Here is a 57,671-nt window from a genome sequence, read left to right on the forward strand (position 1 = left end):
GATTTATTACCCCTGCTGATGGCGGTGCTGACCTCTTCGTCCATTTCAAGGCAATTGAATCCGATGGATTCAAATCGCTCAAAGAAGGACAGTCAGTTTCATTCGTGGCCGAGAAGGGACAGAAAGGCTTGCAAGCAGCTCAAGTCCGCGTTGAATGAACCATAACCAAAAAAAATCGGCGACCCTGAGGTCGCCGTTTTGCGTTGCGCTAACACTTACGCCGCACTGAACAACTTGTGCGGATCAATCACAAACTTCTTCGGCACGCCGGCGTCGAACTCGCCGTAACCTTCCGGCGCCTGATCGAGGCTGATCACTTGCACGCCGACCACTTCAGCGATGTTGATGCGATCCCACATGATCGCCTGCATCAACTGGCGGTTGTACTTCATGACTGGAGTCTGGCCGGTGTGGAAGCTGTGGGATTTGGCCCAGCCCAGGCCGAAGCGGATGCTCAGGCTGCCCATTTTTGCGGCGGCGTCGACGGCGCCCGGATCTTCGGTGACGTACAGGCCCGGGATACCGATCTTGCCGGCAACGCGCACTACACCCATCAGTGAGTTGAGCACCGTGGCCGGGGCTTCGGCCTTGACGCCGTCGTGGCCGTGGCCGCGTGCTTCAAAGCCAACGCAGTCCACCGCGCAGTCCACTTCCGGCTCGCCCAGCAGTGCAGCGATCTGTTCGTGCAGCGGGGTGTCCTTGGACAGGTCGACGACCTCAAAACCCTGGGCCTTGGCGTGGGCCAGGCGGATGGTATTGACGTCGCCGACAATCACCACCGCAGCACCAAGCAAACGTGCGGAAGCGGCAGCGGCCAGACCGACCGGACCGGCGCCGGCGATGTACACGGAGCTGCCCGGGCCAACGCCGGCAGTGACGGCGCCGTGGTAACCGGTCGGGAGGATGTCGGAGAGGCAGGTCAGGTCGCGGATTTTCTCCATGGCCTTGTCGCGATCCGGCAGTTTCAGCAGGTTGAAGTCGGCGTACGGCACCAGCACGTATTCAGCCTGGCCACCGGTCCAGTCGCCCATGTCGACGTAACCGTATGCGCCGCCGGCACGGGCCGGGTTGACGGTCAGGCAGACGCCGGTGTGTTGCTCCTTGCAGGAACGGCAGCGCCCGCAAGCTACGTTGAACGGAACGGAGACCAGATCGCCGATCTTCAGGTTTTCGACGTCGGAGCCCTTTTCGATCACCTCGCCGGTGATCTCGTGGCCCAGTACCAGACCGGTCTGCGCCGTGGTCCGGCCGCGCACCATGTGCTGGTCGGAGCCGCAGATGTTGGTGGAAACCACTTTGAGAATGACCCCGTGCTCGATCTTGCGACCGCGCGGGTCTTGCATTTTCGGATAGTCGATTTTCTGTACTTCGACCTTGCCAGCGCCGAGATACACCACACCACGATTGCCAGACATGCTTTCACCTCGCTGTTGTTTTTATGGAACCGCGTTGCCCGGGTTGGGCAGCGCGTTGAGTGCTCGGTAAATCAAAAGATCGCAGCCTTCGGCAGCTCCTACATGGATCGCATCCCCCTGTAGGAGCTGCCGAAGGCTGCGATCTTTTGGCGATCTAGAGAACGACGGTTCTGTTGGCGTTCAAAAAAACTCGTCTTTCGATGTGATACCCAACCGCCCGCGCCAGCGTCAGGCCTTCGATATCGCGCCCCTTGGCAATCAGGTCCTCGGGGTAATGACTGTGATCCACCGCCTCGACGCCCTGGGCGATGATCGGCCCTTCATCGAGATCGTTGTTGATGTAATGCGCCGTCGCGCCCACCAGTTTCACGCCTTTGTTGTAGGCCTGGTGATAAGGCTTGGCGCCCTTGAAGCCCGGCAACAGCGAGTGATGAATGTTGATCGCCTTGCCGTCGAGCTTGCGGCACAGCTCCGGCGACAGCACCTGCATGTAGCGGGCGAGGATCACCAATTCGGCACCGGCCTCTTCAATCACCTGCCAGACCTGACGCTCCTGCGCCGGTTTGTCATTGGGGTCGAGAGGGAAATGGTAGTAGGGAATCTGGTGCCAGTCGGCCAACGGCTTGAGATCCGGATGGTTGGACACCACCGCCGCCACGTCCATCGACAACTGGCCGATGCGCTGGCGATAGAGCAAGTCGTTGAGGCAGTGATCGGCCTTGGACACCATGATCACCACTTTCGGCCGGTAGTTCGGCGCGGTCAGCTCGAAGAGCATGCCGAACGCCGCTCCGCGCTCGGCCAAACCTGCGCGGAAAGATTGTTCGTCGAAACCATCAGGCTGACGGAATTCCACGCGGATGAAGAAGCGCCCCGAGAGGCGGTCATCGAACGAGTGGTGCTCGGTGACATAACAGCCCTGCTCGAACAGAAAACGCGTGACCGCGTCCACCGTGCCGAGGACGCTGGGGCAGTCGGCGGTCAGAATCCATGTGTCTGGGGCGCGGCTCATGGTGCGGTGACTCCTGTTCGTTGTGCGGGGTGTCAGGTTTTTCCCTCACCCTAGCCCTCTCCCAGAGGGAGAGGGGACTGACCGAGGTGTTCTTTCGAGCTACGCCGACCTGAAATATCGCGGCGAACTCAGGCTCGAAAAACACACAAATCTGCTCCCTTTCCCCCCTCTCCCCCCTGGGGGAGAGGGCTGGGGTGAGGGGGTGGCTCTTGATCTTTTTCAGGCCTGAACGCTCAACCCGTACTCGGCCGAAGCATCCTGCAACCACAACCACCAGTAATCCGAGAAGCTGCGACGGATCAGCAGCTCCCAAGTGTCTTCGGCGGTATGGCGAATCATCAGCTGCGACTTGGCGAACACCGTGCCCACCGCTTTACCGACCGGAAAGTTGTTCGGGTGCACGTCATAGCTGGTGGACTTCATCAGCACCTGACGCACGTTCGGCCCGCTCAGTTCGAGAATCTGCTGGCCGCCGCTGACGTTGACGATGGCGATGGCGATGTGCAGATCGCCCAGCGCTTCACGCAGTTTCTGCTCGGCGGCGAATTCTTCGCCGCTTGGCACGATCAGCAGCCACTCGTCCGGGCCCATCCATTGCAGGCTGGTTTCGCCTTTGACGATCACGCTCAGCGCGCCGGGCAATTCAATGCCCAACGCTTTGTGCACACCGGCCGCGAAGGCTGCATCGTGGCCATCGCCACGAATGGTCAGGTGGCCGAGGAGTTTCTTTTCCCGCACGATCACGCCGGCGTTCTTGCGGCCCTTGCCGACCAGGCTGGCGAGGTCGGCATGGTGCAGCGACGACTCGGCACGGGCGCCGGTGGTCGGGCGTTGCTGGTAAACATTGGCTGTGGTCATAAAGCACCTTCTGAATTCTGTTGGTTCCTGTGGTTGCTGTGCCGCCGCCTTCGCGAGCAGGCTCGCTCCCACAGGGGAACGCGATCGAATGTGGGAGCGAGCCTGCTCGCGAATAGCCGCCCGCCCACCGCTCCCGAGGTTGTCAGATGTTCTGGCGATCACCCTTCGGATCGAAGAACACCGAAGACACGATCTCCGCTTCGATCACGCTGCCATCGGCCAGCGGTGCGAACACCCGCTCGCCCATGCGCTTGAGACCGCCCTTGACCACACCCATGGCAAACGAATAACCGAGGGAGTTGTGCGCGTAGCTGGAGGTCACGTGGCCGACCATGGTCATCGGGATCGCCTGCTTGGTGTTGAACACCAGCTGCGCACCTTCCGGCAGCCACTTGGTCGGATCGATCGGCTTGAGGCCCACCAGTTGTTTGCGCTGGTCTTTCACGCAATCTTCGCGGTTCATGCCGCGCTGGCCGATCCACGAGAACGGTTTGGTGCGACCCACACACCAGCCCATGTTCAGGTCATCCGGGGTCATCGAGCCGTCGGTGTCCTGGCCGACGATGATGAAGCCCTTCTCGGCCCGCAGCACGTGCATGGTTTCGGTGCCGTACGGCGTCAGGTTGTACTGCTTGCCGGCCTCGACGATTTTCTCCAGCACGCCCATCGCATAATCGGCCTGCACGTTGACTTCGTACGACAGCTCACCGGTGAACGAGATACGGAACACCCGCGCCGGCACATCGCCGACCAGACCTTCTTTCCAGGTCATGAACGGGAACGCTTCGTTGCTCAGATCGATGTCGGTCACGGCGCTGAGCAGCTTGCGGCTGTTCGGCCCGGACAGGGTCATGGTCGCCCAGTGGTCGGTGACCGACGTGAAGTACACCTTCAGCTCCGGCCATTCGGTCTGGTGGTACAGCTCCAGCCACTGCAGTACGCGCGCGGCGCCGCCGGTGGTGGTGGTCATGACGAAATGGTTGTCGGCCAGACACGCGGTCACCCCGTCGTCGAAGACCATGCCGTCTTCCTTGCACATCAGACCGTAGCGCGCCTTGCCCACATCGAGCTTGGTCCAGGCGTTGGTGTACACGCGGTTGAGGAACTCGCGGGCATCCGGGCCTTGGATGTCGATCTTGCCGAGGGTCGAAGCATCGAGCAGGCCGACGCTGTCGCGCACGGCTTTGCATTCGCGCTTGACCGCCGCGTGCAGGTCTTCACCGTTTTTCGGGAAGTACCAGGGACGCTTCCACTGACCGACATCTTCAAACTCGGCGCCGTTCTTCACGTGCCAGGCGTGCAGTGCGGTGTAGCGCACCGGTTCGAAGATGTGCCCGCAATGCCGGCCGGCCACGGCGCCGAAGGTCACCGGCGTGTAGTTCGGACGGAACATGGTGGTGCCCATCTGCGGGATGGTCACGTTCAGCGAACGGGCGGCAATGGCCAGACCGTTGACGTTGCCGAGCTTGCCCTGATCGGTGCCGAAGCCCAGCGCGGTGTAGCGTTTGACGTGCTCGACCGACTCGAAACCTTCGCGGGTCGCCAGTTCGATGCCACCGGCGGTGACGTCGTTCTGGAAGTCGACGAATTGCTTCGGTGCTCGCGCCGAGTTCTTCTCGTGCGGCACCTGGAACAGCGCCAGAGTCGGCTCTTCGAGACGGCTCAAGGCTTTCGGCAACACGCCTTCAACGGTCTGGAAACCGGCTTCAGCAGCAGCGCGCACGCCACCTTCGAAACCGTCGGCCAGCGAATCGCCGAGCGCGTAGACGCCATTGATGCCACCGACGCACACACGTTTCTGCGGCGCTTCGCCCGGTACGAAACCGAGAATGTCTTCACGCCAGACCGGTTTGCCGCCCAAGTGCGACGCCAAGTGAACCACTGGGCTGTAGCCGCCGGAACTGGCAACCAGGTCGCAGTCGAGCCACTCGCCTGGGCTAGTCACAGCGTGTGCTTTGACGTCAATCGCAGCGACGCGGGCAGCGCTGACACGCTTGCTGCCACGCACTTCAATGACCGCGCTGCCGGTGAGGATGCGAATGCCTTTGGCGCGCGCTTCTTCGACCAATGCACCGCGCGGATTGCTGCGGGCGTCAGCGATGGCGACGACTTGCAGACTGGCATCGAGCCAATCCAGAGCGACACGATAGGCGTGATCGTTGTTGGTCGACAGCACCAGTTTTTTGCCCGGCGCTACGCCATAACGACGCACGTAAGTCGACACCGCGCCAGCGAGCATGTTGCCCGGCACATCGTTGTTGCCGTAGACCAGCGGACGCTCGTGGGCGCCGGTCGCCAGCACCACGCGCTTGGCGCGGACCCGGTGGATGCGCTGCCGCACCTGACCGATCGGCGCGCGGTCACCGAGGTGATCGGTGAGGCGTTCGTGAATGGTCAGGAAGTTGTGGTCGTGGTAACCATTGACCGTGGCGCGCGGCAACAACAGCACGTCCGGGGTGTTCTTCAATTCAGCGATGACACTGGCGACCCATTCCATCGCCGGTTTGCCGTCGAGGCTTTCGCGCGAGTCGAGCAGGCTGCCGCCGAACTCTTCCTGCTCATCGGCCAGAATCACGCGGGCACCGCTGCGCGCAGCGGCCAGGGCAGCGGCGAGACCGGCCGGGCCGGCACCGACGATCAGCACGTCGCAGTGCTGGTTCATGTAGTCGTAGGTGTCCGGATCGTTCTCGGTCGGCGAGCGGCCAAGGCCGGCAGCCTTGCGGATGTACTTCTCGTAAGTCATCCAGAACGATTGCGGGTACATGAAGGTTTTGTAGTAGAAACCCGGCGGCATCAGCTTGCCGCCGACCTTGCCGAGAATCCCCATCATGTCGTTGTTGACGCTCGGCCAGCCGTTGGTACTGGTGGCGACCAGGCCCTGATACAACGCCTGTTGCGTGGCGCGCACGTTGGGAATCTGCGTAGCTTCGGTAGCACCGATCTGCAGCACCGCGTTCGGCTCTTCGGAACCGGCGGCGAAGATGCCGCGAGGACGCGAATACTTGAAGCTGCGGCCGATGATGTCGACGCCGTTGGCAATCAGGGCGGCGGCCAGCGAGTCGCCTTCGTAGCCTTTGTAGGTCTGGCCGTTGAAGGTGAAGCTCAGCACTTTGTTGCGGTCGATCCGTCCACCGTTGGACAGGCGATTGGTCTGGCTCATACCTTCTCTCCCAGCGCCGTCGTGGCTGTTTTCGCAGTGCCAGCCTTGTCGGTGAATTGCGGCTTCTCGCCGATCTTGTAGCTCTCGAGAATCTCGTAGGTCACGGTATCGCGAGTGACGTTGAAGTACTGGCGGCAACCGGCAACGTGGTCCCACAGCTCGTGATGCAGACCGCGCGGGTTATCGCGGAAGAACATGTAGTCGCCCCACTCTTCATCGGTGCAGGCGTTCGGATCCAGCGGACGCGGGATGTGCGCCTGACCGGATGCGTGGAATTCCTCTTCAGAGCGCAGTTCGCCGCAGTGAGGACAGAAGATATGCAACATGGGGATTTCTCCTGTTAGTGGGCAACCGCAGCAGCGCCGTGTTCATCGATCAACGCACCGTTGTGGAAACGGTCGATGGAGAAAGGTGCAGCCAATGGGTGCATTTCACCCTTGGCCAGACTCGCGGCAAACACGTTGCCCGAGCCGGGTGTAGCCTTGAAGCCACCGGTGCCCCAACCGCAGTTGAAGAACATGTTCGGTACCGGCGTTTTCGAGATGATCGGGCAAGCGTCCGGGGTGGTGTCGACGATGCCGCCCCACTGGCGGTTCATGCGTACCCGCGAGAGCACCGGGAACATCTCGACGATGGCCTGGATGGTGTGTTCGATCACCGGGTACGAACCACGCTGGCCGTAGCCGTTGTAGCCGTCGATACCGGCGCCGATCACCAGGTCGCCCTTGTCGGACTGGCTGATGTAACCGTGTACGGCGTTGGACATGATCACGCTGTCGATAATCGGCTTGATCGGCTCGGACACCAGCGCTTGCAGCGGGTGGGATTCGATCGGCAGGCGGAAACCGGCAAGCTTGGCCATGTGCCCGGAGTTACCGGCCGTGACCACGCCGACGCGCTTGGCGCCGATGAAACCCTTGTTGGTTTCGACGCCGATGCACACGCCGTTTTCCTTGCGGAAACCGATCACTTCGGTCTGCTGGATCAGGTCCACGCCCAAGGCATCGGCGGCACGGGCAAAGCCCCAGGCCACGGCATCGTGTCGGGCGACGCCGCCGCGACGCTGCACGGTTGCGCCCATGATCGGGTAACGGGTGTTCTTCGAGCAGTCCAGGTACGGAATCTCGTCCGCAACCTGCTTGGCGTCGAGCAGTTCGCCGTCGACGCCGTTGAGGCGGTTGGCGCTGACCCGACGCTCGGAATCACGGATGTCCTGCAGGGTGTGGCACAGGTTGTAGACGCCACGCTGGGAGAACATCACGTTGTAGTTGAGATCCTGCGACAGGCCTTCCCACAATTTCATCGCGTGTTCGTAGAGGTGCGCCGACTCGTCCCACAGGTAGTTGGAACGCACGATGGTGGTGTTGCGCGCGGTGTTACCGCCGCCCAGCCAGCCTTTCTCGACCACGGCGACGTTGGTGATGCCGTGTTCTTTCGCCAGGTAATAGGCGGTCGCCAGGCCGTGCCCGCCGCCGCCGACGATGACCACGTCGTAGACTTTTTTCGGGGTGGGCGTGCGCCACATGCGCTGCCAGTTTTCGTGGTGGCTGAGCGAGTGTTTGAACAGGCCGAAGCCGGAATAGCGTTGCATAGTCATTACTCCAAAACCGACTCAGCGATAAACCGGGAAGTCTGCGCACAGGGCCGAGACCTGCTGGGCGACATTGGCCTCGACATCGGCGTCGCCGAGGTTGTCGAGGATGTCGCAGATCCAGCCGGCGAGGGTTTCGCACTGGCTGACCTTGAAGCCGCGCGTGGTCACCGCCGGGGTGCCGATGCGCAGGCCCGAGGTCACGAACGGCGACTGCGGATCGTTCGGCACGGCATTCTTGTTCACCGTGATGTGGGCACGGCCCAGCGCGGCATCGGCGTCCTTGCCGGTCAGGCCCTGACGGATCAGGCTGACCAGGAACAGATGGTTGTCGGTGCCGCCGGAGACCACATCGTAACCACGCTTGATGAACACGCTGGCCATCGCCTGAGCATTGTCGATCACTTGTTGCTGATAAGCCTTGAAGCCAGGCTCCAGCGCTTCCTTGAAGCACACCGCTTTACCGGCGATGACGTGCATCAGCGGGCCGCCCTGAGCACCGGGGAAAACGGCGGCGTTGAGCTTCTTCTCGATTTCTTCGTTGGACTTGGCCAGGATCAGCCCGCCACGCGGACCGCGCAGGGTTTTGTGCGTAGTGGTGGTGACCACATCGGCGTACGGCAGCGGGTTCGGATACAGGCCAGCAGCGACCAGACCGGCGACGTGAGCCATGTCGACGAACAGCAGCGCACCGACCTTGTCGGCGATCTGACGGAAGCGCGGGAAGTCCAGAGTTTTCGAGTAAGCAGAGAAACCGGCAACGATCATTTTCGGTTTGCACTCGACCGCCAGACGCTCGACTTCGTCGTAGTCGATCAGCCCGGTGTCGGTGTTGATGCCGTACTGCACGGCGTTGTAGAGCTTGCCCGAGGACGACACTTTCGCGCCGTGGGTCAGGTGACCGCCGTGGGCCAGACTCATGCCGAGGATGGTGTCACCCGGCTGGATCAACGCCAGGTACACGGCGCTGTTGGCCGAGGAGCCGGAGTGCGGCTGGACGTTGGCGTAGTCGGCGCCGAACAGTTGCTTGGCGCGTTCGATGGCCAGTGCTTCGACTTTGTCCACATGCTCGCAGCCACCGTAGTAGCGCTTGCCCGGATAGCCTTCGGCGTATTTGTTGGTCAGGCCGCTGCCCTGCGCCTGCATGACGCGCTTGCTGGTGTAGTTCTCCGACGCGATCAGCTCGATGTGATCTTCCTGACGTTGCTCCTCGGCATTCATCGCCGCCAGCAGTGCATCGTCGTAACCCTGGATCTGGTCTTGCTTGCTGAACATCGCGTCTCTCCCAGCGGCATCTGTGCGCCATTCGTCTCGGTAAGGCACTGGCAACGATGGCAGTGCCCTTTGATGCGATGGTATGGCCGGTGCAGACAGCTCAAATGCCTGCGGACGCCACGCAAAGGTGCGTTTACGACATGGCTGGAAATGACCTCTTCGAAACGCCGCAGATCCCCTGTGGGAGCGAGCCTGCTCGCGAAGATGCCGGCACATCCGACATAGAAGTTGGCTGGCAGACCGCTTTCGTCGGAACGCCGCCCGGAGCCGGCTCGCTCCCACAGGGGTCAGGCGATGATTTGGCGGATGGCAAGCAGCAGGAGGAAATGCGCGGGATACAGCGCATACGCCCAGCGCCGCATCGGTGGTGGCTGCAGATGTCGCCCATGTCGCAACAAGAACATTCCGAGCATCGGCGCAAACACACACGTCGCCAGACCAAGCATCGCCACGCTGTTGCCGAAGCGCGCCGATTCAAGCAGCACCTGCCATTGGTTCGCCGCCAGACACACCAGCCCCGGCAACAGGCTGAAATACCAGGGTCGGCGGAACACCACCAGCATCGCCAATGGCAACAATACGCCGAAGAAACCGAACATCAGTCGTTCTGAAAAAGCCGCCGCAACCACCAGCGCGGCCAGCGCGAGCAACCGTGGCACCGACGCTGAGTCCTGCCAGCCGCGCGCCACCAGCAAGCCCAGCGCCAGCGTCGGCATCACGTTGAACGTGTCAGGGTCGGGGATATAAAAGCGATAAGGAATTTCGCTGATTGCACTGAACAGCAACAGCCAGCCCAGATAGCGCCATTCCATCTTGCGCGAACCGTCTCGTGCCAGATTCGCCGCCATCGCCAGGCAAAACCATGGAAACGCCAGGCGCCCCGGCACATACAGCCAGTCGGCGGAGAAGCCGACATATCGCAGGTGATCGAGCAACATGCTCAGCAGCGCCAGCCACTTGAGCAGATCCAGGGCACCGTCGCGTTGGCTCAGGTGCATAATCGGCCCATAAACTGGTAATTTTCCCCACCCGACATCGCATGTGCTCCCCGGAAGATCTTCGGTAAAGTGCGCATCCTCATTGACCACGAGCCTTCACAAGAGTCTCGATTACGGAAGCCGGCCATGACCGACAAGAGCCAACAATTCGCCAGCGACAACTATTCCGGGATCTGCCCGGAAGCCTGGGCTGCCATGGAACAGGCCAACCACGGCCACCAGCGCGCTTACGGCGACGATGAATGGACCGCCCGCGCGGCCGATCATTTCCGCAAACTGTTCGAAACCGACTGCGAAGTGTTCTTCGCCTTCAACGGCACCGCCGCCAACTCGCTGGCGCTGTCGTCGCTGTGCCAGAGTTACCACAGCGTGATCTGCTCGGAAACCGCCCACGTCGAAACCGACGAATGCGGCGCTCCGGAATTCTTCTCCAACGGCTCGAAGCTGCTGATCGCCGGCACTGAAAACGGCAAGATCACCCCGCAATCGATCCGCGAAGTCGCGCTCAAGCGTCAGGACATCCACTACCCGAAACCGCGCGTGGTGACCCTGACTCAAGCTACTGAAGTCGGCAGCGTCTACACCCCGGAAGAAGTCCGCGCCATCAGCGCAACCTGCAAGGAACTGGGCCTGCACCTGCACATGGACGGCGCGCGGTTCTCCAACGCCTGCGCATTCCTCGGCTGCTCGCCCGCTGACCTCACCTGGAAGGCCGGCGTTGATGTGCTGTGCTTCGGCGGCACGAAGAACGGCATGGCGGTGGGTGAAGCGATCCTGTTCTTCAACCACAAACTGGCCGAAGACTTCGACTACCGCTGCAAGCAGGCCGGGCAACTGGCATCGAAGATGCGCTTTTTGTCGGCACCGTGGGTCGGCATTCTGGAAAACGACGCCTGGCTCAAATACGCCCGCCACGCCAACCACTGCGCGCAACTGCTGGCAGAACTGGTCAGCGACATTCCCGGCGTCGAACTGATGTTCCCGGTGCAGGCCAACGGCGTGTTCCTGCAACTGTCCGAGCCGGCCATCGCTGCGTTGACTGCAAAGAACTGGCGTTTCTACACCTTCATCGGCAAGGGCGGCGCACGTTTCATGTGCTCCTGGGACACCGAAGAAGAGCGCGTGCGCGAACTGGCGCGCGATATTCGCGAAGTGATGTCGGCCTGATTCCGCTCCCTAGTTGCATTCCCATGCTCAGCACGGGAATGCAACCCAGAGGCTGCGCGTCGCAGACCTGCATTTTCAGAATCGGACTACACCAAGGCCTACAGAAAGCACGAAAATCCCGCCATAGACTGCCCGCTCCCGATTCAAGGAGCGCACGCGATGGCAATTCCCGGCTACATGACGATCACGGGCAAGACCCAAGGGCTGATTTCGGCAGGCTGCTCAACGCCTGATTCGGTCGGCAACAGATATCAGGCGGCACACACCGATGAAATCATGGTGCTGTCGTACAGCCACAACCTCGCCAACCTCGACAACTCTCACCGAGCCACCCACGCGCCGGTCATTGTCACCAAAGTCGTCGACAAATCTTCACCGCTGCTCGCCCAGGCACTGGCCAACCGTGAAGAGATCGACTGCAAGATCAACTTCTACCGAACCTCCCCTCAGGGTCAGCAGGAAAAATACTTTTCTGTCTCGATCGACGGCGCGGTGCTCACCGAACTGAACCTGGATATGCCCCACGTCATTCTGCACAACGACGCGGAACCTCAGGAGCAGGTCGCCATTCGTTATCGTGGCATCAGCTGGGTGCATCACCTCGCCGGGACCAGCGGCCATGCCTCGTGGGGCGAAGAAGGTTGAGCGATCGGCGCCATGGTCTCAGCTACGTTCGACACGTTGCCGGCAAGCTGCTCGCACAGGCACATACAGTCGGCTCACGTCATCTGGCATTCGGCAGTGCGCGCGTGCAGTTCAATCAGGAGGTCGCGCGCTTCGCCAAGGGCATTGTCGATGATGTCGCCAGCGGCCGCCTTTCAGCGGACATGGGCCTTGACGCCTTTGCACAGGAACAGCGTCATCTTCTGAACCAATCCAGAGTTCTGGTACGCGGCACCAAAGGTGCCGTTCCTGAAGGGGTGAAAAAACGCTCGTTATCGATGCTCAGGCAGCCTGCCTCGCGCTCCGATCCAGACAGGTTGCTGCGCGCGATTCATCAGCAGAACCTCAGGGTGGCGCGCGTTAATAACAGCAGCACCGCGCGCAGCCCTCAGCCCGTCAACGACTTGAAGTTCTTCCCCAGCGAGCACTGGCCGCAAGATCGTCCGGCCCCATCGGAGCCGGGTTTTTACATCGTGCCGAAAAGCATTGTCGTCGAGAAGCTTGAGGCACAACTGCTCCCCTCCGCAAACCCGAATGTCATCGCCAGATTCAGAAGTTTGAATCCGACCCCGGACATGATTAAAGCCGGTTCGATGATCGTGCTGAGCGACCCTGACAATCAGCAATGCACATACGAGGAAGCATTGCTGATGCAGACCGCGCGTTTCGTCAGTGCGACGCTGGAACCGCTGACCGTGGAAGAAGCGGATTTCATGGCGCAGCACTACGGCGTGATCCAGACCGCACTCGCCTATGAATCAAAAGTTCACGGCCATGGCAGCCAATCATCTGGATGGCATAAAAAATGTTCTCGCAGATATTTAGGAGTTGCATGTTCAAACGCTGGACGTAAAAGGCAGCCTGAACTCGAAGCAGTTCAAAAAACAACGTGCGCAGTTGCTGAAAAAACTGGACGTCAATCTCAACCAGTTCACGCGGCAAAGCATTGGTCTCCCGGATCACCCGAGCCTCAAGACCGCTCTCGGCATCGATCATCCTCACCTAGTGCATCGTTGGAGAAAGGCTGGCGGCGTCGGCCAAAACCCGGGGTATGCCACGCATATTCGGGCTATCAGCCAAGCGTCACAGTACGTCAAATATGGTGGCTGGATCGGCACAGCAGTAGGCGGTGGCGCCTCGGCCTTGAAGGTGCAGGATGTGTGCCTGCATGGGAATACCTAGGCGTGTGAAAAGGTGAAATTCACGGAAACCGGAAGCTTTATGGGTGGCATGGTTGGAGGAGCAATCAGCAGTCGCATCTTGACCGCGCCAGTAGCAGCGAAAATCTGTCTGGGAATAGGCGTTCCGACAGGAGGAGTTGGCACCCTGGTCTGCGGTGCAGTAGCGGTGGGCGTCGGAACTCTTGCAGCGGTAATAATAGGCGAAACAATGGGCGAAGATGCTGCTGAGATAATTTACCAAGATACTCGATAAGTCGCCTGACCAAACATTTCCCAAGATAAAACCAGCGAACACTCCAAGCAGAACCAAATAGCGTCTTTCTTTATGAAACCACGAACAAAAATATGCAAAACATGCAGCGCCAAAAATAAAAAGACGCTGTTCAAATGTCATGCTTGTGGCAGCAGGTTTGAAAAACGCCTGCCGCAGCCAAGAAGATGGTTTGCCCTTACACCGAGAAGGCGTGGACTTCTAATATGCGACCTGACGACCCTATGCTTGTTTATCGTTGCTGCTCGCGCAATTTACAAACAGAGCATTCAATTACCTTACAGAATTCAGAGAAAAACCCAGTGGTACGAATTTAACGGATTGGAAATAGCAGCCCCCTTGTCAGCAATGTTTATGCTCGCGGTTTTGATGATGACTTTTTCAATCATCATTGGAGACCAAGGCAAACATTTCAATACAAAGCCATTTGATCGCGTCTTGATTTTCAGCTTCGTCACAACTCCACTGCTTTATTTCAGCGCGTCGTTTTTTGGACACCCCGTCCGGTAGCTCTGGCGCGTAAAAGCGGTAGAACTTCACACAGATACAACATCGATAAACAACTGCCATGACTTGTCCGTCATGGCAATTAGGAAGCCTTTACTTTTCTTCATTAAAACTCAATCCGCACATCCCCCTTCGGCACGCTGCAGCACGACAGGATAAATCCTTCCGCCTCGTCTTCCTCGGTAATCCCACCGTTGTGCTCCATCTCCACTTCGCCGCCCAGTTTCAGCACTTTGCAGGTCCCGCAGATACCCATGCCACAAGCTTTCGGAATCATCAGGCCGAGTTTGGCGGCTGCCGCGTGGACGGTTTCGCCCGGGGCCACGCGAATGCTTTTGCCGGAGGCGGTGAATTCGACCTGGTGCAGATCCGCGGCGTCGATTTCTGGCGCATCGGCGGCTTGTTCGGCCTGTTCCACCGCGTCGGCGCGGGCCTCGGGTGGCGTGGCGCCGAAGGATTCTTCGTGATAGCGCGACATGTCGTAGCCGGCCGCTTCCAGCAGGCGTTTGACCGCGGTCATGTACGGCGTCGGGCCGCAGCAGAACACTTCGCGTTCGAGGAAGTCCGGGACCATCAGTTCGAGCATCTTGTGATTCAGGTAACCGCGATAACCGGCCCATGGCTCACCGAGGCCGTGCTTTTCGCAGATCAGGTGCAGGCTGAAGTTGTCGATCCGCGACGCCATGTGCTCGAGTTCGCGGTGGTAAATGATGTCTTTCGGCGAGCGCGCGCTGTGCACGAAGGTCATGTCGACGTTGGCGTTGGTGTCGTAGAACCAGCGCGCCATCGACATGCACGGGGTGATGCCGACGCCGCCGCTCAAATACAGAACCTTCGGGCTCGGGAAGTCGATCGCGTTGAACAGCCCGACCGGGCCGTGCACCGCCAGCTCCTGACCTTCATGCAAAGTGTCGTGCAACCAGTTCGAGACCTTGCCGCCCGGCACGCGTTTGATCGTCACCGAAAAGCTGTACGGCACCGACGGCGAGCTGGAAATGGTGTACGAGCGCATGATCGGCTGGCCTTCGATTTCCAGCTCCAGGGTGACGAACTGCCCCGGCTTGAAGAAGAACAGGATCGGCTGGTCGGCCATAAAGCAGAAAGTGCGCACATCCCAGGTTTCCTGGATGACTTTGACGCAACGGACAATGTGTCGGCCATTGGCCCAGGTCTGGGTGGTGACCGGATTCAGGAAGCTGTTGGACATGCTGTTCTCCACGGCCGACTGTCGGCCTCTTGTCGGCGATTCTGCGTATAGCGCAGACCGTGCGTTTACCTATCCGCGACATTGACATACTTATCGCGACCAGCCCTTGAACACCGGGGCTTGCGCGTCGGGAACAGATTGCGCCATGTCGCGCATGGATAAGGTTCCCCCCAGCGCCGGCCCCACACTCGCCCCAACACAAGACGACTTCTTTACACCTTGCGTAGCAACCGTTTTGCAGCACACCTGATCAGCCACTTTCGCCGGCCACGCAGAGGGCCATGAGGATTACATCGATGGACGTCACCGCAAAAATCAGCCTGGGCGATCCGCTGGAACCCGCACGCAAGGCCACCGCACAAATGCTCCAGGAGCGCGAGCGCACCTTTTCCCTGCCGCAACCGTTCTACAGCGACGAGCGCCTGTTCGATATCGACATGCAGGAGATCTTCCAGAAGGAATGGTTGATCGCCGGCATGACCTGCGAGATCCCGGCCAAGGGCAACTACTTGACCCTGCAGGTCGGCAAGAACCCGATCATCGTCATTCGCGGCGCCGAGGGCGTGGTGCACGCGTTCCACAACGTCTGCCGTCACCGTGGCTCGCGCCTGTGCACCAGTGAAAAAGGCAAAGTCGCCAAACTGGTCTGCCATTACCACCAGTGGACCTACGAACTGGACGGTCGCCTGCTGTTCGCCGGCACCGAGATGGGCGCCGACTTCGACATGAAGCAGTACGGTCTCAAACCAGTAAATGTGAAAACCGCTGGCGGTTACATCTTCATCAGCCTGGCGGAGAACCCGCCGGCCATCGATGACTTCCTGTCGACGCTCAACCATTACATGGAACCGTACGACATGGAGAACACCAAGGTGGCGATCACCACCACCTTGATGGAAAAGGCCAACTGGAAACTGGTGCTGGAAAACAACCGCGAGTGCTACCACTGCAACGCATCGCACCCGGAACTGTTGAAAACCCTGCTGGAGTGGGACGACGTCACCGACCCGCGCGCCGATCAGGCGTTCAAGGATCACGTCGCCGCCTCCGCCGCTGCCTGGGAAGCGGAAAAGATCCCTTACGCCCACGCCAGTTTCGGCTTGCGCAACCGTATCGTGCGCATGCCGCTGCTCAAGGGCACCGTGTCGATGACCCTCGACGGCAAGCAAGGCTGCGCGAAACTGATGGGCCGGATCAAGAACCCGGACCTGGGCTCGATGCGCATCCTGCACCTGCCGCATTCGTGGAACCACTGCATGGGCGATCACATCATCGTCTTCACCGTGTGGCCGATCAGCGCCCAGGAAACCATGGTCACCACCAAGTGGCTGGTGCACAAGGATGCGGTGGAAGGTGTCGATTACGACGTCGAGCGCATGCGCCAGGTGTGGGACGCGACCAACGATCAGGACCGGCGTCTGGCTGAGGAAAACCAGCGCGGGATCAACTCCACCGCTTACCAGCCGGGGCCTTACTCGAAGACCTATGAATTTGGCGTGGTCAACTTCGTCGACTGGTACAGCGAGCGGATGTTGAACAACCTCGGGGCCGAGCCTGCGCCTTACCTCAAAGGTGTACCGGTTCAGGGCTGATCAGGAGCAAAACATCGAAGCCTGCGGCGGCTCCTACAGGTGGAATGCATTCCCCTGTGGGAGCGAGCCTGCTCGCGAAGGCGTCCTTACCTACATCACAAGTCTGATTGATCAATTTCCGATCAACCACCCCCGCCCCCATACCCATCAAGCCCTCCAGCCTTCCGCAAACAAGTTATCCACATACCCGCCCACAGCAAATGAGGGTAACTGTGGATGAGTCAAAAAATATCTTGCTGATTTGCAAAGAAAAACCGTAACTTATTCTGAATCACAGTTTCTGAAAACGATCGATCGTTTTTTGATCAACCTCGTACATACCACGTATTTAAAGGCCTGTAGCGGGTAGCGAACACGTTATCCACAGAAGCGCCAACAGAGATCGGGGACAACTTTGATTCACCTGTGGAAAAACCCCAATGACTGGGGAAAACCCCTCGCGTTGACGGCTCTTGGCGCTAGGAAGGCGCATTTGATCAATAATTGATCAAACCCGTGTAGACCCTGATCCATATGGCCTACAGCGGATAGCGAACATCTTATCCACAGAAGCGCCAACAGAGATTGGGGGCAACTTGTCGAGTTATTAGCGGAAAAAAGCCCGAAAAACCCGTGACTTAGGCTGGTTGTTTTTTGACCGGGTGGCTGCATGGCTTGATTGGCGAGGGATGTAGGGAGGGGCGAACACGTTATCCACAGATCCACCAACAGGGATTGTGGGTAAACCGCTACCCTCACCCCAGCCCTCTCCCGAAGGGAGAGGGAGCCGACCGAGGTGGAATGGAGAAATGTACAGACCTGCGACCTGTGCGGTGACCTTGGCTTGGCCAAACCTGAGCTCACGCTGATCGTTCAGGTCGACGTCAAACCTGAGAGCGCCACCGTAGGTCCCCTCTCCCTCCGGGAGAGGGCTAGGGTGAGGGGCTTTTAGCGCACGACGCCTTCTTCGATCAGCAACTTGAGGATGGCTTCGGCACCCGCCTGCGCGGTTACACCCTTCAAAACCTGCCCCCCGCCGCCACTGGCCTTGGCCGTCGCCGCCTTCATCCGGTCGGCGCCGCTCTTGGCCTTGATCACCTTCAAGCGCTTGGGTCGTGGCTTGGCCAGTTGCAGCGTGGCGACGGCCAACAATTGGTCCTCCATCACTTCAACGTCATCAGCGGCCAATTCGCCCCGTCGTGCCGGGCCATACGCGCTCTGCCGAGGCTTCGGTGCGGCGTTATCCACAGTGGCCAGAAACGGCAGCTTCACCTTCAAGCGGCGTCGCTGGCCGCGCGGCAACGCTTGCAGGACCAGCGCCGACCCGTCATTGATCGATTCGACCTGCGCCAGGCCCACTACCAGCGGCCAGCCCAGACCTTCCGCCAGCAGGAACGGCAACATCCCCGAACCTTCGCCGGTTTCCGCCTGACTGCCGGTCAGCACTACTTGCGCCCCGGCATCGCGCAGGTATGCGGTCAGCGCCGGCAAGGCATCGGCGCCAGCGGGTTGTTCCAGCACATGCAGCTGTTCCAGGCCCATGCCCAGATAGGCACGCAGGGCCGGTTCGGCAACATCACCGGCGTGCAGCACTTGCAGGTTATCCCCAGCCAGTTGCAGGCCCAGTTCCACCGCGCGCGCATCCTGATCGGCGCGCCGTGGCCGACCTGAGGTCGGGTGAGCGCCAATCGAGACCAGACTGATAACGTTCGTGTTCATAGGGTTTCCTTAAGCCGCATCGCGCTTGGCTTCGTTGCGGTAAGCCGCGACCGCTTCGATCAACGCTTGCAGAATCTCTGCGCTTTCGCCGATCACCGAGAGGTCGGCACGCTTGATCATGTCGCAACCCGGATCGAGGTTGATCGCCACCACCTTGTCGCAGGCGCCAATGCCTTGCAGGTGCTGGATCGCGCCGGAGATACCCACAGCGACATAGACCCGCGCGGTGACCCAGGTGCCGGACGCGCCAACCTGGCGATCCCGCGCCATGAAGCCGTCGTCCACTGCAACCCGCGAAGCGCCTTCGGTGGCGCCGAGGGCTGCTGCCGTTTCGTGAAACAGCTGCCAGTCCTTGACCCCGTTGCCGCCGGAGAAAATGAATTCCGCTTCGGCCATCGGAATCGCTGCCGGATCCACCGCCACGGCACCAAGATCTTCGATTCGCGACAAGCTGCGCGCGACGCTTGTGGATAACTCCACTGGCAACGCTTCGTGACGGGTTTCGCTGACCGGCTCCGCGCATTCGGCAGCGGCGAGAATCAACCGCGCCACTGGACGCGCCAGATCTTGCAATCCGGCCCCGGCGCGGCCGATGCACTCCTGATCCTTGACCTGCCAGACCCGCGTGGCCGGGCGCTCGCCCAGTGCCGCAGCAAAGCGCCGGCCGAGTTCGCCGCCACCGCTGCGGCTGTCCGGCAGCAACCAGTGACGCGGATTGAACTGGTTATCCACAGCGCGCAAGCCCTGCACCCGCTGCTCCGGTGCATAACCGCTGAATTCCTCGCCTTCCAGCACCAGCAGGCGATCGACGCCAGCAGTTTCGAAAGCGCTTTCCTTGTGCTCGCCGAACACCACAGCAAGCACCGCACCATCGGTGCCGGCCAGTTGGTGAGCGAGGCCGAGCAGATCGCGGTCGTGGCTGCTCAGGCGACCGCCGACCATATCCGGCACCACGCTGATGTAGAACGCCGGAGCCGGTACCTGATGCAACGGCAACTGCACTTCAACAGCAGCCGAACGCTTGACCGCCCCGCCCTGCTGCGCGCCGCTGCGGTCGATCCGTTTGATGCCGTTGGGGCCGATAAAACCCATGCCGTGCAGATTCTTGCGGATGACGCCATTGGGCCCCATCCAGCTGTGCTGCGCCGGTTGCATCGCCGCGTGCAGCGGATGCAAACGGTTACGGGCAATCCATTCGGCGCGCGGGTCGCGGCGGATAATGTCGCTCATCAGTGCACCTCCGCAGGTTCACGTTTGGCCGGCGTAGCAGGCTTGCTTGGCGCGGCGTCCTCAAGCAACGCGTCGGCGACCAGTTCGGCGATGTCCTTGATCAGCGGACGCGGTTCGACCACGCCTTCGAGCATCGCCGTGCACTGTGGACAACCCACCGCCACCAGTTCGGCGCCGGTTTCGCGGATGTCTTCCATGCGCATGTCGGGGATGCGCTGCTTGCCCGGAATGTCAGTGATCGGCGCGCCGCCGCCACCGCCGCAGCAGCGCGAGCGGAAGCCAGAACGCTGCATCTCTTTGACTTCGATGCCGAGGGCGCGCAGCACTTCGCGCGGCGCTTCGTACTCGCCGTTGTAGCGGCCCAGGTAGCATGGATCGTGATAAGTCACGCTGTTGCCTTTGTGCTGACCGAGGTTGAGCGCGCCGGCCTGAATGATCTCGGCCATGTAGGTGCTGTGGTGCTGCACCAGATAGTTGCCGTCGAAGGCGCCGTACTCGTTTTTCAGCACATGGAAACTGTGCGGATCGCAGGTGACGATGCGGTTGAAGCTGTATTTGGCCAACGTCTGGATGTTGCGTTTGGCCAGCAACTGGAACGTCGCTTCGTCGCCGAGACGCCGCGCCACATCGCCGCTGTCACGTTCTTCAAGGCCGAGCACGGCGAAGTCGATGTTGGCCGCTTTCAGCACTTTGACGAACGCACGCAGGGTACGCTGGTTGCGCATGTCGAAGGCGCCGTCGCCGACCCAGAACAGCACGTCGGTGGATTTCTTCTCACTGAGCAGATTGAGATTCAGATCCGCCGCCCAGTTCATCCGCCCGCCCGGGGCAAAACCGCCGGGGTTATCGGTTGCAATAAGGTTTTCGAGAACTTCGGCACCCTTGTTCGGCGTCGCGCCTTTTTCCAGGGTCAGATGCCGGCGCATGTCGACGATGGCGTCGACGTGCTCGATCATCATCGGGCATTCCTCGACGCAGGCACGGCAGGTGGTGCACGACCACAAGGTCTCGGCATCGACCAGACCGTTGACGATCGGTTGGTGCGGATTGCCGCCGTGCTCGCCGATCGGTTTGCCTGGATACGGGCTGCCGGCGAACTTGGCGTCAGTGCCGCCGGCGAGGCCGACGACCATGTCCTGAATCAGTTTTTTCGGGTTCAGCGGCTGGCCGGCGGCGAAGGCCGGGCACGCTGCTTCGCACTTGCCGCACTGCACGCAGGCGTCGAAACCGAGCAACTGGTTCCAGGTGAAATCCTTGGGTTTTTCCACGCCCAGCGGCGCATCGGGATTGTTCAGGTCCAGCGGTTTCAAACCGGTCGAGCGCCCGCCGCCAAAGCGTTCCGGACGGCGGTGCCAAGCCAGATGCAGGGCACCGGCAAAGGCGTGTTTCATCGGCCCGCCCCAGGTCATGCCGAAGAACAGTTCCGACACGCCCCACAGCACGCCAACACCGAGAATGGCGGCGAGCACCCAGCCGCCGAAGTTTTCCGGCAGGATTCCCGCCACAGGCAGGGTCACCAGAAAAAACGACGCGGAGAACGCCAGCAGGCTTTTCGGCAGGCGCATCCACGGGCCTTTCGACAGACGTGCAGGCGGATTGACCCGGCGCAGGTACATGAAGATCGCGCCGACGAACATCACCGCCGACATCAGCAGCAAGGCGTAGCCGAGGATGCGGTTGTGCAGGCCAAAACCGTGCACCAGAATCGCCAGCACGATCGATGCGACCGCACCGCCCGCCGTTGCGACGTGGGTGTTGGCGATGTATTTGTCCCGCGCGACGACGTGGTGCAGGTCGACCATGTAGCGCTTGGGCATGGCCAGCAGACCGCCGAGCAGATCGACCTTCGCCGCCCGCCCCCGGCGCCACATGTTCATCCGCCGCAACGCGCCGAGGACAGCAAGGCCGAGGGCTGCGAACAACAGGATTGGAAGAAGGGTGTTCAACATCAGAGTCACCTCTGGCGAGCGGCAAGCTGCAAGCTACAAGCGGCAAGAAAGAGCAGCATGGATCGGCTGTGCTTTTACTTGCAGCTTGCAGCTTGTGGCTTGCAGCTGAGCCGTCAAAAATCCTTACAGAGCCGAAGTGCGTCGTAAATGGCGGCGTGGGTATTACGCTGCGCCACGCAGTCGCCGATGCGGAACAACAAGTAGCCGTCGCCCGCCTCGCTCAGCGAAGGTTGCGGCTGGATCGCGAACAGCGCTTCGACGTCGATCTGGCCCTTGTTGCGCGAGCCGTCCTTGAGGGCGTAGTAGATTTCCTCGTCCGGGCGCACGCCGTTTTCGACGACCACCTGATCGACCACCCGTTCCTCTTTCGCACCGGTGTATTCGTTCTCCAGCACCGCAATTAGCTTGTCGCCCTCGCGGTAGACCTTCTCCAGCATCATGTCGCCGGTCATGATCACTTCTTTCGGGTACATGCTGCGGTAGTAGGTCGGGAACGACGTGCCGCCGATGGCCACGCCCGGTTTGATGTCGTCGGTGACGATCTCGACCTGGCTGCCCTTGTCGGCGAGGAAGTCGGCGACCGACATGCCGGTGAACTCGCAAATGGTGTCGTAGACCAGCACGTTCTTGCCCGGCGCAACCTTGCCGTCGAGCACGTCCCAGCTGCTGACCACCAGCCCTTCGGCGGCGCCCCAGTGTTCGTTCTGCTCAAGGTAAGGATGACCGCCGACCGCCAGCACCACGACATCCGGACGCAGGTCCATGATGGTGTCGGCATCCGCCGCTGTGCCCAGGCGCAGATCGACTTTCAGCCGCGCCAGTTCCAGCTGGAACCAGCGGGTGATACCGGCGATCTGGTCACGCTGCGGTGCTTTCGATGCGGTGGTGATCTGCCCGCCGATGAAGTCTTTTTTCTCGAACAGCGTGACGTCGTGGCCACGCTCGGCAGCCACGCGCGCGGCTTCCATCCCGGCCGGGCCGGCACCCACGATCACCACTTTGCGTTTCGGCCCGGTGGATTTCTCGATGATGTGCGGCACGCCCATGTATTCACGGGAGGTCGCGGCGTTCTGGATGCACAGCACGTCCAGACCCTGATACTGGCGGTCGATGCAATAGTTGGCGCCGACGCACTGCTTGATCTGGTCGATCTGGCCCATCTTGATCTTGGCGATAAGGTGCGGGTCGGCGATGTGCGCGCGGGTCATGCCGACCATGTCGACGTAACCGCCTTCAAGGATGCGCGTGGCCTGGTTCGGGTCCTTGATGTTCTGCGCGTGCAACACCGGCACCTTGACCACTTCCTTGATCCCGGCAGCCAGGTGCAGGAACGGCTCCGGTGGATAACTCATGTTCGGAATGACGTTGGCCAGGGTGTTGTGCGTATCGCAACCCGAGCCGACCACGCCGATGAAATCGAGCATGCCGGTGTCGTCGTAATACTTGGCGATCTGCTTCATGTCCTCGTGGGACAAGCCGTCCGGGTGGAACTCGTCACCGCACAGGCGCATGCCCACGCAGAAGTCGTCACCGACCTCGGCGCGCACGGCTTTCAGGACTTCCAGGCCGAACTTCATCCGCCCTTCGAAGCTGCCGCCCCATTCATCGGTGCGCTTGTTGACGCGCGGGCTCCAGAACTGGTCGATCATGTGCTGGTGCACGGCCGACAGTTCGACGCCATCGAGGCCACCAGCCTTGGCCCGGCGCGCGGCCTGGGCGTAGTTGCCGATCACTCGCCAGATCTCTTCCGGCTCGATGGTCTTGCAGGTGGCGCGGTGCACCGGTTCACGGATGCCCGAGGGCGACATCAAGGTCGGCCAGTTGAAACCGTCCCAGCGCGAGCGACGGCCCATGTGAGTAATCTGGATCATGATCTTGGCGCCATGCTTGTGCATGGCGTCGGCCAGATTCTGGAAGTGCGGAATGATCCGGTCGGTGGATAGATTGACCGAACTCCACCATTCCTGCGGGCTGTCGATCGCCACGACGGACGAACCGCCGCAGATCGCCAGGCCGATGCCGCCCTTGGCTTTCTCTTCGTAGTATTTGACGTAGCGGTCGGTGGTCATGCCACCGTCAGTCGCGTAGACCTCGGCGTGCGCGGTGCTGAGAACGCGGTTGCGGATGGTCAGTTTGCCGATCTGGATCGGCTGGAACATTGCTTCGAAAGCCATGGCACGGTCCTCGGCTTACAACGGCTTGACGATGAACAAGCCGTCATCGTGGCCCTCTTCGGAGCCTCCGTAGACTTGTTCGGCCACAGTACGGATCTTGCTGCCACGGGCTTCGAGAATCTGGTCCATGGCGCCGGCGAACCAGCCGGTGAACATGTAATCGACCTTGCGCCCGACTTTGCCGTAGACATAGACGAATGCCGAGTGCTCGAGCTTGACGCTGGCGGTGCCCTTGTCGAGGTCGATGTCCTGGATCTTGAACAGGCCCCAGCCGCGCTGCGACAGGCGTTTCATGTAGTGCTCGAACACCGCGACGCCTTCCAGGCCGTGGCATTCGGCTTCCTTTTCACACCAGTGCCAGGCGGATTTGTAGCCGGCCTTGTAGAGGATCTCGGCATAGGCTTCAGCGCCGAGCACTTCCTCGATGCCCATGTGGTTGTTGACGAAAAAGTGACGCGGCACATACAGCATTGGCAGGGCGTCGGAGGTCCAGACACCGGTCTCGCTGTCGACTTCGATTGGCAATTGCGGGGCGATCTTGGCCATGGAAACTTAACTCCAGAAAAATGATGGTTCAGTGTTGGCCGCGGCCCTCACCCCAGCCCTCTCCCGCAGGAGAGGGGGCAGATCGGCGGCGGTCTTGAGAAAGCGTTATTCGCCCCAGACGTTCTTAAGAACGCTTACCCAGTTCTCGCCCATGATCTTGCGCACCACGCGCTCGGAATGGCCGCGCTTGAGCAGGGTTTCGGTGAGGTTGGGGAATTCGCCGACGGTACGGATGCCCAGCGGGTTGATGATCTTGCCGAAACTGGTCAGACGGCGGGCGTAGCCCTTGTCGTGGGTCAGGTATTCGAAAAAGTCCTGGCCGTGACCCTGAGTGAAATCGGTGCCGATGCCGATGGCGTCTTCGCCAACAATGTTCATGGTGTATTCGATCGCTTCGGCGTAATCGTCGATGGTCGAATCGATGCCCTTGGCGAGGAACGGCGCGAACATGGTCACGCCGACGAAACCGCCGTGGTCGGCAATGAACTTAAGCTCTGCATCGGACTTGTTGCGCGGGTGCTCTTTGAGACCCGACGGCAGGCAATGCGAGTAGCAGACCGGTTTTTTCGATTCGAGGATGACTTCTTCGGAAGTCTTGGAACCGACGTGGGACAGGTCGCACATGACGCCGACGCGGTTCATCTCGGCAACAATCTCGCGACCGAAACCCGACAGGCCGCCGTCACGCTCGTAGCAACCGGTGCCGACCAGATTCTGGGTGTTGTAGCACATCTGCACGATACCGACGCCGAGCTGCTTGAACACCTCGACATAACCGATCTGGTCTTCGAAAGCGTGGGCGTTCTGGAAGCCGAAGAGGATGCCGGTCTTGCCCTGCTCCTTGGCCCGACGGATGTCGGCGGTGGTGCGCACCGGCATCACCAGGTCGCTGTTTTCGCGGATCAGTTTCTGGCTGGCAGCAATGTTGTTCACGGTCGCCTGAAAGCCTTCCCACACCGACACAGTGCAGTTGGCCGCCGTCAGACCGCCCTTGCGCATGTCTTCGAACAGCTCGCGGTTCCATTTGGCAATGATCAGACCGTCGATAACGATGCTGTCGGCGTGTAATTCGGCTGGGCTCATCAGGCGTCCCCTTATTGGCGATTCATGCGCCGAATCGTCTGCCGGCGCTTTGGGGCCAGCATATGCCTCGGTGCCGGGGCGACCGGGTGCAAAAACGACAGGGGAATTGCCGAAAGCGTCAATCCGCGACAAAGGGTCGTCGGCCACCCTCCTCGGCTGGCTGTTCAAGCCCGCGCGCTTACGCCAGAATCTGCCGCAGCCTGCACCTACCAACGGATTAGAGCGACCCCAATGAAATCGATCTTCCTCGCCCTGGCACTGATTGCGACCGGCGCCCACGCCGCCGAAGAATCCGAGAACAACCCGTGCGACGCGGTGGAAAACGACATCCAGACCTTGGAATGCTCCGCCTACAGCCGCAGCACCGCCGAAGACTTGCTCAAAGACAACTACGCCAGCCTCAACGAACGCATGCAGACCGCCTACGGCAAGAACCCGACGCAACTGGCCGACATCACCGCCAAACTCAAGACCGCCCAGCAACAATGGTTGAAGACCCGGGATGCGGATTGCGCGGTGGAAGCATTCCCGGCAACGGCGGGGAGCAAGGCGTTCACCATTGCGCAGAATGATTGTGTCGCGCGGATGAGTGATGAACGGTCGGAGTTTTTGGAGTCGATCGGGCAGGAGTGATAGAAGGTCTGGACGGCTGTTGCGGCTTCATCGGCGTAACCTCGTCCTCAACCATCATATTGCGATCGAGCCGACAGGCTGTGCCTTGATGGCCAGTAGCGACGCACACGCGCAACATGCCGACACGCCTTGTTTATTGGTCACTGGAAAAATATAAGCAAAGATTCGCGAATCTTATAAAAGACTTATATTCTTCTATGAACAGCATCCACTGGACTCGCAAAGCTGTTAAGCAGCTTTTGAAATTGCATTCCGTGCACCAAGGGAAGGTTCGCGACGCCGTCACGGCGCTTGCCGACATGCCCGATGTTGACAACGTAAAAGCATTGGTTGGTCGTGACTACGCTTACCGACTGCGTGTCGGCAATTATCGAGTCATGTTCGACTGGGATGGCGCAATCAAAGTGGTCAGTATACAAGAGGTCAAAAAACGTGATGAACGCACCTACTGACATTCAAATAATCAATGACGCCGAGGGTAATCCTGCATTCGTGGTTATCCCCTACGCTCAATATGTCGCACAGAAAATACAGCCCGATCTGATTCCCCATGAGGTAGTAAGTCGAATCGTTGATGGCGCAACACCGATCCGCGCCTGGCGCGAACATCTCAACCTGACTCAGGAAGAAGTGGCGAATCGCATGGGCATCTCGCAACCGGCGTTTGCCCAGCAGGAAACAGTCGCCAAACCCCGCAAGGCCACCCGCGAGAAAATCGCCGCCGCGTTCGGCATCACAGCCAGTCAGCTTGAGCTGTAAGCTGCCCTCTTTATTCCAAGGAATTCCCATGAACATCTGCGGCATTGAAATCAAAGGCAGCGAAGCGATCATCGCCGTGGCGGCGCTCGACGGTTCGACGTTGAGCCACGTCCCTCTCGCCACGAAGAAGATTGCTCTGGATGACGATGACGAGGCGGCGAACGTGCGGCGGTTCGCGGCGCAGGTCGCGTCGTTTGTGCGGGAAAACTCGGTGGACCGGATCGCGATCAAAAAGCGCAGCAAAAAGGGCGAGTTTGCCGGTGGGCCGACGACGTTCAAGATCGAGGGCGTGTTTCAACTGCTTGATGGTTGTGAGGTGACGCTGCTGTCGCCGCAGACGATCAATGCCCAGGCCAAGAAGCACAGTTTCGAGCTGCCGGGGACGTTGAACAAATATCAGCATGAGGCTTACAAGGCGGCGTGTTCGGCGTTGGTGAAGAAATAACCCTCTCTCAGACGCCGAAAATTAAATGTGGGAGCGAGCCTGCTCGCGAATGCAATGTGTCAGGCAACATCAGTGTTGGATGACAGACCGCTTTCGCGAGCAGGCTCGCTCCCACATTGTTTTCATGCAGGCCCATTCACGCCTGTGCGGTACGCCGGTCTTCCCGGGGGCAGCGGGCGAAACGCGCGCGATAGCTGCGGGTGAAATACGACGGTGATTCAAAGCCGCAGGCGATGCTGACTTCGAGCACGCTCATGTCGGTCTGGCGCAACAGCTGCCGGGCTTTCTCAAGCCTTAACCGCAGATAGAAGTTGCTCGGCGTATCGTTCAGATGCAGCCGAAACAAGCGCTCCAGTTGCCGCCGCGTAACCTTGATCGACTCGGCCAGTTGCAGCGTAGTCAGCGGCGGTTCGCTGTGTTGTTCCATTTCGCCAATCACCTGCACCAGTTTCTTGTTGCTGATGCCGTAGCGCGTGGCGACTTCCATGCGCTGGTGGTCTTTGCGCGGGCGGTTGCGCCCGAGCACAAACTGTTCGCTGACCTGAATCGCCAGTTGCGGGCCGTGGGCCTGGGCGATCAGGTCGAGCATCAGATCAATCGAGGCCGTGCCACCCGCCGAAGTGATCCGCCGCCGATCGATCTCAAACAATTCCTGCGTCACGCTGAGCTGTGGATAAGACTCCTTGAACGCATCGATCGCCTCCCAGTGCAGGGTCAGGCGATGGCCATCGAGCAGACCCGCTTCGGCGAGGACGAAGCTGCCGGTGTCGATGGCGCCGAGGGTTACGCCGTCCTTGTCCAGCCTGCGCAACCAGTGCTCCAGTGTCGGCGTGATGAACTTCAGCGGTTCGAAGCCGGCCACCACCAGCAAGGTCGCGCCTTTCTTCAGCGGCTCCAGTGCCGCATCGGCGTTGACCGACATGCCGTTGCTCGCCAGTACCGCGCCGCCATCGGCGCTGAGCACATGCCAGCGGTACAACTCGCCGCGAAAGCGGTTGGCCACGCGCAACGGTTCGATCGCGGAAATAAAGCCGATGGCGGAGAACCCCGGCATCAGCAAAAAGTAGAAATCCTGGGACATGGGCGCACTCGGTTGGCGGGTCGCGTGGCTCGTTGATACGCCGATTATCGGCGGCGTTCAAGCGTGCAGGTCGCTACAGTGCAAATGCCAGTCGCCGCAGTGCGCTTTCACGGGCCTATAGCTGCGTAACTTGGCCTCACCGGCGCGCAGATGCCGGGAACCACAATAATCGAACTGCCGAGGAACCCGACATGAAACGACTGATCAGCAGCTGCGTTCTTGCACTCAGCGGTACCGCTTTCTTCAGCACCGGCGTGATGGCGGCCGAACCGGCCGCCTGCAAGAACGTACGCATGGGCGTGGTCAACTGGACTGACGTGATCGCCACCAGTGCCATGACCCAGGTCCTGCTCGACGGCCTCGGCTACAGCACCAAACAGACCAGCGCCTCGCAACAAATCATCTTCGCCGGGATTCGCGATCAGCGCCTGGACTTGTTCCTCGGCTACTGGAACCCGCTGATGACCCAGACCATCACGCCATTCGTCGAGGCCAATCAAGTGAAAGTGCTCGAAGCACCGAGCCTGAAAGATGCCCGCGCCACCCTCGCCGTGCCGACCTATCTGGCTGACAAGGGCCTGAAAACCTTCGCTGACATCGCTAAGTTCGAAAAGGAACTGGGCGGCAAGATCTACGGCATCGAGCCAGGCTCGGGCGCCAACACGCAGATCAAAGCGATGATCGCCAAGAACCAGTTTGGTCTGGGCAAATTCCAGCTGGTCGAATCGAGCGAGGCCGGCATGCTCGCTGCCGTCGACCGCGCCGTGCGCCGGAAGGAAGCCGTGGTGTTCTTCGGCTGGGCGCCGCACCCGATGAACGTCAACATCCAGATGACCTATCTGACCGGCAGCGAAGACGCCCTCGGCCCGAACGAAGGCATGGCCACGGTGTGGACGGTCACATCACCGAAGTACGCCGAGCAATGCCCGAACATCGGCCGCCTGCTGACCAACCTGACATTCACCGCCGAAGCCGAGAGCCGGATGATGCAGCCGCTGCTCGATCACAAGGATGCCTTCGAGTCGGCGAAGCAGTGGCTCAAGGATCACCCCGAAGACAAACAGCGCTGGCTTGAAGGTGTGACGACTTTCGATGGCAAACCGGCTGCTGAAAATCTGCAACTGACCAGCAAATAACCTTGCGATCAAAAGCCCCCTCACCCTAGCCCTCTCCCAAGGGAGAGGGAATTTAACGACGCTTCGCAGCCCCGCCACGGGCTGCGGACAGACCCATCACGCCTGAAGGAAAACGCATCATGAACCACGACGTCATCATCACCTGCGCACTCACCGGTGCTGGCGACACGACCGCCAAAAGTCCACACGTGCCGGTCACCCCGCAACAGATTGCCGCTGCCGCGGTGGAAGCGGCCAAGGCCGGCGCCACCGTCGTGCACTGCCATGTGCGCGACCCGCAGACCGGCAAGTTCAGCCGTGACGTGGCGCTGTACCGCGAAGTGATGGAGCGCATCCGCGAGGCGGACGTCGACATCATCGTCAACCTCACCGCCGGGATGGGCGGCGACCTGGAAATCGGCCCTGGCGAGAAGCCGATGGAGTTCGGCCCGAACACCGATCTGGTCGGTCCGCTGACCCGTCTCGCCCACGTTGAAGAACTGCTGCCGGAAATCTGCACCCTCGATTGCGGCACGCTGAACTTCGGCGACGGCGACACCATTTACGTCTCGACCCCGGCGCAACTGCGCGCCGGCGCCAAGCGCATCACCGAACTGGGGGTGAAGGCCGAACTGGAGATTTTCGACACCGGGCATCTGTGGTTCGCCAAGCAGATGATCAAGGAAGGCTTGCTCGACAACCCGTTGTTCCAGCTGTGTCTGGGCATCCCGTGGGGCGCGCCGGCCGACACCACCACGATGAAAGCCATGGTCGACAACCTGCCCGCCGACGCGGTCTGGGCCGGCTTCGGCATCGGCCGCATGCAGATGCCGATGGCGGCGCAAGCGGTGCTGCTCGGCGGCAACGTGCGGGTCGGGCTGGAAGACAACCTGTGGCTGGACAAAGGCGTGCTGGCGACCAATGGCCAATTGGTTGAACGCGCCACGGAAATCCTCAGCCGCCTCGGTGCCCGCGTGCTTACGCCGGCCGAAGGTCGCAAAAAAATGGGCCTGACCCAGCGCGGCTGATCCATCACCCATTTCACCTGTAGGAGCTGCCGAAGGCTGCGATCTTTTGACTTTGATTTTTTAGAAGCAAGATCAAAAGATCGCAGCCTTCGGCAGCTCCTACAGGGCTCTTCGAACTCTTCAGGACATCACCATGCGCTTTATCACCGAAATCAAAACCTTCGCCGCTCTGGGCAGTGGTGTCATCGGCAGTGGCTGGGTCGCCCGCGCCCTCGCCCACGGCCTCGACGTGGTGGCCTGGGACCCGGCGCCCGGCGCCGAAGCGGCATTGCGCCAACGCGTAGCCAATGCCTGGGGCGCGCTGGAGAAGAACGGCCTGGCGCCCGGCGCTTCGCAGGACCGTCTGCGTTTTGTCGCAACCATCGAGGAATGCGTGCGTGACGCCGATTTCATCCAGGAAAGCGCCCCGGAACGGCTGGAACTGAAGCTCGATCTGCACAGCAAGATCAGCGCCGCCGCCAAGCCCGATGCGCTGATCGGCTCCAGCACTTCAGGCCTTTTGCCCAGCGAGTTCTACGAGAGTTCGACGCACCCTGAACGCTGCGTGGTCGGGCATCCGTTCAACCCGGTTTATCTGTTGCCGCTGGTCGAAGTCGTCGGCGGCAGAAACACCGCGCCGGAGGCGGTGCACGCGGCGATGCAAGTCTACGAATCCCTCGGCATGCGCCCGTTGCATGTGCGCAAGGAAGTGCCGGGATTCATCGCCGATCGCTTGCTTGAAGCGCTGTGGCGTGAGGCGTTGCACCTGGTCAATGACGGTGTGGCGACGACCGGCGAGATCGACGATGCAATCCGTTTTGGCGCTGGTCTGCGCTGGTCGTTCATGGGCACGTTCTTGACCTACACCCTGGCCGGCGGCGATGCCGGCATGCGCCACTTCATGTCGCAGTTCGGCCCGGCGTTGCAATTGCCGTGGACATATCTGCCAGCACCGGAGCTGACCGACAAGTTGATCGATGATGTGGTCGATGGCACCACCGATCAACTCGGTCGACACAGCATTTCGGCGCTGGAGCGCTATCGTGATGATTGTTTGCTGGCGGTGCTCGAGGCGGTGAAAACCACCAAGGAAAAGCATGGGATGAGTTTCAGCGAATAGACCTTGCAGAGCGCTTCCGGCCTCTTCGCGAGCAGGCTCGCTCCCACAGGTAAACGCATTTCAATGTGGGAGCGAGCCTGCTCGCGAAGACGGCAGTCCAGTCATCATCAATGTTGGAACCGAAACCATGCCCCACCTCACCACCTACCAAACCAGCATCATCCCCGACTGGGTCGACTACAACGGTCACTTGCGCGACGCCTTTTACTTGCTGATCTTCAGCTACGCCACCGATGCGCTGATGGACCGCCTCGGCATGGACAGCAGCAACCGCGAGGCCAGCGGCCATTCGCTGTTCACTCTCGAACTGCACCTCAATTATCTGCACGAAGTGAAACTCGACACCGAGGTCGAAGTGCGCACGCAAATCATCGGCCACGACAGCAAGCGCCTGCACCTCTACCACAGCCTGCACAAAATCGGCGATGAGCAAGAGTTGGCCGGCAACGAACAGATGCTTTTGCACGTCGACCTCGCCGGCCCGCGCTCGGCGCCGTTCAGCCCCGATACGTTGCATCGCCTGCAAGCCATCGTCGCAGAGCAAACCGACCTGCCCGCTCCCGTTTACATCGGTCGCGTGATCGCGCTGCCACCCGCTCGGTAAATCCCCACTGCCAAGGAGCCGCCATGAACACCGCCGTCGCTGTTGCCGATTTTCGTACTTATCCGTTGATCAGCGCGCTCGGTGGCGTGCAGGGTCTGGCGGATCGCGTTGTCATCGAATGGGCTGACGGACGTGTCAGCCCGTTTCACCACGTATGGCTGCGCGACAATTGCCCGTGTGATCGCTGTGTCTACAACGTTACTCGCGAGCAGGTTTTCGAGAGCGTCGATGCCACCGAGGATTTGCAACCGCTGGCCACGCGCATCGACAGCGATGGTTGCCTGCGTATCGACTGGCAGGACGGTCACCTCAGCCGCTTTGACCCGGGCTGGTTGCGCGCACATGCCTATGACGATGAATCCCGCGCCGAACGCCTGGCCGGCAAACCGCAGCCCCATTTGTGGCACAGCGATCTGCAGTTGCCGGTGTTCGACTACACCGCGCTGATGAACGACAACGCCGCGCTGCTGCAATGGTTGCTCGCCGTGCGCGACATCGGCCTGACCCAAGTGCGCGGCGTGCCCGCCGAGCCGGGCTCGCTAAAGCTCATCGCGCAGCGGATTTCCTTCATCCGCGAAAGCAACTTCGGCGTGCTGTTCAATGTGCAATCCAAAGCCGACGCCGACAGCAACGCCTACACCGCCTTCAACCTGCCATTGCACACGGATCTGCCGACTCGCGAGCTGCAACCGGGGCTGCAATTTCTGCATTGTCTGGTGAATGATGCCGAGGGTGGCGAGAGTATTTTCGTCGATGGTTTTGCGATCGCCGAGGCCTTGCGTCAGGAGGAGCCGCAGCTGTTTGAGGCCCTGTGTGAAATCCCCGTGGAATTTCGCAACAAGGACCGGCACAGCGACTATCGCTGCCTGGCGCCGATCATCGCTGTGGATGCGCTGGGCCGGGTGGCGGAGATTCGCATGGCCAACTTTCTGCGCGGGGCGTTCGATACGTCGGTGGCGCAGATGCCGCTGCTGTATCGAGCCTATCGGCGCTTTATTGCGATGACCCGCGAGCCGCGGTTTCGGCTGATGCAGCGGCTCAAGCCGGGCGAGTTGTGGTGCTTTGACAACCGCCGCACGCTGCATGCGCGCAATGCCTTTGATCCAGCGACCGGGGCGCGGCATTTTCAGGGCTGCTATGTCGACCGGGATGAGTTGTTGTCGCGGATTCTGGTGTTGCAACGTTGAACCGCGTCATCGTTCTTCGCGAGCAGGCTCGCTCCCACAGGGGTACGCATTGCAAAGTGGGAGCGAGCCTGCTCGCGAAAGCGTCAGCGGGAACAACAAATCTCTGGCTGATTCACAAGCAAAAAAAACTCCGATCAAGCCGTGACAGGATCGGAGCTGAGGAGGGTACTGTTGAGGAGCTGCCAGGCGAGGGTGACCAAACCTTCGTGAAGCGAGCTGGGGCCAGTGTGCCTAGTCGTCCATTCAGTCGGTTAGCCGAAAACGACCTGTTCATAGTCGTCCCGGCCACCGCGACAAAACGCCCTTGCCGCGTCCGGTCGGGGCCACCAGAATCGAGCCAAGACCTCCGTTGCCACAGAAGGATTTGCGTAATGATGTACGCCGATTTGATTGACCAGGAAGATCTGTTGGGCCAGCTCAAGGCCTTGGGTATTCAGGTGCCGAGCGGTACCACCGCCGAGCAGGCCTGCGAGTGTGCGGTGCGTGGCCTGGATAATGTTCGCGCATTCGAACTGCGCAAGATGGTCAAGGACATGTACACCAGCGGCGCCAGCATTCAGCCGGCGGTGCGTCAGGCGATCGACAAGCAATTGTTGCCGGCCCTCTCGGATTACCAGCAGTCCCACAGCGCCTGAGAAAAGATCAAAAGATCGCAGCCTTCGGCAGCGCCTACAGGGGAACGTATTCCAAATGTAGGAGCTGCCGAAGGCTGCGATCTTTTGCTTTACAGCCTTACGCTGGCAAACGTCGACTCATTGCGCGCCTGACTCAGCGCTGACATCGGCCCCGACAGCGGCGACATCACGATGGCCTGCGGCAGTGGCAGCATCGCCACCTGCTGGGTGGTGTTGGAGCCGACGCGCTCGTCACGCGGCGGGATGCCGAAGTACTCGCGATAGCACTTGGAGAAGTGCGGCGTGGAGACGAAACCACACACCGACGCCACTTCGATGATCGACATCGGCGTCTGCTTGAGCAGTTGCCGGGCGCGGATAAGGCGCAGCTTCAGGTAATAGCGCGACGGCGAGCAGTGCAGGTATTTCTGAAACAACCGCTCCAGCTGTCGCCGCGACACCGCGACATACACCGCCAGTTCATCCAGATCGATCGGCTCTTCCAGGTTGGCTTCCATCAGCGCGACGATTTCCTGCAACTTCGGCTGGTTGGTGCCGAGCATGTGCTTGAGCGGCACACGTTGGTGATCCTGTTCGTTGCGGATGCGCTCGTAGACGAACATCTCCGAGATCGCTGCCGACAGTTCGCGACCGTGATCGCGGCTGATCAGGTGCAGCATCATGTCCAGCGGCGCGGTGCCGCCGGAGCTGGTGAAGCGGTTACGATCGAGGGTGAACAGGCGTGTGCTCATGGCCACCCGCGGGAAAGCTTCCTGCATCGCCGCCAGACATTCCCAGTGCACGCTGCAATCGAAGCCGTCGAGCAGACCGGCGCAGGCCAGCGCCCAACTGCCGGTGCACACCGCGCCCAGGCGCTTGGACTGGCGCGCCTGGCTTTGCAGCCACGAGACGTGTTCACGGGTTACGGTACGTTGAATGCCGATGCCGCCGCAGACAATCACCGTGTCCAGAGGCGGGGCTTTGTGCATGGAGGCATCGGGTGTGATCTGCAGACCGTCACTGGCCCAGACCTGGCCGCCATCGACGGTGAGGGTGCTCCAGCGATACAGCTCGCGACCGGACAACTGGTTGGCCATGCGCAGCGGCTCAACGGCGGACGCCAGGGAAATCAGCGTGAAATTGTCCAGCAGCAGAAAGCCGATGGATTGAGGCGCACGGTTCTGGGGTTGGGCCCCGGAGTTGAACGACGTCATCGCGGTATCTCCTCACACAAAGCGGGTGGCGGCCTCAGGCGGAGGCTCTTGTTATTGCCCGCGTCTCACAGAGAAAGCAGGCTTTGTTATGACAGAGCAATTGCCGTGCCTGAAATTGGACGGCCATTCAATAACTCCTGAAAACGACCTCGCGACGCGTCTATACGAGACCTCGGAACATGCCATTTCGAAGCGCCATCAGACGCTGCGAGAGCCCTGCCGCACAGCCTGTGAGCAGATCGGTAGCACTTGTGGGAACTGGCCTGCAGAGGATTTGCACAGAGTGTCACCGCAAGCACGGACGACGGACGGTCGAGTAACGACTGTCAAGTCACGACTGACAGTGACGCTTGTCTGATTGCGACGCGCCAAAAGGTGGCGTGGCTGGATCGGGGTGTTCTTTTGTTGAGCAGTTTTGACTGGTCTGGCGCCTTCGCGAGCAGGCTCGCTCCCACACTGGAATCTGGGGTTCACAAATATTGTGTTCACTGGAGATCTATTGTGGGAGCGAGCCTGCTCGCGAAGAATCCACCTCGGTGTGGCTGGCTCAGCACTCAACCGCACTGACCGCCAAGCCACCGCGCGAAGTCTCTTTATATTTGTCATGCATATCGGCGCCGGTATCGCGCATGGTGCGGATCACCCGGTCCAGCGAGATAAAGTGCTGCCCGTCGCCGCGCAGGGCCATTTGCGCCGCGTTGATGGCTTTCACTGCCGCGATTGCATTGCGCTCGATGCACGGCACTTGCACCAGCCCACCGACCGGGTCGCAGGTCAGACCAAGGTTGTGCTCCAGGCCGATTTCCGCCGCGTTGCACAGTTGCTCAGGCGTGGCGCCAAGAATCTCCGCCAGCCCCGCCGCTGCCATGGCGCAGGCCGAACCGACCTCGCCCTGGCAGCCCACCTCGGCCCCAGAGATCGACGCATTCTTCTTGCACAGAATGCCGACCGCCGCTGCGCTGAGGAAATAGTCGACGACGTTGGCGTCGGTGACCGCCTCGCTGAACTTCATGAAATAGTGCAGCACCGCCGGGATGATCCCCGCCGCGCCGTTGGTCGGTGCAGTGACCATGCGCCCGCCGGCAGCATTCTCTTCATTGACGGCCAGGGCGAACAGATTCACCCACTCCATCGCGCTCAGGGTCGAGCCGATGACATTGGGCTTATTCAGCTCTTGCAGGCTGCGGTGCAACTTCGCCGCACGCCGCCGCACGTTCAGGCCGCCGGGCAGAATGCCTTCGTGCTTGAGGCCTTGCTCGACGCAATCCTGCATCGCCCGCCACAGTTTCATCAGCCCGGCACGGATCTCTTCTTCGCTGCGCCAGACCTTTTCGTTGGCCATCATCAGTTCAGCGACGCGCAGGTTGTGCGTTTTGCACAACTCCAGCAGCTCGACCGCACTGGAGAAATCGTAGGGTAATTCGGTGCGATCCAGGTCGACCACGCCGCTGGCCGCTTGCGCCTCATCAACGACGAAGCCACCGCCGATTGAATAGTAGGTGTCGCGGTGCAGCTCGCCGAATTCGCCTTCGGCAATCAGGGTCATGGCGTTGGGATGGAATGGCAGGTTTTCGTCGATCAAGCGCATGTCCCGTGCCCAGACAAATGGCACCGACAGACGACCATCCAATAACAGCGTATGCGTCTCGCGCAGCGCCTGAATACGCGGGCCGATCTGCGCCGGGTCGATTGCGTCCGGCCACTCGCCCATCAGGCCCATGATCACCGCGTTGTCGCTGCCGTGACCGATGCCGGTGGCGGAAAGCGATCCGAACAACTGCACCTCGATGCGCCGCACCTGTTCCAGCTGGTGCTTGCCGCGCAGCGACTCGACGAACAATGCGGCGGCGCGCATCGGCCCGACGGTGTGGGAACTGGAAGGGCCGATGCCGATTTTGAACAGGTCGAAAACGCTGATAGCCATTGCTGCGAAGCTCCTGAGAATACCGGTCCGGACGGCAAAAGCGCCCGCTGGCGGAGCTGCTACGCTCAAGCTGCGATCCGCCGAATGCCGGCATCATCGGGCTTTTGTCGGCGCGCTCGGCGTCTGACACCGACGCAGTCATGTCCAGCAGCGTCGTTACGTTTTCGCCCCGCAAATACGCCGTTTTTATGCCGTTGAGCAGGTCATCCGGGGCGGAAAAAAGCTGTAAGCGACGTCACCGACACTGGAAGCGACCATCCCTGTACTGGATACGACCCTCCCTGTAGGCGTCAGATTTTCACTGGTACATGATCGGGATGACTCGATTGCAAGGCGCTGCGGTAGAGCTGTCGTCAGAACGCCACCAACCGCAACCCATAAGTGCGGTGGTCCACAGTCGGAACACTGCCAAAAAAAACACCAAGGAGTCCATCCATGAAAGGTTCCCCGTCGTTGTTGTTGGCCGCCCTGCTGAGTCTGCCGTTACTGGCGCAAGCCGCAGAACCGGCACAGTGCAGCCTCGTTAACTTCTCTGATGTCGGCTGGACCGACATCACCGCTACCACCGCCACCACTTCCGTTGTTCTCAACGCCCTCGGTTACAAGACCAAAACCACCATGATCTCCGTGCCCGTGACCTACAAGTCGCTGGCCGACGGCAAGAACATGGACGTGTTTCTCGGTAACTGGATGCCGACCATGGAGAACGACATCAAGCCGTATCGCGATGCCGGCACCGTCGACACCGTGCGCACCAACCTCAAGGGTGCCAAATACACCCTCGCCGTGCCGCAAGCCCTCTACGACAAAGGCCTGCATGACTTCGCCGACATCGCCAAATTCAAGAAAGAGCTCGACGGCAAGATCTACGGCATCGAGCCGGGCAACGACGGCAACCGGCTGATCCAGAGCATGATCGACAAGGATGCCTTCGGCCTGAAAACCGCTGGCTTCAAGATCGTCGAATCTTCCGAGGCCGGCATGCTCTCGCAAGTTGACCGGGCGCAGAAGCGCGACACCGCCGTGGTCTTCCTCGGCTGGGCACCGCACCCGATGAACAAGCGCTTCAAGATTCAATACCTGACCGGCGGCGACGATTTCTTCGGCCCCGATTTCGGCGCAGCCACCGTGGCGACCAACACCCGCAAGGGTTACGCCGAAGAATGCAGCAACGTCGGTCAGCTGTTGAAAAACCTGGAGTTCACCGTCGACATGGAAAGTGAACTGATGGGCAACATTCTCGACGACAAGATGAAGCCTGACGCGGCCGCCAAGGCCTGGCTGAAAAAGAATCCACAGGTGCTCGATACCTGGCTCGCTGGCGTGACCACCATTGACGGTAAACCAGGCCTGGAGGCCGTGAAAGCCAAGCTCGCGCCTTGATTTGAGGGGCACCGCTTATGCCGGGCAGGCGTGCCTGCCCGGGCTGTTAATTTCCTTGCATGCGGACGTTCACTACCATGCTGATTGATCAGAAAATACCTTTAGGCCAGTACATCGCGGGCTTCGTCGAATGGTTGACGCAACACGGCGCCAACACCTTCGACGCAATCGCCGTGACACTGGAAACGATGATCCACGGCGTGACGTTTGCGCTGACCTGGTTCAACCCGTTGGTGCTGATTGGCCTGATTGCCATCATTGCCCATCTGATTCAACGCAAGTGGGGCCTGACCGCGTTCGTGGTCGCCTCGTTCCTGCTGATCCTCAACCTGGGTTACTGGCAGGAAACCATGGAAACCCTCGCCCAGGTGCTGTTCGCCACCCTGGTCTGCGTGTTGATCGGCGTGCCGCTGGGCATCGTCGCCGCGCACAAACCGATGTTCTACACCATGATGCGGCCGGTGCTCGATCTGATGCAGACCGTACCGACCTTCGTTTACCTCATTCCTACCCTGACCCTCTTCGGGCTGGGTGTGGTTCCGGGCCTGATCTCCACAGTGGTGTTCGCCATCGCGGCGCCGATCCGCCTGACCTACCTGGGCATCCGTGATGTCCCGCAAGAACTGATGGACGCCGGCAAGGCCTTCGGCTGCTCGCGTCGCCAATTACTCTCAAGGATCGAACTGCCGCACGCCATGCCGAGCATCGCGGCCGGCATCACCCAGTGCATCATGCTGTCGCTGTCGATGGTGGTGATCGCGGCACTGGTCGGCGCCGACGGACTCGGCAAACCGGTGGTCAACGCACTGAACACTGCTGATATTGCGCTGGGCTTCGAAGCAGGCCTGGCAATCGTACTGCTGGCGATCATGCTCGACCGTATCTGCAAACAACCCGACGCTAAAGTAGGGGGTGACGCATGAGCATAATTCGCTTCGAAGACGTCGACGTAATCTTCTCCAAGGACCCGCGCGAGGCCCTCAAGCTGCTCGATCAGGGCATGACCCGCAACGAGATCCTGAAGAAGACCGGTCAGATCGTCGGCGTGGAAAAAGCCACGCTGGACATCAACAAAGGCGAGATCTGCGTGCTGATGGGCCTGTCCGGTTCGGGCAAGTCGAGCCTGCTGCGCTGCATCAACGGCCTCAACACCGTGAGCCGCGGCAAGCTGTTCGTCGAGCATGAAAACCGTCAGATCGACATCGCGTCCTGCACGCCCGCCGAGCTGAAGATGATGCGCACCAAGCGCATTGCCATGGTGTTCCAGAAGTTCGCCCTGATGCCATGGCTGACGGTGCGCGAGAACATCAGTTTCGGCCTGGAGATGCAGGGCCGACCGGAGAAGGAACGCAAGAAACTGGTCGACGAGAAACTCGAACTGGTCGGCCTGACCCAATGGCGCAACAAGAAGCCCGACGAACTCTCCGGCGGCATGCAGCAACGCGTCGGCCTCGCCCGCGCGCTGGCCATGGACGCCGATATTCTGCTGATGGACGAACCGTTCTCGGCTCTCGACCCGCTGATCCGCCAGGGTCTGCAGGATGAACTGCTGGAACTGCAACGCAAGCTGAGCAAGACCATCGTGTTTGTGAGCCACGACCTCGATGAAGCGCTCAAACTCGGTAGCCGCATCGCGATCATGAAGGACGGCCGGATCATCCAGTACAGCGTGCCGGAAGAAATCGTCCTCAACCCGGCGGACGACTATGTGCGCACCTTCGTCGCCCACACCAATCCGCTCAACGTGCTCTGCGGCCGCAGCCTGATGCGCACGCTGGACAAGTGCAAACGCATCAACGGTTCGGTGTGCCTCGATCCGGGCGGCGACTCGTGGCTGGACCTGGCCGAAGGCAACACCATCAAAGGCGCACGGCAGAACGGTTCAGTGCTGAACCTGCAGAACTGGGCACCGGGGCAAGCAGTGGAGGGCCTGGAGCGCAAACCGACGCTGGTGGACTCGAACATCGGCATGCGTGACGCGCTGCAGATCCGTTATCAGACCGGCAACAAGCTGGTGCTGCACGATAACAATCATGTGGTGGGGATTCTGGGTGACAGCGAGTTGTATCACGCGTTGCTGGGCAAGAATCTGGGGTAATGCGCCAGGTGGGATAAAAAAAGGGATCGCGGTGAGCGATCCCTTTTTATTGGGTCAGGGAAAAGCCCCTCACCCTAGCCCTCTCCCAGAGGGAGAGGGGACTGACCCAGTTGAACTTTCGAGCTACATCGACCTGAGAAATCGAGTCGAACTCAGGCTAGGAGAAGCTTCCGGTCGGGTTCCAAACCCATAATCGACTCGGTCTTCCAGGTCGGCGTATAGCGCAAGACACCTCGGTCAGCTCCCTCTCCCTCCGGGAGAGGGCTGGGGTGAGGGCAGGCTTTTGACTTTAGCTATAAACCCGCCCCAACAACTGCCGATGGCTTTCAAACTGGTCCAACACATCCCGGGTGATCTGCTCAGGAGTGAAGCCCATCAAGTCATAATCCTGGCTGCCATTGTGCAAATACACCTCAGCACGGTAGTAACGCTGACGCGCTTCATCCGACTGCGCCGATTCGGTCGGGGTCGCCAGATAACCATCCAGGCTCACTTCGTAAACGAAAGGGTTGCCCTCTTCCATCTCGACCCGCACACCCATGCAGCGCTTGGCCTTGCCCAGCAGCGTCTGCACTTCAATGCCCTGATTGCGCAATTGCGCCGCTGCATCTTCCAGCGCCGGGGTGACGTGTTTGTCCATGAAGCGCTGCACCACCGATTGGCTCGGCTGCAGATCCAGTTGCGTCAGGCGCTCGCTGAAACCACGGCGCCCGCGCTCGGCCAGTTGCGCTTGCTCCTGTTCGATCTGCACGTCCTGGCGCATCGCCTTGTGCAGGCCGAACATGAAGCAGATCAGCACCACCGAGAACGGCAGGCCGGCCAACACCACCATGGTCTGCATGGCTTCGAAGTTGCCGGCGAACAGCAGGCCGATGGTCACCAGCGTGATCACCACCGACCAGAAGATCCGCAGCCAGTGCGGCGCGTCTTCGTCGACGTTGCCGCCCTTGCAGGAAAGATTCGCCATCATCACCGCGCCGGAGTCGGCCGGGGTCAGGAACAGCACGAAGCCGACAAAGATCGACACCCCGATGACGACTTTCGACGCCGGGTAATGCTCAAGCAACTGATAGATAGCCATCGACGGCTGTTCCAGCGCCGTCTTGCCCAACTCCACCGCGCCCTGATTCATCACCAGATCCAGCGCCGAGTTGCCGAAGATCGACAGCCACGCCAAAGTGAAGCCCAGCGGAATCAGCAGCACGCCAGCAACCAGTTCACGTACGCTGCGGCCACGGGAAATCCGCGCGATGAACATGCCCACGAATGGCGCCCAGGAAATCCACCAGGCCCAGTAGAACAGCGTCCACAGGCCCAGCCAGCGATCGGACTTGGCGCTGTCGCCTTCATAGACGTACAGGTCGAAGGTCTTCAGCACTACGCCGTTGAGGTAGTCGCCGATGTTCTGCACGAAGCCGTTGAGCAGATGCAGGGTCGGGCCGAACAGCAGGACGAAAATCAGCAGGCCGCTGAACAGCACGATGTTCAGGTTGGACAGACGACGGATGCCGTTTTCCACACCGGACACTGCGGCGATGGTCGCCACGGTGCTCATGACGATGATGACAATCAGCAGGTTGGTGTTGCTGTGCTCCATGCCGAACAGGTTTTCCAGCCCGGACGACACTTGCAGCGAGCCAATCCCCAGGTTGGTCACCAGACCCAGCAGGGTCACGAACATGCCGAAGCCATCCACTGCGTGGCCGGCCGCGCCTTTGACCCAACGCTCGCCGACCAGCGGATACAGCGCCGAACGCAGGGCCAGCGGCTGGTTATGCCGATAGGCGAAATACGCCACGGCCAGACCGACCAGTGCGTAGATCGCCCAGCCGTGCAGGCCCCAGTGCAGAAAAGTCAGTTGCACCGCCTGGCGCGCGGCCATATTCGTGGCCGAGGTGCCTTCCGGCGGATTGAAGTAGTGATCCAGTGGCTCGGACGCGCCGAAGTACAACAGCGAAATGCCGATGCCCGACGAGAACAGCATCCCCGCCCAGGCGCCGTAACTGAAATCCGGGGTGTCGTCCTTGCTGCCCAGTTTGAGTTTGCCGTACGAGGAAAACGCCAGACCGACCACGAACACCAGGTAGGCGGCGATCACCACCATGTAGTACCAGCCGAAGCTGCGCGACAACCAGGCCTGGGCCATGCCCAACATTCTGCCGGCCTCTTGCGGGGCGATGATCAGAATGGCGGTCAACAACAGAATCAGCGCGGTCGAGGTGTAGAACACCCAACCGTTGACCGTCACCTTCTCGGGCGGGGTCTTTATTAGCGAGGCAGAACTCATGGCACAAATGCTCCAGGCAGTGCGAGAGAAGAACACAAGGCATCACGGAACCCGACCAATCGGTTAGTTGGCAGCCGACCGGCGGGTGATATAAAGACACTCCGAAAAAAGCCCGAACCTGCCGAAATGGCGTTGCGTATTCGCTTTCGTGGCCAGAGGCGACGGACGTTCATCCGAAACCTGGCCCCCGAGCGTCTTGCCCTTTCAACACGTCCATCGAATCGCGAACCGCGCCATGCCCCACGCAGGTTTCGAGCCGTTTCAGGTGTCGGTTTTTATCGTCATCACACGTAGGAATTTTCTGTAGGCAGCGACGAATTGTCGCAGATCTTATTCTTTGTTGATTGAACGTTCAATCAAAACAAAATAGACTGGCCATCAATCCGATCGGCGTCATTCGCCCCTCGGAAGGCCTAAGGAGATGTGCAAGATGCCCAAGGTCGGTATGCAACCCATCCGCCGCCAACAATTGATCGAAGCCACTTTGCAAGCGGTCGATCAGGTCGGAATGGGGGACGCCAGCATTGCGCTGATCGCCCGTTTGGCCGGTGTCTCGAATGGCATCATCAGTCATTACTTTCAGGACAAGAACGGCCTGATCGCCGCCACGATGCGGTACCTGATGACCGCCCTCAGCGAGAGCGTCACCGCGCGCCGTCAGGCGCTGGCAGATGACAGCCCACGGGCGCATCTGCAGGTGATCATCGAAGGCAACTTCGACGCCAGCCAGGTCAATGGCCCGGCAATGAAAACCTGGCTGGCCTTCTGGGCCACCAGCATGCACCAGCCGTCTTTGCACAGGTTGCAGCGGATCAACGATCACCGTCTGTATTCCAACCTGTGCTGCCAGTTCCGCCGTGTGCTGCCGCTCGAAGATGCGCGCAGCGCCGCCCGGGGTCTGGCAGCGTTGATCGACGGTTTGTGGTTGCGCGGCGCGCTGTCGGGAGACGCTTTCGACACGGCGCAGGCGCAACAGATCGCTTACGAATACATGGATTTCCAATTGGCCAAGCAGGTGAGCTAGAGCACACAGAAAACGCTCAGCCCCTGAACTCCACCGCAGCGTGATCGCGGTGGGCAACGCCAACCACCAATGCACTTGCGAGGACACTATGGCCCGTTTCGAACTGCAAAAACTCTACATCGATGGCGCGTATACTGACGCCGGCAGCGACGCCACCTTCGAAGCCATCAACCCGGCGAACGGTGAAGTCCTCGCACTGGTGCAACGTGCGACCAAGGAAGATGTCGAGCGCGCCGTGGTCAGCGCCGAAAAAGGCCAGAAAGTCTGGGCCGCGATGACCGCCATGGAGCGTTCGCGCATCCTGCGCCGCGCCGTCGACATCCTGCGCGAGCGCAACGATGAGCTGGCCGCACTGGAAACCCTGGACACCGGCAAATCCTTCTCCGAAACCAAGTACGTCGACATCGTCACCGGCGCTGACGTGCTGGAATACTACGCAGGCCTGGTGCCCGCCATCGAAGGCGAGCAGATCCCGCTGCGTGACACCTCGTTCGTTTACACCCGTCGCGAGCCGCTGGGCGTGGTCGCCGGTATCGGCGCGTGGAACTACCCGATCCAGATCGCCCTGTGGAAATCCGCTCCTGCCCTGGCCGCCGGTAACGCGATGATCTTCAAGCCAAGCGAAGTCACCTCGCTGACCACCCTGAAACTGGCCGAGATCTACACCGAAGCCGGCGTGCCGAACGGCGTGTTCAACGTCCTGACCGGCAGCGGCCGCGAAGTCGGCACCTGGCTGACCGAGCACCCGCGCATCGAGAAAATCTCCTTCACTGGCGGCACCGACACCGGCAAGAAAGTCATGGCCAGCGCTTCGGCTTCGTCGCTCAAAGACGTGACCATGGAACTGGGCGGCAAGTCGCCGCTGATCATCTGTGACGACGCCGACCTCGATCGCGCCGCCGACACCGCGATGATGGCCAACTTCTACAGCTCCGGTCAGGTCTGCACCAACGGCACTCGCGTGTTCGTACCGGCGCACCTGAAAGCCGCTTTTGAAGCCAAGATCGTTGAGCGCGTTGCCCGCATCCGCGTTGGCAACCCGGAAGACGAAAACACCAACTTCGGCCCGCTGGTCAGCTTCGCCCACATGGAAAGCGTGTTGGCCTACATCGCCAAGGGTAAAGAACAAGGCGCACGCGTGCTGTGCGGCGGCGGTCGTCTGACCGACGGCGAATTCGCCAAAGGCGCGTTCGTTGCGCCAACCGTGTTCACCGACTGCACCGACGACATGACCATCGTCCGCGAAGAAATCTTCGGCCCGGTGATGGCGATCCTCTCCTACGAAACCGAAGAAGAAGTGATCCGCCGCGCCAACGACACCGACTTCGGCCTGGCCGCCGGTATCGTCACCAAAGACCTGAACCGCGCCCACCGCGTGATTCATCAACTGGAAGCCGGTATCTGCTGGATCAACGCCTGGGGCGAGTCCGACGCAAAAATGCCGGTCGGCGGCTACAAGCAGTCGGGTGTTGGCCGTGAGAACGGGATCAGCTCGCTGAACAACTTCACCCGCATCAAATCGGTACAGGTCGAGCTGGGCGATTACGTCTCGGTGTTCTGATCAGCTAGCTGATCAGCTGCAAGCGGCAAGTTTCAAGCTGCAAGTAAAAGCAGTTTGGGGTTGCCGCCCTCCCCGATTTCGAAGCCACAGCTCGCTGCTTTTTCTTGCAGCTTGAAGCTAGTGGCTTGTAGCCCCCGCAGGAGAATTTATGACTCAAGAATACGACTACATCATCATAGGCGCCGGCTCTGCAGGTAACACACTTGCGACCCGTCTGACTGAAGACGAAGGCGTCACCGTTCTGCTGCTCGAAGCCGGGGGTCCGGACTACCGCCTCGACTTCCGTACGCAGATGCCAGCCGCGCTGGCCTTCCCGCTGCAGGGTCGTCGCTACAACTGGGCCTATGAAACCGATCCAGAGCCGCACATGGACGGCCGCCGGATGGAATGCGGTCGCGGCAAGGGCCTCGGCGGCTCTTCGCTGATCAACGGCATGTGCTACATCCGTGGCAATGCGATGGACTACGACGGCTGGGCGAAACTGCCGGGCCTGGAAGACTGGTCGTATCTCGATTGCCTGCCGTATTTCCGCAAAGCCGAAACCCGTGACATCGGCCCGAACGATTACCACGGTGGCGACGGCCCGGTCAGCGTGACCACGCCGAAAGCCGGCAACAACCCGCTGTTCCACGCCATGGTTGAAGCCGGCGTGCAGGCCGGTTACCCGCGTACCGAAGACCTCAACGGTTACCAGCAGGAAGGCTTCGGCCCGATGGACCGCACCGTGACGCCGAACGGCCGCCGTGCTTCCACCGCCCGTGGCTACCTCGACATCGCCAAGAAGCGTTCGACCCTGACCATCGTTACCCACGCCCTGACCGACAAGATCCTGTTCGAGGGCAAGCGCGCGGTCGGCGTGCGTTACCTGATCGGTGACGCTGAAGAACGTGTTGAAGCCAAGGCGCGCAAGGAAGTTCTGCTGTGCTCCGGCGCCATCGCTTCGCCGCAGATTCTGCAGCGCTCCGGTGTCGGCCCGGCGAAACTGCTGGAAAGCCTCGACATCCCGGTGGTCCACGATCTGCCGGGCGTCGGTGAAAACCTGCAGGATCACCTTGAGCTGTACCTGCAATACGCCTGCATCCAACCGGTTTCGCTGTATCCATCGCTGCTCTGGTACAACCAGCCGGCGATCGGTGCCGAGTGGCTGTTCAACGGCACCGGCATCGGCGCCAGCAACCAGTTCGAGGCCGGCGGTTTCATTCGTTCGCGTCCGGAATTCGAATGGCCGAACATCCAGTACCACTTCCTGCCGGTGGCGATTAACTACAACGGCAGCAACGGTGTGAAAGAACACGGTTTCCAGGCGCACATGGGCTCCATGCGCTCGCCGAGCCGTGGTCGCATCCAGGTCAAATCCAAGGACCCGCGCCAGCACCCGAGCATCCTCTTCAACTACATGGCCACCGAGCAGGACTGGCAGGAATTCCGCGACGGCATCCGTCTGACCCGCGAAATCATGCAGCAGCCGGCCCTCGACGCGTTCCGTGGTCGCGAAATCAGCCCGGGCATCGACGTGCAAACCGATGAGCAGCTCGACAAGTTCATCCGCGAGCACGCCGAAACCGCGTTCCACCCGTCCTGCTCGTGCAAGATGGGCACCGACGAGATGGCCGTGGTCGATGGCGAAGGTCGTGTGCACGGCATGCAGAGCCTGCGCGTGGTCGATGCCTCGATCATGCCGATCATCACCACCGGCAACCTCAACGCGCCGACGATCATGATGGCCGAGAAAATCGCCGACAGGATCCGTGGCCGCAAGCCGCTGCCACGCAGCAACGCTGCTTATTACGTGGCGAACGGCGCGCCGGTCAAAGGCAAGCCGATGCGGGATATCACACCGGTTACGCAGTAAGTCGTAAGACCGAGGCGCGACCTTCGCGAGCAGGCTCGCTCCCACATTGGAATGCATTTCAACTGTGGGAGCGAGCCTGCTCGCGAAGGGGCCCTCAAATTCAGCACAAATTCCCCCGCTGCACAGTAAATCCCCCTACACCCCCTCTTCACTTGATCCTACCCCCACGCAGGCCTACTCTAGACCTCGCGCAACCGTTTCACCCCTCCCGCTGTCGCCATGCCGCTACTCCATTACAAGGAGGTTCCCGAATGTTCGATTTCCACCCCCAGCTCAAGCAGCGCTTTGCTGCCTTGCGCACGGGCGCTGAATTTTTTTCCCTGCGGTATGTGCGCGAGTCCGGGCAGTTTCTGTCGGTGCGCAAGAATGTCGCCGAACCGCCGAGCCTGAGCCGCGATGAAGGGGCGATGCTCACCGTGCGCGTCAATGGCGTCGAAGCCTACGCGGCGACCAACGACTTGTCGCAACAAGGCCTGCAAGCCGCGCTTGAACGCGCCGAACTGCAAGCCCGCCGGCTCAAGCCGCACGCCTTGCTCGACCTGCGCGAGCAGACGCTTTCCAGTGACCGCGCTGATTATTTTTCACCCAACCTCGAACAGCCCTTCCCGTCCCTGAGCGAATGCTTCGATCTGCTCGGTGCGGAGTCCGCCTCGGTGCCCAAGGATGAGCGCCTGGTCAATTGGCAGGTGAGCATCGGCATCACCCATGTCGAGCAGATCTACTTGAGCAGCGCCGGCGCCGAATTGCGCCAGGCCCAGCGCTTCGTTTATCCGAGCCTCGACGTCACCGCCTACGACGGCAACGACAGCCAGACCCGCAGCCTCGGCCGCGAGAACTTCGGCCAGCAGGGTGGCGCCGATGTCATCAGCCGTTGCGGCCTGGTCGGTGCCGGTCCGCAAGTCGCCGATCAGGCCCTGCAACTGCTGCTCGCGCCGAACACCCCGCAAGGCCCGCGCGACCTGCTGCTGATGCCAGATCAGATGATGCTGCAGATCCACGAATCCATCGGTCACCCGCTGGAGCTTGACCGGATCCTTGGCGATGAGCGCAATTACGCCGGCACCAGTTTCGTCAAGACCAGCGATTTCGGCAGCCTGCAATACGGCTCCAACCTGCTCAACGTGACCTTCGATCCGGGCATTCCCGAAGAACTCGCCAGCTACGGCCATGACGACGACGGCACTGCGGCGAGCAAACAATTCCTGATTCGCGACGGCCTGCTGTTGCGGCCGCTGGGCGGAGCATTGTCGCAATATCGCGCCGGCCTCGACGGTGTTGCCAACAGCCGCGCCTGCGGCTGGAACCGGCCACCGATCGACCGCATGGCCAACCTCAACATCGAGCCGGGCGATCAGACGCTGGAGCAGATGATCGGTGGTATCGAGCACGGCATTCTGATGAGCACCAACCGCTCGTGGTCGATCGACGATGCGCGCAACAAATTCCAGTTCGGCTGCGAATGGGGCCAGTTGATCGAGCATGGTGAACTTAAAGGCGTGGTGAAAAATCCCAACTACCGGGCCATTTCCGCGCACTTCTGGAAGAGCCTGCGCGCCGTCGGCGATGCCAACACCGTCAAGGTGCTGGGCACGCCGAACTGCGGCAAGGGCGAACCGAACCAGGTGATTCGCGTCGGCCACGCTTCGCCGGCCTGCGTATTCAGCAACATTGATGTGTTTGGGGGAGACGCCTGATGAGCATTTCGAAGCGTCAGTCCGACGCCTTCAAGGTCATGGTCAACTGGCTGCGCGACAGCGTGCGCGAGCCGGAACAGTTCACGCTCAGCTACGCCGCCGAAGCCTCGGCGTTCGTGCGCTTCAATCACGCCAAGGTGCGCCAGGCCGGGCAAGTGCAACAGGCCAACGTCGGCCTGAAGCTGATCGACGACGGTCGCCACGCCGACCTGCAGATCACCTTGTCCGGGGATCAGGAAGCCGATCTGCAACGCCTCGCCGAGGGCCTGCAGCAATTGCGCGAAACCCTGCCGCTGCTGCCGCAGGATCCGTACCTGCTGCTCAATCACAACAGCTGGCAGAGCACGCACGTACAAGCGCATCCGCTGCCGGACACCGAAGATGTCGTCGGGCAAATCTGCGCCGCCGCTGAAGGTCTGGATCTGGTCGGCTTCTATGCTGCCGGCCCGATCAGTCGCGGGTTCGCCAGCTCCGCCGGCGCGTTCGGCTGGCATGAAGCCAACAGTTTCAATTTCGACTTCAGCCTGTTCCACGAAAACGGCGAAGCGGTGAAGGCCAGCTACGCCGGGCACGACTGGAGCGACGAAGGGTTTGCCCGGCGTTTCGCCCAGGCCCGCGAACAGCTGGAGTTTCTCGGCCGACCGTTACGCACTTTGGCACCGGGACAGTACCGCGCCTATCTGGCACCAGCGGCGCTGGAAGAAATCATGGGCATGCTCAGTTGGGGCGGGTTCTCGGCCCAGTCGATCGCCAGCAAGAGCAGTCCGTTGCAGAAACTCTACGTCGGCGATCAGGCCTTCAGTCCGCTGGTGTCGCTGGATGAGAAAGTCAGCGAATCCCTGAGCCCGGCGTTTTCCGCCGAGGGTTATCCGCGCAGCGATCTGCGTCTGGTCATCGAAGGCCGGGCCGGCGATCAGCTGGTCGGCTCGCGCAGCGCCGCCGAATATGGTCTGGCGGCGAACGGTGCGGGCGGCGGCGAAATGCCCAGTGCATTGAACATGGCCGCCGGTGATCTGTCGCAAGCAGAGATCCTCAAGCAGTTGGGCACCGGGCTGTACATCAGCAACCTGTGGTACCTGAACTACTCGGATCAACCGGCGGCGCGCATGACCGGCATGACCCGCTTCGCGACCTTCTGGGTCGAGAACGGCGAGATCCAGGCGCCGGTCAGCACCATGCGTTTCGACGACAGCGCCTACAACCTGCTCGGCTCGCAGCTGGAAGCGTTGACCACCGAGCGTGAATTGCTGCTCTCGGCGAGTACCTACAGTCAGCGCAATACCTCGTCATCGCTGTTGCCGGGGGCGCTGGTCAGCCGGTTGACCCTAACGCTGTAAAACAAAGATCCCCGGCACACAGGGGATCACCTGTTGGAATAGAAACTGTGGCGAGGGGATTTATCCCCGATGGACTGCGCAGCAGTCCCGCTTTTTTGGGGCCGCTGCGCGACCCAGCGGGGATAAATCCCCTCGCCACAGGGTTTCATGTTTGAACAAAAATCTGGATTAACCACCCACAAGAGGTTCCATGCCCAACCGCCCGCCTCTCGACGCCATCACCGCCCGCTGGTTGCCGTGGGTCGTCGCCATCGCGTTCTTCATGCAGTCCCTCGACGGGACCATCCTCAACACCGCGCTGCCGGCCATGGCCAGCGATCTGGCCGAAGACCCGTTGCGCATGCAGGGCGTGATCATTGCCTACATGCTCACCGTGGCCCTGCTGATCCCGGCCTCCGGCTGGATCGCCGACCGCTTCGGCACCAAGAAAATCTTCTTCGGCGCGATTCTGCTGTTCAGTTTCGGCTCGTTGCTGTGCGCTTTGTCCAGCAGTCTGAGCATGCTCATCGGTGCGCGGGTGATTCAGGGCCTCGGTGGTGCGCTGATGCTGCCGGTCGGGCGACTGGTGGTGCTGCGTGCCTACCCGCGCTCGGAACTGGTGCGGATCATGGGTTTCATCACCATTCCCGGCCTGCTCGGCCCGCTGATCGGCCCGACCATGGGCGGCTGGATGGTGGAATACGTGACGTGGCACTGGATCTTCCTGATCAATCTGCCGGTCGGGGTGATCGGCTGTTATGCGGTGTGGAAATTCATTCCCGACCTGCGCGGCACGGAGCGCACGCGCTTCGATAGCCTCGGTTTTCTGCTGTTCGGCGCGGCGATGATCCTCATCACCATCGCCATGGAAGGCCTTGGCGAACTGCACCTGCCGCACCTGCGGGTGATGTTGCTGCTGTTCGCCGGCATGGCCTGTCTGGCGGCGTACTGGCTGCGCGCCGGGCACATCGAAAACCCGTTGTTCGCGCCGTCATTGTTCAAGACCCGCACCTTCGCGGTCGGCATTCTCGGCAACCTGTTCGCGCGACTGGGCAGCGGCGCTTTGCCGTTTCTGGTGCCGTTGTTGCTGCAAGTGGCGTTGGGCTATTCGCCGTCGCAAGCCGGGATGAGCATGTTGCCGCTGGCCGCTGCGGCGATGGTCGCCAAGTGGGTCGCGCGGCCGCTGATCGAACGCCTCGGCTATCGCATCGTCCTCACCGGCAACACGCTGGCGCTGGGGATCATGCTGGCGAGCATGGGCCTGGTCAGCGAACAGACGCCGTACTGGCTGCTGCTGTGCCTGCTAGCCGTGCTGGGTGCAATCAACTCGCTGCAATTCACCGCGATGAATACGGTGACGCTGATCGACCTCGACGATGCCAGCGCCAGCAGCGGCAACAGTCTGCTGTCGGTGGTCGCGCAGTTGTCGCTGAGCCTCGGCGTGGCCTGCGCCGGTGCGCTGCTTGGTGGCTTCACTGCGAAGGTCGGCAACGATGGCGTGGAAACCGTACTCGGTGCGTTTCAGCTGACCTTCGTCACGGTCGGCATCATGGCCATGCTCGCCGCAACGATTTTCTCGCAGCTGTCCAAGGAAGACGGGCGCCGGGCGAAACGGCCGCAGGAGCACATCGAACACTGATTGTGCTGAAGGACTTCTGTGGCTGCTGAAAAACTTCCGTGGCGAGGGGATTTATCCCCGCTGGGTTGCGCAGCAGCCCCAAAAAGGTTGGATGCGGTCAGCCTGATGAATTGAGGTGGCAGGTATTGGGGGGTGCTGCGCACCCCAGCGGGGATAAATCCCCTCGCCACAGATACATCCGCCCGCCACGGGTCATCTTCGGACAGGAACCGCTCGCGGACATCGATTGAGTCGCTGTTCGTCCAGAACTGTCGAGGAAACTGGCAAGGGGCTGCTACACTGCGCGACATTTTGTTTTGCAGGCCAGTCCCGTGACCACCATCGCCACCGCTTTTAATACTCTGCCGCTGTCCGCCGCCATGCTGGCTAACCTCGAATCACTCGGTTATGCCCAGATGACGCCGATCCAGGCGCAGAGCTTGCCGGTGATCCTCAAGGGAATGGACCTTATCGCCCAGGCCAAGACCGGCAGCGGCAAGACCGCCGCATTCGGCATCGGCCTGCTCAACCCGATCAACCCGCGCTACTTCGGTTGCCAGGCGCTGGTGATCTGCCCGACCCGCGAGCTGGCCGACCAGGTGGCCAAGGAAGTCCGCCGTCTGGCCCGCGCCGAAGACAACATCAAGGTCCTGACCCTGTGCGGCGGCGTGTCGTTCGGCCCGCAGATCGCTTCGCTGGAACACGGCGCACACATCATCGTCGGCACCCCGGGGCGCATTCAGCAGCACTTGCGCAAGGGTTCGCTGGTGCTCGATGGCCTGAACACGCTGATCCTCGACGAAGCCGACCGCATGCTCGACATGGGCTTCTACGACGCGATCGAAGACATCATCATCAAGACCCCCGAGCGCCGGCAGACTCTGCTGTTCTCCGCGACCTACCCGGTGGGCATCAAGCAACTGGCCTCGAAATTCATGCGCGATCCGCAGACCGTCAAGGCTGAAGCCTTCCACGACGACACGCAGATCGAGCAGCGCTTCTACGAGATTTCCCCGGAAGAGCGCATGAGCGCGGTGACCAAAGTCCTGCACCACTTCCGTCCGGCGTCCTGCGTGGCGTTCTGCTTCACTAAGCAGCAAGTGCAGGAAACCGTCGATCACCTGACCGCCAAAGGCATTTCCGCCGTCGGCCTGCACGGCGATCTGGAACAGCGTGACCGCGATCAGGTGTTGGCGATGTTCGCCAACCGCAGCACCTCGGTGCTGGTTGCCACCGACGTCGCCGCCCGTGGTCTGGACATCGATGCGCTGGACATGGTGATCAATGTCGAGCTGGCGCGCGATTCGGAAATCCACATCCACCGCGTCGGCCGTACCGGTCGCGCGGGCGAGAAAGGCATCGCCATCAGCCTGGTCGCGCCGTCCGAAGCTCATCGTGCGCAAGCCATCGAACAACTGCAGAAAGCGCCGCTGAACTGGGATCAGATCGACAACCTCAAGTCCCAGGGCCTGGCGCCGCTGCAACCGCCGATGACTACCCTGTGCATCGGCGCTGGCCGCAAAGACAAAGTGCGCCCGGGCGACATTCTTGGCGCACTGACCGGCGAAGCGGGCATTCCCGGTGCGCAGGTCGGCAAGATCGCGATCTTCGATTTCCAGGCTTACGTCGCTGTCGAGCGCACCGTGGCCATGCAGGCCTTGCAGCGCCTGAACGACGGCAAGATCAAGGGCCGCTCGTTGCGCGTGCGTATTCTGTAAGCGATCTTCCATCCAGAGGAGATCCCCTGTGGGAGCGAGCCTGCTCGCGAATGCAATCTGTCAGTCGACATCATTGTTGAATGACACAACGCTTTCGCGAGCAGGCTCGCTCCCACAGTTTGTTTTGTAGCGACCCACCAAGAGGACACCGTTTTGCGCTCTACCGAAGTCGTGATCATTGGCGCTGGCGCGGCCGGCTTGATGTGTGCCCTGACCGCCGCCGGGCGCGGGCGTCAGGTGTTGCTGCTCGACCACGCGAACAAGGCCGGCAAGAAAATCCTCATGTCCGGCGGCGGTCGCTGCAATTTCACCAACATGTATACCGAACCGAGCAATTTCCTCTCGCAGAATCCGCATTTCTGCAAATCGGCGCTGGCGCGTTACACCCAGTGGGATTTCATCGGCCTGGTCGGCAAACATGGCGTGCCGTACCACGAGAAGAAACTCGGCCAGCTGTTCTGCGATAACAAATCCAGCGACATCCTCGGCATGCTCCTTGATGAATGCGATCAGGCCGGCGTCGAGCTGCACCTGGACACCTCGATCCAGACCATCGAAAAAACCGACAGCGGTTATCTGCTCGACACCACCCTCGGCCAAGTCCAGTGCCAGTCGCTGGTGATCGCTACCGGAGGCCTGTCGATCCCGACTCTCGGTGCTACCGGTTTCGGTTATCAGGTCGCCAAACAGTTCGGCCATGAGCTGCTGCCAACCCGCGCCGGCCTGGTGCCATTCACCATCACCGACCAGCTCAAGGAGTTGTGCACAGAGCTGTCCGGCACCTCGGTGGATTGTCTGGTCAGCTGCAATGACCAGAGCTTTCGCGAGAATATTCTGTTCACTCACCGTGGCCTCAGCGGCCCGGCGATTCTGCAGATTTCCTCGTTCTGGGAGTCTGGCGATACGGTAGAGATCAACCTGCTGCCGGATCACGACGCGGCGAGCTGGTTGCAACAGCAAGTCGCCGAGCGTCCGAACAGCGAGCTGAAGACTTTGCTTGGCGAGATCTTCACCAAGAAAATGGCCAATCTGCTGGCGGACAACTGGTTCGTTTCCAAACCAATGAAGCAGTACACCCACGCCGAACTCGGGGAGATTGCCGAGAAGCTCGGCAGCTGGAAAGTCGTGCCGGCGGGGACTGAGGGCTATCGCACGGCTGAGGTGACTCTGGGTGGCGTCGATACCCGCGAGGTGTCGTCCAAGACCATGGAATCGCTGAAAAGCCCCGGCCTGTACTTCATTGGTGAAGTGCTCGACGTCACCGGGCACCTGGGCGGCTTCAATTTCCAATGGGCCTGGGCCTCTGGTTACGCCGCGGCGCAGTACGCTTAACTCAAGGCTAAATACAAAACCCTGTGGGAGCGAGCCTGCTCGCGAATGCGGTGTACCAGTCGACATCAATGTTGAATGACACTCCGCTTTCGCGAGCAGGCTCGCTCCCACAATGGTTTGTGGTGTAAGTAAAAGGAACACTTTTTGCTGTCAGATGTGCTCGGCGCCATTGCGTCGGCGTCATTACTGGCTCAATTTAGCGGCATCGCCTCGGAAGGCCTTCGCACTTCATGTCCTCGACCTCGTTTCGTCAGTCTTTGCGGCGCCTGTGGGCGCTGGATAAATTCAGCTACAGCGTGCGGGTATTCATCGCCCTGACCGGCAGCATGGCGCTGTGCTGGTATCAGGATGAAATGGGCCTGCTGATCCCGTTGTTCCTCGGCATCATCGCCAGCGCCCTGGCCGAGACCGACGACAGTTGGCAGGGTCGCCTCAACGCCTTGGCGGTGACGCTGGTGTGTTTCAGCATCGCCGCGCTGTCGGTGGAATTGCTCTTCCCCTACCCGATCATTTTCGCCGTGGCCCTGGCGCTGGCCAGTTTCGGTCTGACCATGCTCGGCGCGCTGGGCGAGCGTTACGGTGCGATCGCCTCGGCGACGCTGATTCTCTCGGTCTACACGATGATCGGCGTTGATCAGCGCGGCGGCGCGGTTACCGATTTCTGGCACGAACCGATGCTGCTGGTCGCCGGCGCGGCGTGGTACGGCCTGCTCTCGGTCCTATGGCAGGCGCTGTTTTCCAATCAACCGGTGCAGCAAAGTCTGGCGCGGCTGTTCCGTGAACTGGGCCTGTATCTGAAGCTGAAATCCTCGCTGTTCGAGCCGATCCGGCAGATGGACGTCGAAGCCCGCCGCCTCGAACTGGCGCAGCAGAATGGCCGGGTGGTCGCCGCACTGAACACGGCCAAGGAAATCATCCTGCACCGTGTCGGCAACGGTCGACCGGGCTCGAAAGTCAGCCGTTATCTGAAGCTGTATTTCCTCGCGCAGGACATCCACGAACGCGCCAGCTCTTCGCACTACCCTTACAACGCGCTGGCCGAGGCGTTCTTCCACAGCGACGTGCTGTTCCGCTGCCAGCGCCTGCTGCGCCAGCAAGGCAAGGCCTGCCGGGCCTTGGCCGAGTCAATCCAGATGCGCCAGCCGTTCATCTACGACGCAAGTTTCGCCGAAGCCCTGAACGACCTGCACGCCTCCCTCGAACACTTGCGCATCCAGAGCAACCCGGCATGGCGCGGCCTGCTGCGCTCGCTACGCGCACTGGCGGCCAACCTCGGCACCCTCGACCGCCTGCTCAGCGATGCCAGCAACCCCGATGCCCTGGCGGACGCCACCGACAGCAGCCTGCTCGACCGCTCACCGCGCAATCTCAAGGACGTGTGGATTCGCCTGCGCACGCAACTGACGCCGACTTCGCTGCTGTTCCGTCATGCCCTGCGCCTGCCGCTGGCACTGAGCATCGGCTACGGCATGGTGCACCTGATCCACCCGTCGCAAGGCTACTGGATCATTCTCACCACGCTGTTCGTCTGCCAGCCGAACTACGGCGCCACCCGGCGTAAGCTCGGCCAGCGGATCATCGGCACGGCCATTGGCCTGACGGTGGCCTGGGCGCTGTTCGATCTGTTCCCCAACCCGGTAGTGCAATCGTGCTTCGCCATCGCTGCCGGCGTGGTGTTCTTTACCAACCGCACCACCCGCTACACCCTGGCGACGGCGGCGATCACGATCATGGTGCTGTTCTGCTTCAATCAGGTCGGCGATGGCTACGGGCTGTTTCTGCCACGGCTGTTCGATACGCTGTTGGGCAGCCTGATTGCCGGGCTGGCGGTGTTCCTGTTCCTGCCGGACTGGCAGGGTCGGCGCCTGAACAAAGTGCTGGCCAACACCCTGACCTGCAACAGCATCTACCTGCGCCAGATCATGCAGCAATACGCCGCCGGCAAGAGCGATGACCTGGCCTATCGCCTGGCCCGACGCAACGCCCATAACGCCGATGCCGCACTGTCGACGACACTGGCGAACATGCTCATGGAGCCGGGACACTTCCGTAAGGAGGCGGATGTCGGCTTCCGCTTCCTGGTGCTGTCGCACACGTTGCTCAGCTATTTGTCAGGGCTCGGCGCGCACCGCGAAACACAGTTGCCAGCGGAGGTGCGGGAGCATCTGATCGAAGGCGCCGGGGTGAAACTGGCGACCAGCATCGACGAAATCGCCCAAGGCCTTGCGAGCAAGCAACCGATTGCAATTCAGAGTGATGAAGAAGAAGCGCTGGCCAATGAGCTGGAGCAGATGCCGGATGAAATCGATGAAGGGCAGCGGTTGGTGCAGACGCAGCTGGCCCTGATTTGCCGGCAGTTGGGACCGCTTCGGACATTGGCGGCGCATTTGATCAAAGAGGTCTAGCTGCAAGCTGCAAGCTGCAAGCTGCAAGCTACAAGCTACAAGCCAAACGCTACCCGGCTTCTAACTTGCAGCTTGCCGCTTGAAGCTTGTAGCTCCCAACTAC

The 57,671-nt window shown here is 60.9% G+C and carries 48 protein-coding genes (2 of these 48 cut by a window edge); 27 read left to right on the top strand and 21 right to left on the bottom strand.

Annotation, left to right across the window (positions count from 1 at the left end):
- Window positions 1-158 carry the 3' portion of a cold-shock protein gene (locus ND528_RS05275; RefSeq protein WP_130909680.1) on the top strand. 55 nt of this gene lie to the left of the window's left edge, so only the last 158 of its 213 coding nucleotides appear in the window; its start codon lies off the left edge, out of view; it ends in the stop codon at window positions 156-158.
- A gap of 57 nt (window positions 159-215) precedes the next feature.
- Here ND528_RS05275 and fdhA read toward each other — a convergent pair whose 3' ends face one another.
- The 8 genes from fdhA to ND528_RS05315 form a co-directional block, all read right to left on the bottom strand.
- A complete protein-coding gene (gene fdhA, locus ND528_RS05280; protein ID WP_016772834.1) occupies window positions 216-1,415 on the bottom strand; it encodes a formaldehyde dehydrogenase, glutathione-independent in 1,200 nt (399 codons plus the stop codon).
- Between the two features lie 154 nt (window positions 1,416-1,569).
- The gene (purU, locus tag ND528_RS05285; protein ID WP_137214254.1) at window positions 1,570-2,427 is read right to left on the bottom strand and encodes a formyltetrahydrofolate deformylase; all 858 of its coding nucleotides are present in this window, start codon (window positions 2,425-2,427) and stop codon (window positions 1,570-1,572) included.
- Window positions 2,428-2,646: 219 nt separating this feature from the next.
- Window positions 2,647-3,285, bottom strand: coding sequence for a sarcosine oxidase subunit gamma (locus ND528_RS05290; RefSeq protein WP_263469853.1), 639 nt, complete (start codon window positions 3,283-3,285; stop codon window positions 2,647-2,649).
- 142 nt (window positions 3,286-3,427) lie between these two features.
- Window positions 3,428-6,445, bottom strand: a complete 3,018-nt coding sequence (locus tag ND528_RS05295; protein WP_263469854.1) for a sarcosine oxidase subunit alpha — start codon at window positions 6,443-6,445, stop codon at window positions 3,428-3,430.
- Entirely contained in the window at window positions 6,442-6,771 is a 330-nt protein-coding gene (locus tag ND528_RS05300; protein ID WP_016772830.1) for a sarcosine oxidase subunit delta, read from the bottom strand. The genes ND528_RS05295 and ND528_RS05300 overlap by 4 nt, the downstream gene beginning before the upstream one ends.
- A gap of 14 nt (window positions 6,772-6,785) precedes the next feature.
- Window positions 6,786-8,036 (bottom strand): sarcosine oxidase subunit beta, encoded by a 1,251-nt coding sequence (locus ND528_RS05305; RefSeq protein ID WP_016772829.1) that lies wholly within the window; start codon window positions 8,034-8,036, stop codon window positions 6,786-6,788.
- A gap of 21 nt (window positions 8,037-8,057) precedes the next feature.
- Window positions 8,058-9,311, bottom strand: a complete 1,254-nt coding sequence (glyA, locus tag ND528_RS05310; RefSeq protein WP_024014589.1) for a serine hydroxymethyltransferase — start codon at window positions 9,309-9,311, stop codon at window positions 8,058-8,060.
- Window positions 9,312-9,598: 287 nt separating this feature from the next.
- The gene (locus tag ND528_RS05315) at window positions 9,599-10,309 is read right to left on the bottom strand and encodes a conjugal transfer protein TraX (protein WP_263469855.1); all 711 of its coding nucleotides are present in this window, start codon (window positions 10,307-10,309) and stop codon (window positions 9,599-9,601) included.
- Between the two features lie 126 nt (window positions 10,310-10,435).
- Between ND528_RS05315 and ND528_RS05320 the strand changes: the two genes are divergently transcribed.
- From ND528_RS05320 to ND528_RS05330, 3 genes are all read left to right on the top strand, one after another.
- On the top strand, window positions 10,436-11,476 hold the full coding sequence (locus ND528_RS05320; protein ID WP_016772826.1) for a threonine aldolase family protein: 1,041 nt from the start codon (window positions 10,436-10,438) through the stop codon (window positions 11,474-11,476).
- A gap of 159 nt (window positions 11,477-11,635) precedes the next feature.
- Entirely contained in the window at window positions 11,636-12,121 is a 486-nt protein-coding gene (locus ND528_RS05325; RefSeq protein ID WP_056786550.1) for an Hcp family type VI secretion system effector, read from the top strand.
- Window positions 12,122-12,225: 104 nt separating this feature from the next.
- Window positions 12,226-13,329 carry a hypothetical protein gene (locus ND528_RS05330; RefSeq protein ID WP_263469856.1) on the top strand — a complete coding sequence of 368 codons (1,104 nt, stop codon included), beginning with the start codon at window positions 12,226-12,228 and terminating at the stop codon, window positions 13,327-13,329.
- Window positions 13,330-13,972: 643 nt separating this feature from the next.
- On the opposite strand, the gene ND528_RS05335 is transcribed toward ND528_RS05330, so the two are convergent.
- Together ND528_RS05335 and gbcB are read right to left on the bottom strand one after the other, a co-directional pair.
- The gene (locus tag ND528_RS05335; protein ID WP_212617317.1) at window positions 13,973-14,161 is read right to left on the bottom strand and encodes a hypothetical protein; all 189 of its coding nucleotides are present in this window, start codon (window positions 14,159-14,161) and stop codon (window positions 13,973-13,975) included.
- 43 nt (window positions 14,162-14,204) lie between these two features.
- Window positions 14,205-15,305, bottom strand: a complete 1,101-nt coding sequence (gene gbcB, locus ND528_RS05340) for a glycine-betaine demethylase subunit GbcB (protein ID WP_116657858.1) — start codon at window positions 15,303-15,305, stop codon at window positions 14,205-14,207.
- 296 nt (window positions 15,306-15,601) lie between these two features.
- On the opposite strand from gbcB, the gene gbcA reads away from it, so the two are divergent.
- Complete coding sequence (gene gbcA / locus ND528_RS05345) at window positions 15,602-16,897, top strand: glycine-betaine demethylase subunit GbcA (protein WP_016772823.1); 1,296 nt, start codon at window positions 15,602-15,604, stop codon at window positions 16,895-16,897.
- A gap of 927 nt (window positions 16,898-17,824) precedes the next feature.
- Here gbcA and etfB read toward each other — a convergent pair.
- The 6 genes from etfB to ND528_RS05375 all read right to left on the bottom strand — a co-directional run bounded on the left by etfB (window position 17,825) and on the right by ND528_RS05375 (window position 25,577).
- Window positions 17,825-18,595 carry an electron transfer flavoprotein subunit beta gene (gene etfB, locus ND528_RS05350; protein WP_263469857.1) on the bottom strand — a complete coding sequence of 257 codons (771 nt, stop codon included), beginning with the start codon at window positions 18,593-18,595 and terminating at the stop codon, window positions 17,825-17,827.
- A gap of 9 nt (window positions 18,596-18,604) precedes the next feature.
- Complete coding sequence (gene etfA, locus ND528_RS05355) at window positions 18,605-19,825, bottom strand: electron transfer flavoprotein subunit alpha (protein WP_151551871.1); 1,221 nt, start codon at window positions 19,823-19,825, stop codon at window positions 18,605-18,607.
- On the bottom strand, window positions 19,825-21,774 hold the full coding sequence (dgcB, locus tag ND528_RS05360; protein ID WP_073476463.1) for a dimethylglycine demethylation protein DgcB: 1,950 nt from the start codon (window positions 21,772-21,774) through the stop codon (window positions 19,825-19,827). The genes etfA and dgcB overlap by 1 nt, the downstream gene beginning before the upstream one ends.
- 113 nt (window positions 21,775-21,887) lie before the next feature.
- A complete protein-coding gene (dgcA, locus tag ND528_RS05365; protein WP_041476756.1) occupies window positions 21,888-23,948 on the bottom strand; it encodes a dimethylglycine demethylation protein DgcA in 2,061 nt (686 codons plus the stop codon).
- 15 nt (window positions 23,949-23,963) lie between these two features.
- Window positions 23,964-24,494: a 4-vinyl reductase gene (locus ND528_RS05370; protein WP_039757633.1), complete on the bottom strand. Its 531-nt coding sequence runs from the start codon at window positions 24,492-24,494 to the stop codon at window positions 23,964-23,966.
- 105 nt (window positions 24,495-24,599) lie between these two features.
- Entirely contained in the window at window positions 24,600-25,577 is a 978-nt protein-coding gene (locus ND528_RS05375; protein WP_024014597.1) for a dipeptidase, read from the bottom strand.
- A 231-nt stretch (window positions 25,578-25,808) separates the two neighbouring features.
- Here ND528_RS05375 and ND528_RS05380 point away from each other — a divergent pair, with 231 nt between their 5' ends.
- The 4 genes from ND528_RS05380 (at window position 25,809) to ND528_RS05395 (ending at window position 27,414) form a co-directional block, all read left to right on the top strand.
- Window positions 25,809-26,210 (top strand): lysozyme inhibitor LprI family protein, encoded by a 402-nt coding sequence (locus ND528_RS05380; protein ID WP_073476459.1) that lies wholly within the window; start codon window positions 25,809-25,811, stop codon window positions 26,208-26,210.
- 197 nt (window positions 26,211-26,407) lie between these two features.
- The gene (locus ND528_RS05385) at window positions 26,408-26,662 is read left to right on the top strand and encodes a type II toxin-antitoxin system RelE family toxin (RefSeq protein ID WP_137214263.1); all 255 of its coding nucleotides are present in this window, start codon (window positions 26,408-26,410) and stop codon (window positions 26,660-26,662) included.
- Complete coding sequence (locus ND528_RS05390; RefSeq protein ID WP_137214601.1) at window positions 26,646-26,969, top strand: helix-turn-helix domain-containing protein; 324 nt, start codon at window positions 26,646-26,648, stop codon at window positions 26,967-26,969. Before ND528_RS05385 ends, ND528_RS05390 begins: the two co-directional genes overlap by 17 nt.
- A 28-nt stretch (window positions 26,970-26,997) precedes the next feature.
- Entirely contained in the window at window positions 26,998-27,414 is a 417-nt protein-coding gene (locus ND528_RS05395; protein ID WP_263469858.1) for a DUF3010 family protein, read from the top strand.
- Window positions 27,415-27,550: 136 nt separating this feature from the next.
- On the opposite strand, the gene ND528_RS05400 is transcribed toward ND528_RS05395, so the two are convergent.
- Complete coding sequence (locus tag ND528_RS05400) at window positions 27,551-28,495, bottom strand: GlxA family transcriptional regulator (protein ID WP_263469859.1); 945 nt, start codon at window positions 28,493-28,495, stop codon at window positions 27,551-27,553.
- 191 nt (window positions 28,496-28,686) lie between these two features.
- Between ND528_RS05400 and ND528_RS05405 the strand changes: the two genes are divergently transcribed.
- From ND528_RS05405 to ND528_RS05430, 6 genes are all read left to right on the top strand, one after another.
- A complete protein-coding gene (locus ND528_RS05405) occupies window positions 28,687-29,631 on the top strand; it encodes a choline ABC transporter substrate-binding protein (RefSeq protein ID WP_263469860.1) in 945 nt (314 codons plus the stop codon).
- A 119-nt stretch (window positions 29,632-29,750) separates the two neighbouring features.
- The gene (locus ND528_RS05410; RefSeq protein WP_263469861.1) at window positions 29,751-30,638 is read left to right on the top strand and encodes a BKACE family enzyme; all 888 of its coding nucleotides are present in this window, start codon (window positions 29,751-29,753) and stop codon (window positions 30,636-30,638) included.
- Between the two features lie 133 nt (window positions 30,639-30,771).
- Window positions 30,772-31,737 (top strand): L-carnitine dehydrogenase, encoded by a 966-nt coding sequence (locus ND528_RS05415; protein WP_263469862.1) that lies wholly within the window; start codon window positions 30,772-30,774, stop codon window positions 31,735-31,737.
- A gap of 127 nt (window positions 31,738-31,864) precedes the next feature.
- A complete protein-coding gene (locus ND528_RS05420) occupies window positions 31,865-32,341 on the top strand; it encodes a thioesterase family protein (RefSeq protein ID WP_263469863.1) in 477 nt (158 codons plus the stop codon).
- A gap of 23 nt (window positions 32,342-32,364) precedes the next feature.
- On the top strand, window positions 32,365-33,528 hold the full coding sequence (locus tag ND528_RS05425) for a gamma-butyrobetaine dioxygenase (RefSeq protein ID WP_263469864.1): 1,164 nt from the start codon (window positions 32,365-32,367) through the stop codon (window positions 33,526-33,528).
- Window positions 33,529-33,899: 371 nt separating this feature from the next.
- Entirely contained in the window at window positions 33,900-34,163 is a 264-nt protein-coding gene (locus tag ND528_RS05430; RefSeq protein ID WP_016772808.1) for a hypothetical protein, read from the top strand.
- Between the two features lie 89 nt (window positions 34,164-34,252).
- On the opposite strand, the gene gbdR is transcribed toward ND528_RS05430, so the two are convergent.
- Together gbdR and ND528_RS05440 are read right to left on the bottom strand one after the other, a co-directional pair.
- Window positions 34,253-35,356 (bottom strand): choline metabolism transcriptional regulator GbdR, encoded by a 1,104-nt coding sequence (gbdR, locus tag ND528_RS05435; RefSeq protein WP_007949927.1) that lies wholly within the window; start codon window positions 35,354-35,356, stop codon window positions 34,253-34,255.
- Between the two features lie 547 nt (window positions 35,357-35,903).
- Window positions 35,904-37,280 carry an L-serine ammonia-lyase gene (locus tag ND528_RS05440; RefSeq protein ID WP_263469865.1) on the bottom strand — a complete coding sequence of 459 codons (1,377 nt, stop codon included), beginning with the start codon at window positions 37,278-37,280 and terminating at the stop codon, window positions 35,904-35,906.
- 435 nt (window positions 37,281-37,715) lie between these two features.
- On the opposite strand from ND528_RS05440, the gene ND528_RS05445 reads away from it, so the two are divergent.
- The 3 genes from ND528_RS05445 (at window position 37,716) to choV (ending at window position 40,761) form a co-directional block, all read left to right on the top strand.
- The gene (locus ND528_RS05445) at window positions 37,716-38,663 is read left to right on the top strand and encodes a choline ABC transporter substrate-binding protein (RefSeq protein ID WP_016772806.1); all 948 of its coding nucleotides are present in this window, start codon (window positions 37,716-37,718) and stop codon (window positions 38,661-38,663) included.
- A gap of 77 nt (window positions 38,664-38,740) precedes the next feature.
- Window positions 38,741-39,586: a choline ABC transporter permease subunit gene (choW, locus tag ND528_RS05450; protein ID WP_016772805.1), complete on the top strand. Its 846-nt coding sequence runs from the start codon at window positions 38,741-38,743 to the stop codon at window positions 39,584-39,586.
- Window positions 39,583-40,761 (top strand): choline ABC transporter ATP-binding protein, encoded by a 1,179-nt coding sequence (choV, locus tag ND528_RS05455; protein ID WP_016772804.1) that lies wholly within the window; start codon window positions 39,583-39,585, stop codon window positions 40,759-40,761. Before choW ends, choV begins: the two co-directional genes overlap by 4 nt.
- 289 nt (window positions 40,762-41,050) lie before the next feature.
- Here the strand turns inward: choV and ND528_RS05460 are convergent, their stop codons facing one another.
- Window positions 41,051-42,991, bottom strand: a complete 1,941-nt coding sequence (locus ND528_RS05460) for a BCCT family transporter (protein ID WP_223630511.1) — start codon at window positions 42,989-42,991, stop codon at window positions 41,051-41,053.
- 487 nt (window positions 42,992-43,478) lie between these two features.
- Here ND528_RS05460 and betI point away from each other — a divergent pair, with 487 nt between their 5' ends.
- The 9 genes from betI to yccS all read left to right on the top strand — a co-directional run bounded on the left by betI (window position 43,479) and on the right by yccS (window position 57,568).
- A complete protein-coding gene (betI, locus tag ND528_RS05465; RefSeq protein WP_042561476.1) occupies window positions 43,479-44,072 on the top strand; it encodes a transcriptional regulator BetI in 594 nt (197 codons plus the stop codon).
- 88 nt (window positions 44,073-44,160) lie between these two features.
- Window positions 44,161-45,633, top strand: a complete 1,473-nt coding sequence (betB, locus tag ND528_RS05470) for a betaine-aldehyde dehydrogenase (RefSeq protein ID WP_263469866.1) — start codon at window positions 44,161-44,163, stop codon at window positions 45,631-45,633.
- Window positions 45,634-45,781: 148 nt separating this feature from the next.
- Window positions 45,782-47,485: a choline dehydrogenase gene (gene betA / locus ND528_RS05475; RefSeq protein ID WP_263469867.1), complete on the top strand. Its 1,704-nt coding sequence runs from the start codon at window positions 45,782-45,784 to the stop codon at window positions 47,483-47,485.
- A 251-nt stretch (window positions 47,486-47,736) separates the two neighbouring features.
- Window positions 47,737-49,179 carry a TldD/PmbA family protein gene (locus tag ND528_RS05480; protein WP_130911670.1) on the top strand — a complete coding sequence of 481 codons (1,443 nt, stop codon included), beginning with the start codon at window positions 47,737-47,739 and terminating at the stop codon, window positions 49,177-49,179.
- A complete protein-coding gene (locus ND528_RS05485) occupies window positions 49,179-50,516 on the top strand; it encodes a TldD/PmbA family protein (RefSeq protein ID WP_263469868.1) in 1,338 nt (445 codons plus the stop codon). Before ND528_RS05480 ends, ND528_RS05485 begins: the two co-directional genes overlap by 1 nt.
- A gap of 190 nt (window positions 50,517-50,706) precedes the next feature.
- Window positions 50,707-52,134, top strand: coding sequence for a multidrug transporter subunit MdtD (gene mdtD, locus ND528_RS05490; protein WP_263469869.1), 1,428 nt, complete (start codon window positions 50,707-50,709; stop codon window positions 52,132-52,134).
- Window positions 52,135-52,445: 311 nt separating this feature from the next.
- The gene (dbpA, locus tag ND528_RS05495; RefSeq protein ID WP_024014613.1) at window positions 52,446-53,831 is read left to right on the top strand and encodes an ATP-dependent RNA helicase DbpA; all 1,386 of its coding nucleotides are present in this window, start codon (window positions 52,446-52,448) and stop codon (window positions 53,829-53,831) included.
- Between the two features lie 153 nt (window positions 53,832-53,984).
- The gene (locus ND528_RS05500; protein ID WP_263469870.1) at window positions 53,985-55,163 is read left to right on the top strand and encodes a BaiN/RdsA family NAD(P)/FAD-dependent oxidoreductase; all 1,179 of its coding nucleotides are present in this window, start codon (window positions 53,985-53,987) and stop codon (window positions 55,161-55,163) included.
- A gap of 230 nt (window positions 55,164-55,393) precedes the next feature.
- Window positions 55,394-57,568 carry a YccS family putative transporter gene (yccS, locus tag ND528_RS05510; protein ID WP_073476432.1) on the top strand — a complete coding sequence of 725 codons (2,175 nt, stop codon included), beginning with the start codon at window positions 55,394-55,396 and terminating at the stop codon, window positions 57,566-57,568.
- Between the two features lie 99 nt (window positions 57,569-57,667).
- Here the strand turns inward: yccS and ND528_RS05515 are convergent, their stop codons facing one another.
- Window positions 57,668-57,671, bottom strand: the final stretch of a protein-coding gene (locus ND528_RS05515; RefSeq protein WP_263469871.1) for a substrate-binding periplasmic protein. Its footprint extends 734 nt past the window's final position; the window shows 4 of its 738 coding nt (coding positions 735-738); the start codon falls outside the window, past its right edge — the gene reads right to left on this strand; it ends in the stop codon at window positions 57,668-57,670.

The sequence above is a fragment of the Pseudomonas mercuritolerans genome, from assembly GCF_025706525.1.
In the GTDB taxonomy this organism is placed as follows: domain Bacteria; phylum Pseudomonadota; class Gammaproteobacteria; order Pseudomonadales; family Pseudomonadaceae; genus Aquipseudomonas; species Aquipseudomonas mercuritolerans.

Excerpts from the sequence above, each read along its gene's own strand:
- ND528_RS05440 (WP_263469865.1), bottom strand. The coding sequence starts at position 37,280 with ATGGCTATCAGCGTTTTCGACCTGTTCAAAATCGGCATCGGCCCTTCC.
- mdtD (WP_263469869.1), top strand. The coding sequence starts at position 50,707 with ATGCCCAACCGCCCGCCTCTCGACGCCATCACCGCCCGCTGGTTGCCG.
- ND528_RS05325 (WP_056786550.1), top strand. The coding sequence starts at position 11,636 with ATGGCAATTCCCGGCTACATGACGATCACGGGCAAGACCCAAGGGCTG.
- ND528_RS05405 (WP_263469860.1), top strand. The coding sequence starts at position 28,687 with ATGAAACGACTGATCAGCAGCTGCGTTCTTGCACTCAGCGGTACCGCT.
- ND528_RS05370 (WP_039757633.1), bottom strand. The coding sequence starts at position 24,494 with ATGGCCAAGATCGCCCCGCAATTGCCAATCGAAGTCGACAGCGAGACC.
- ND528_RS05385 (WP_137214263.1), top strand. The coding sequence starts at position 26,408 with ATGAACAGCATCCACTGGACTCGCAAAGCTGTTAAGCAGCTTTTGAAA.
- choV (WP_016772804.1), top strand. The coding sequence starts at position 39,583 with ATGAGCATAATTCGCTTCGAAGACGTCGACGTAATCTTCTCCAAGGAC.
- ND528_RS05400 (WP_263469859.1), bottom strand. The coding sequence starts at position 28,495 with ATGTCCCAGGATTTCTACTTTTTGCTGATGCCGGGGTTCTCCGCCATC.
- ND528_RS05410 (WP_263469861.1), top strand. The coding sequence starts at position 29,751 with ATGAACCACGACGTCATCATCACCTGCGCACTCACCGGTGCTGGCGAC.
- ND528_RS05390 (WP_137214601.1), top strand. The coding sequence starts at position 26,646 with ATGAACGCACCTACTGACATTCAAATAATCAATGACGCCGAGGGTAAT.
- ND528_RS05295 (WP_263469854.1), bottom strand. The coding sequence starts at position 6,445 with ATGAGCCAGACCAATCGCCTGTCCAACGGTGGACGGATCGACCGCAAC.
- glyA (WP_024014589.1), bottom strand. The coding sequence starts at position 9,311 with ATGTTCAGCAAGCAAGACCAGATCCAGGGTTACGACGATGCACTGCTG.
- ND528_RS05395 (WP_263469858.1), top strand. The coding sequence starts at position 26,998 with ATGAACATCTGCGGCATTGAAATCAAAGGCAGCGAAGCGATCATCGCC.
- ND528_RS05290 (WP_263469853.1), bottom strand. The coding sequence starts at position 3,285 with ATGACCACAGCCAATGTTTACCAGCAACGCCCGACCACCGGCGCCCGT.
- etfA (WP_151551871.1), bottom strand. The coding sequence starts at position 19,825 with ATGAGCGACATTATCCGCCGCGACCCGCGCGCCGAATGGATTGCCCGT.
- dgcB (WP_073476463.1), bottom strand. The coding sequence starts at position 21,774 with ATGTTGAACACCCTTCTTCCAATCCTGTTGTTCGCAGCCCTCGGCCTT.
- ND528_RS05315 (WP_263469855.1), bottom strand. The coding sequence starts at position 10,309 with ATGCACCTGAGCCAACGCGACGGTGCCCTGGATCTGCTCAAGTGGCTG.
- ND528_RS05485 (WP_263469868.1), top strand. The coding sequence starts at position 49,179 with ATGAGCATTTCGAAGCGTCAGTCCGACGCCTTCAAGGTCATGGTCAAC.
- betI (WP_042561476.1), top strand. The coding sequence starts at position 43,479 with ATGCCCAAGGTCGGTATGCAACCCATCCGCCGCCAACAATTGATCGAA.
- ND528_RS05430 (WP_016772808.1), top strand. The coding sequence starts at position 33,900 with ATGATGTACGCCGATTTGATTGACCAGGAAGATCTGTTGGGCCAGCTC.
- gbdR (WP_007949927.1), bottom strand. The coding sequence starts at position 35,356 with ATGACGTCGTTCAACTCCGGGGCCCAACCCCAGAACCGTGCGCCTCAA.
- ND528_RS05445 (WP_016772806.1), top strand. The coding sequence starts at position 37,716 with ATGAAAGGTTCCCCGTCGTTGTTGTTGGCCGCCCTGCTGAGTCTGCCG.
- yccS (WP_073476432.1), top strand. The coding sequence starts at position 55,394 with ATGTCCTCGACCTCGTTTCGTCAGTCTTTGCGGCGCCTGTGGGCGCTG.
- choW (WP_016772805.1), top strand. The coding sequence starts at position 38,741 with ATGCTGATTGATCAGAAAATACCTTTAGGCCAGTACATCGCGGGCTTC.
- ND528_RS05300 (WP_016772830.1), bottom strand. The coding sequence starts at position 6,771 with ATGTTGCATATCTTCTGTCCTCACTGCGGCGAACTGCGCTCTGAAGAG.
- ND528_RS05335 (WP_212617317.1), bottom strand. The coding sequence starts at position 14,161 with ATGGCAGTTGTTTATCGATGTTGTATCTGTGTGAAGTTCTACCGCTTT.
- gbcB (WP_116657858.1), bottom strand. The coding sequence starts at position 15,305 with ATGTCCAACAGCTTCCTGAATCCGGTCACCACCCAGACCTGGGCCAAT.
- fdhA (WP_016772834.1), bottom strand. The coding sequence starts at position 1,415 with ATGTCTGGCAATCGTGGTGTGGTGTATCTCGGCGCTGGCAAGGTCGAA.
- ND528_RS05415 (WP_263469862.1), top strand. The coding sequence starts at position 30,772 with ATGCGCTTTATCACCGAAATCAAAACCTTCGCCGCTCTGGGCAGTGGT.
- purU (WP_137214254.1), bottom strand. The coding sequence starts at position 2,427 with ATGAGCCGCGCCCCAGACACATGGATTCTGACCGCCGACTGCCCCAGC.
- ND528_RS05425 (WP_263469864.1), top strand. The coding sequence starts at position 32,365 with ATGAACACCGCCGTCGCTGTTGCCGATTTTCGTACTTATCCGTTGATC.
- ND528_RS05375 (WP_024014597.1), bottom strand. The coding sequence starts at position 25,577 with ATGAGCCCAGCCGAATTACACGCCGACAGCATCGTTATCGACGGTCTG.
- ND528_RS05320 (WP_016772826.1), top strand. The coding sequence starts at position 10,436 with ATGACCGACAAGAGCCAACAATTCGCCAGCGACAACTATTCCGGGATC.
- betA (WP_263469867.1), top strand. The coding sequence starts at position 45,782 with ATGACTCAAGAATACGACTACATCATCATAGGCGCCGGCTCTGCAGGT.
- ND528_RS05480 (WP_130911670.1), top strand. The coding sequence starts at position 47,737 with ATGTTCGATTTCCACCCCCAGCTCAAGCAGCGCTTTGCTGCCTTGCGC.
- ND528_RS05420 (WP_263469863.1), top strand. The coding sequence starts at position 31,865 with ATGCCCCACCTCACCACCTACCAAACCAGCATCATCCCCGACTGGGTC.
- gbcA (WP_016772823.1), top strand. The coding sequence starts at position 15,602 with ATGGACGTCACCGCAAAAATCAGCCTGGGCGATCCGCTGGAACCCGCA.
- ND528_RS05305 (WP_016772829.1), bottom strand. The coding sequence starts at position 8,036 with ATGCAACGCTATTCCGGCTTCGGCCTGTTCAAACACTCGCTCAGCCAC.
- etfB (WP_263469857.1), bottom strand. The coding sequence starts at position 18,595 with ATGAACACGAACGTTATCAGTCTGGTCTCGATTGGCGCTCACCCGACC.
- dgcA (WP_041476756.1), bottom strand. The coding sequence starts at position 23,948 with ATGGCTTTCGAAGCAATGTTCCAGCCGATCCAGATCGGCAAACTGACC.
- betB (WP_263469866.1), top strand. The coding sequence starts at position 44,161 with ATGGCCCGTTTCGAACTGCAAAAACTCTACATCGATGGCGCGTATACT.
- ND528_RS05380 (WP_073476459.1), top strand. The coding sequence starts at position 25,809 with ATGAAATCGATCTTCCTCGCCCTGGCACTGATTGCGACCGGCGCCCAC.